The sequence below is a fragment of the Streptomyces xingningensis genome (assembly GCF_054957865.1).
This window is the reverse complement of sequence record NZ_JBDJPF010000019.1, coordinates 57,672-103,624: the sequence shown is the minus strand read 5'-3', so window position 1 is coordinate 103,624 and position 45,953 is coordinate 57,672. Positions and strand designations below refer to the sequence as shown.

Below are 45,953 nucleotides of genomic sequence, written 5' to 3'. Positions count from 1 at the left end.
GGTTGCTGATGGGGTGTTGGGGACGGCGGCCCTCGCCAGGGGCGGCCGCCCCGGCCCCTTCGGCCTCGCCCCGCGCGGGGTCGCGGCATCTGGACCCGGGGGGGGGCACCCGGCTCGGCGGCTCACCCCCGGCCGCCGGGGGGCGGCACGGGCACGCGGCGGGTCCCGCCCCACGTCGCTTTGCCCTCGCTTTGCGCACCGGCTTGACCTGATACGGACCTGTGGCAAGCTGGGCGGCGAAGGTGCGCCCTCCAGGCCCGCGCTCCGGCCCGTGGCCGCGCACCCGCGCTGTCCATACGAGCGAGGAGGTGATCGGGATGACCAGTCGGAGTCCCGAGGGAAGTCCTCGCTCCAGCGTGCCCGCATCACTCACGATCCGCTGACCGTTCTTCGCTGATCGTTCGCCGAGCTGACACCCAGGCCCGGAATCCCGGGTGCTGTCGCGTGCATTTCCCTTACCTCTCCGGACCCCTTGGGCCCGTTTTTCATGCCGCTCGCCGCGCTGCCGCGGCCCCGGCACTTCCGCATCCGCATCGTTCGCCGCGCCATGGCCCGGCTGCTTTCCCCGGCCGGTAGGCATGCTGTCGGCGTACTGCCCGCGGACCCGGTTTGTTAAGAGCCAGTACATCCGCAGGTTCAACAGCTGGCTGTGAGCGGTCGATAGAGATCATGGGTCCGAGCAATATCGAGCAATGCTGAACAGAGGAGGGTTGACCATGGTCAACGAATGGCACATGGCAGCCAATATCGGGGCCGGTCTGGGCCTGGGCGCGATCATCGGCCTGGAGCGCCAGTGGCGGGCCAGGATGGCGGGACTCCGTACGAACGCACTGGTGGCCGCCGGGTCCGCCCTCTTCGTTCTGCTCTCGACCTATGGCTTCACCGGCGCGACCAGCACCACGGGCTATGACGGCTCCCGGGTCGCCGCCCAGATCGTCTCCGGCATCGGCTTCCTCGGCGCGGGTGTCATCATGCGGGACGGGCTGAGCGTGCGCGGCCTCAACACCGCGGCCACGCTGTGGTGTTCGGCGGCCGTCGGCGCCCTGGCCGGGACCGGGCTCTATGTGGTGGCGGTGCTCGGCACGGCCGGGGTCGTCGGCGCCAACACGCTGCTGCGGCCGCTGGCCCGGCGGCTGGACCGGGAGACCCGGGGCGGGTCCGAGGTGACGACCGACTACCACTTCGAAGTGGTCTGCTCGGAGCCCGAGGAGGCTCATGTCCGCACCCTTGTGGTCCAGGCCGTCACCCGGCCCGGCTTCCGGCTGCGGTCCGTGCACAGCCAGGACGTGGAGACGGCCGGCAAGGTGATGGTGTCGGCCGACCTGACCACCGAGAAGCGCGACGACAGCCTTTTGGAGGAGGCCGTCAGCAGGCTGTCACTGGAGCCCGCCGTCTCGGCGGTCAGCTGGACGGTGCTGCACGCTCCGGACGAGGAGGCGGAGGAGGACTACCGGGCGGCGGACCGGGCCCGGCGCCGGGTACGGAATCTCTTCGGCGGCCGGTAGGAACGGACTTCCGGAGTGCGGGAATGCCCATTCGGAATTCCGGTGCTGCACCACTCGCCGAATGGATCTACGAATGCCGGATCCGGAGTCCGTATTCGATGAGGAGTTCCCGGGCTCATCGGGAATCCCCAGGTCACTGCGGTAACTCCAGGGCGAGGGCGCGCAGTTGTCCTGTTCGGTGGTGCGCCGTCCGGCAGTGCGCTGTTGTTCAGGCTTGCCTAATTGGGTTTTCATACCGATCGCGAAGACGTCCGGGCGGCGCGGCGACCGGCCACCGGCGACTTCCGCAGTCCGTCGCACCCACCGGAAGGCCGGAAGGGAAACCCCATGTCGACCGCAGCGGAACAGGAACAGACGGAAAATCAGACTCAGCTCAGTCTGAGTACCGCGGCAGCCCGCAATCTGGCGACCACCACCAAATCCGAACCCCAGATGCAGGGCATCAGCTCGCGCTGGCTGATCCGCATGCTGCCCTGGACCCAGGTGAACGCCGGTACCTACCGGGTCAACCGGCGCCTCGCCTACGCCGTCGGACGCGGCAGGGTGAGCTTCGTCAAGACCGGCGCGGACGTCCGCATCGTGCCGCCCTCGCTCACCGAGGTCCCGCCGCTGCGCGGGTTCCAGGACGAGGCGCTGCTGACGGAACTGGCCTCGCGCTTCACCCAACGGGACTTCGAACAGGGCGATGTGCTCATCGAGGCCGGACAGCCGATCGGGGAGGTATACCTGATCGCGCACGGCAAACTCAGCCGGATCGGCACCGGGAAATACGGCGAGCCGGCCGTGCTCGGCGTGGTGGCCGACGGCGACCACCTCGGCGATGAGGCCCTCCGGCAGGCCGAACCGGTCTGGCAGCACACCGTCAAGGCCAATACCGCCGGGACCGTGCTCGCCCTGCCCTGGGCCGCCTTCCAGGAACTCCTCGACCGCTCCCCGGCATTGCGCGACCACATCCAGAACTATCTCGCCACCTCCCAGCAGTCGGTGAACAAAAAGGGCGAGGCCGATGTCGAACTCGCCTCCGGACATGTGGGCGAGCCGGAGCTGCCCGGTACGTTCGTCAACTACGAACTCAGCCCGCGCGAATTCGAGTTGAGCGTCGCCCAGACGGTGCTGCGGGTGCACAGCAGGGTGGCCGACCTCTACAACGACCCGATGAACCAGGTCCAGCAACAGCTGCGGCTGACCATCGAGGCGCTGCGCGAGCGCCAGGAGCACGAGCTGGTCAACAACCGTGAATTCGGCCTGCTGCACAACGCCGACTACGACCAGCGCATCTCGACCCACTCCGGGCCGCCCACCCCCGACGACCTCGACGAGCTGCTGAGCATGCGGCGCAGCACCCGCTTCCTGCTCGCCCACCCCAAGGCCATCGCCGCCTTCGGCCGGGAGTGCAGCAAGCGCGGGATCTACCCCGACGGAGTCGAGATCAACGGCCATCAGGTGCCCGCCTGGCGCGGAGTGCCGATCTTCCCGTGCGGCAAGATCCCCATCAATGGCGGCGGACACATCTCCTCCATCCTCGCCATGCGCACCGGCGAGGACGACCAGGGCGTGATCGGGCTGCACCAGACCGGGCTCCCCGACGAATTCGAACCGGGCCTCAATGTGCGGTTCATGGGCATCAACGAGAAGGCCGTCATCTCCTATCTCGTCAGCACCTACTACTCGGCCGCCGTCCTCGTCCCCGATGCCCTCGGCATCCTCGAGAACGTCGAGATCTCCCTCTCTCGCGACTGACCGGTGACCCCGCCCGCCCCGGCGGGCAGCCGAGAACGAAGGAGAACCGGTGTCACTGCTGTCCCGCACAGACGCTGGCGTGGCCACAAGCGAACTGGCGCGCCTGGTGGCCGGCATCCTCGCGCAGCAGAGGCGCGCCGCCCCGAGGTCACTGCCCCGGCGGGCACCGGGCGGCCTGCCCATCGGCCCGACCGGGCTGGGCACCGCCGCCGCCCGGATCGCGCCACAACCGGCCGCGCCACAACCGGCCGCGGCGCCTCCCGCCGCGGGCGCGTCCGTTCCCGAGCTGTACTGTCCACCCGCGCTGCGCGACGACCCCGCCCTGGGCAAGGAGGTCAATGAGCGGCTGGTCGCCTGGGCCGATGAAGTGGGCATCTACCAGGGGCGGTTGGACGATCTGCGGGCGGCCGGCTTCGGGCGTCTGCTGATGCTCACCCACCCCGACACCGACGACCCCGACCGGCTGCTGGCCGCCGCCAAGTGCGGGCTGGCCGAATGGGCCGCCGACGACCACTACTGCGATGACGAATCCGCCGGAGCCGACCCAAGGCTGCTCGGCCCCCGGCTGTGCGTCGCCAATGCGGCGGTGGATCCGGCCCATCTTCCGCTCCGCTACGCACCGGAACTCGAGCGGGCCCTGCGCGCGGATCCGGTCCTGACCGCCCTGCGCTCGGCTCTCGAGCACCTCGACCGCTATGCCACCCCCGCCCAGACCGGCCGGTTCTGCCATGAGATCTCCGGACTGTTCGCCGGCTTCAACGCCGAGGCGGGCTGGCGCACCACCGGCCGCCGACCACCGGTCTGGGAGTACCTGGTCAACCGGCAGTGCAACAGCTTTCTGCCGATGCTGGCGCTCATCGACGCCATCGGCGGCTATGAGGTGTCCGCGGCCGAGTACTACGACCCCCGGGTGCGCCGTGCCTTCAGCATGGCCTGCAGCGCCGCCACGCTGGTCAACGACCTGTACTCGATGGCCCGCGAAAGCGCCGGCCCGGGCCTGGAGTTCAACCTGCCGACGGTGATCGCCGCCGAGGAGAAGTGCTCCCTGCAGGAGGCCGTCCGGCGCAGCGTGCTGCTCCATGACGAACTGGTCCATACCTTCGAGGCGGAGGCCGCCGTCCTCGCCGTCACCGGCTCCCCGGCGCTGGGCCGCTTCCTGGCCGGTGCCTGGGCCTGGCTCGGTGGCAACCGCGAATGGCACAGCAAGAGCGCCCGCTACAACGGCGCAAGCAGCACCTGACCCACCCCGATGTACCCACCCTGACTCACCCCTCGAAGCAAGGAGTTACGGCACATGGCCACCTCCGTTTCCCCCGCCGCGAAGATCCTGCGCACCCCGTTCCAGGAGTCGGTCGCGGAGTACTGGAACTCCCACCAGGACGACCCGGTCAATCTGCGCCTCGGTGAGGTCGACGGCCTCTACCACCACCACTATGGGATCGGTGACTACGATCCCTCCGTGCTGGAAGGCCCCGGGGAGACCCGCGACCGGCGCATCACCGAGGAACTGCACCGGCTGGAGACGGCGCAGTCCGAGGTCCTCCTGGACCACCTGGGCACCGTCTCCGCCGGGGACGGGCTGCTGGACGCCGGGTCCGGCCGGGGCGGTACCAGCTTCATGGCCCACCAGCGCTTTGGCTGCGAGGTGGACGGAGTGTCCATCTCCGAGTACCAGGTCGGCTTCGCCAATGACCAGGCCCGGGAACGGGGCCTGGCCGACCAGGTGCGCTTCCACTTCCGCAATATGCTCGACACCGGCTTCGACACCGGTTCCCGCCGGGCCATCTGGACCAATGAGACCACCATGTATGTGGACTTGTACGAGGCCTTCGGCGAGTTCTCCCGGCTGCTGGAGTACGGCGGCCGGTATGTCTGCATCACCGGCTGCTACAACGATGTCACCGGCGGCCGCTCCAAGGCCGTCAGCCGCATCGATGAGCACTACACCTGCAACATCCACCCCAGGAGTAAGTACTTCAAGGCGCTCGCGGCCAACGACCTCGTTCCGATCAATGTGGTCGACCTGACCGCCCAGACCATCCCCTACTGGGAGTTGCGGGCCGAGTCCGCGCTGGCCACCGGCATCGAGGAGCCGTTCCTCACCGCATACAAGGAGGGCAGCTTCCACTATCTGCTGATCGCCGCCGACCGGGTCTGAGCGGACCGGAATGGCCGGCGGGGGCTGTTTCCTCACGATCCGCTCAGCGGATCGTGAGGAAACAGCCCCCGCCCCCGTGCGGCCGCCTCAGCCTTGGGCGGCCACGGGTACGGAGCCCAGCAGGCCGCCGTCGATGACCAGGTCCTGGGCGGTGATGTAGGCGGCGTCCGCCGACATCAGGAACGCCACCGCCGCGGCCACGTCCTCGGGCCGCCCGAGCGAACCGAGGGGGATGCCCTCCGAGATGACGGCCTCGGCCGCGGGATCGGGGTACGCCTCCCGGTACATCTCCGTGTCGATGTAGCCGGGGCTGACCGAGTTGACCCGGATGCCCCGGGGGGCGAGTTCGGCACCCAGGGTGTGCGCCAGATTGTGCACGGCGGCCTTGCCGGCCGCGTAGAGGGACGCGCCGGCCAGGCCGCGGTACAGCGTCCAGGAGGCGTTGACGACGACGGCCCCGCCGCTCCGCGGGAACAGCGGCAGCGCCTTCTGGACGGTGAAGAAGACCCCCTTGAAGTTGATGTCCACGGTGCGGTCGAAGTCGGCCTCGGTGATCTCCTCGCCCGGCTTGAACACCGCGATCCCCGCATTGGCGAACACCGCGTCCAGGCCGCCCCGCCAGTCCTTGACGCTCCGCGTCAGCTCGTCGAGATCGGCCGGGGCGGCCGCGTCGGCCCGGACGGCCAGCACCCGCTCCGGTTCCGCGCCGAGCCGGGCCACGGTGGCGTCCAGGCGTCCGCGGTCGCGCCCGGTGATGACGACATGCGCGCCTTCGTCGAGCAGTCTGCGGGCGGTGGCGAACCCGATGCCGCTGGTGCCGCCGGTGATCAGAATCGTTTTGCCTGTCATTCGTTCCATGCGGACGATTCTTCGGCCGGGGCATTCGCCGGAGACAGTGTCGGCTGGTCCTGTGTGTGTCACCAACACCCTGGGGCGGAGTGTCCGGCGGGTCCGCCGGGCAGGGTGGCCGAGGTGAGGAAGAAGGTCATGGCATAGGTGAAGCGACCGGTGGTGGCGGCGTGGTCGAAGCAGGCGGTGAAGTGGGCGGCCTCGACGGGGGAGATGTGGCCCTGGGCCGCCGCGGTGTCCGCCCAGTCGCGGATGCCCAGGACGTGATCGACGGCCCCCGGGTCGCGGACGATGAGTGCATGGGTCTCCACCTGGATGTCCTCCAGGCCCCGCTCGGCGAGCATGCCGGGCTGCTGGTGCGCGAGCGCCCCGCCGCGCACATCCCGGTTGACGCGCAGGCCGAGGACGCGGCCGGCCAGGCGCTGGGCCCCGATGTCCAGCACCTGGGTGCCGTAGTCGGGCGCGGCCAGCACGATCCGCCCGCCGGGCCGCACGACCCGCAGCATCTCGTCGATGACCCGGCCGGGGTCCGCCACATGCTGCAGGACCAGATCGGCCCAGGCTCCGTCGAAACCGCCGTCCCGGAAGGGCAGATGATGGGCATCGGAGACCACCGGCCGGCGGACGCCGCTCGCCCGCATCGCCCGGGCCATGGTCAGCGACAGGTCCGCGGCCACCGTCCGCGCCCCCGTCTCGGCCGACAGCGCGAGCACCGTCTCGCCCGTCCCGGCGCCGATGTCGAGGAATTGCTGTCCGCTCCGGGCCCGCAGCAGGGTGCGCAGGCGTTGCTTGTAGGCCGTGTGGAAGGGAGAGTCGGCCCGCCGTTGCAGGGTGGCCACGAGGTGGTGGGGGTCGTCGCTGGCATCGACGTCCGACCAGGGACGCGGCAGGGGGTGTTGTGCCATGGCCGGTGATCGTAGGGTCTGCCGGGCGTCTCGCACGAAGACCGGGTCCCTTAACCACCCGGACCAGCTAAACACGCCCTTTCTTCGAACTGGAGGCCATGAGAAAGCCCATGCCGGGCGGTGTGCAACCAGCGCCGGACGGTTGTTCCTTTGCAGAGGGTGACGACAAGTCCGGCTTCCCATAGGGCCTTTGCGTTCATCGCGCCCGGCGCGCCTGTTCTCAGGCATGTGCCGAGCACGGTGCGCACAGGCCAACTATCCACCGGTGGACTGGGCTTGGCCCTCCGCCCGCCAATTCCCGCCCGCCGGGGAATCGGGCTCCCTGGCGAGCTCTTCGACGGCCGCCAGCAGCGCCCTGAGCTGTTGTTGCTGGTCCTGCGGGAGGCGCTCGCGGATGCGGCGCTCCAGCCGCAGCACCCGCTCGTCCGCCTGGTCCAGGAGCCGCCGGCCGGCGGGCGTGATCCGGGTTTCGCGCACATGCCGGTGCGTGGGGTGGCGGGTGCGCTCGATCCAGCCCGCCTTCTCCAGCCTGGCGACGCTCTCGTTCATCGCCTGGGGGCTGACGAAGCAACGGCGGGCCAGTTCGGCACTGGTGATGCCGGGCGTCTCGGCGAGCAGGACCATCACGTTGTACTGCGTCATCGTCATGCCCGCCGCCCGCACCGCGGCCTCCTTGGCCGACTGGGTGGCGTGTTCGGCGTTCTTGATGGCGGTCAGCAGCCGTTGTCCGGGTGCGAAGTCAGGATCCACGAGGCAACTATAGAGCCTTGACGACTATCAAGGTACTTGATAGACATCTAGGTACCTGCTCAAGCTATTCGGGATGGTCTCTCCATGAACGCAGCAAAAATCGCCCTGGCCTATCTGGACGCCTTCGGCCGAGGGGACATCGAGGCCGCCTTGGACCTGCTGACCGAGGACGCGGTCTGGCACGTCGACGGCGCCCCGCACGTCCCGACGGTCGGCCTGCGGCAGGGGCGGGAGCGGATCCGGCAGTGGATGGCCGGCTTCCCCGCCGCGTTCGAACCGCGTGGCGGAACGATCCTGACCACGACCGAGCTCGGCGACGAGGCCCTGGTGTGCGGCCGCTTCCACTTCGTGGTGCGCCCCACCGGGCGGACCGTCGAGGGCGACTACGCGATCCGGTTCACCCTCCGCGAAGGGAAGATCGCCCGGTACCAGATCTTCGAGGACTCCCTCGCCCTGGCGACCGCGTTCCGGACCGGCATCGACGACGCCGACGACACCGCCGAGCCGGAGTCGCCGCACGCCCGGCTGGTGCGCGTCAATGACACCGTCTATGGCTATGACGACAGCGGCAACGGCCCCACCACGGTGTTTCTGCACGGCATGTTCGGCGACCGCTCGATGTTCCACGCCCAGACCCGGGTGCTGAGCCGGACCCACCGCTGCATCACCCTGGACATGCCCGGCCATGGAGCCGGCACCTGGCCCGACGGTGGCTGGACGCTGGATGACATCGCCGAAGACCTCGCCCTGCTGATCCGGGAGAAGGGCTGGGGTCCGGTGGCGGTCGTCGGCCAGTCCCAGGGCGGGATGGTGGCCATGCGGCTCGCCGCCCGCCACCCCGGCCTGGTACGGCGCCTCGCCCTGCTGGGCACCTCCGCGCGCCCCGAATTCCGGGAACGGCTGCCGCTGTGGCGGGAGCGCCGCGCCCTCCTCGGCACCGGTTCCGCCGCTGAACGGCATGCACTGATGCGCACCCTGCAGGAGGCCGCCACCGATCCACGCTGGCGGGCCGCCGACCCCGCCGCGGCCCAGGCCGAGCTGCGCGTGATGACCGGCCACGACCCGGCGGCCATGCAGCTCGCCATGGATGCCGCGATCCTGCACCGCCCCGACATCCGCCGGCTGCTGCCCGCCATCCAGGCCCCCGCCCTGGTCCTGGCCGGTGAGACGGACCAGGCCATGCCCGCCGAACTGTCCGTGGAGATGGCCGAGTTGCTGCCCGATGCCCGGCTGGAAATCCTGCCCGGGGTCGCCCACCACGCTCCCCTCGAGGCCCCGGAACAGGTTACCGGCCTGCTGGCCCGGTTCCTCGCCGCGGACCTCCCTGGCTGACCGGACAGGTGATGGCTGCGCGGGGTTCAATCCCCCACGTCGCGGCTGCGCAGGTCGGCCGCCGTCTCGCGGCGGATCAGCAGCCGGGCGCGGCCCCCGCCGACCGCGGCGACCGGTGGGCGTCCGACGAGGTTGTAGGAGGAGGCCATGGACACCTGGTAGGCGCCGGAGGCCGGCACGGCGAGCAGGTCGCCGGGGCGGATGTCAGCCGGCAGCGGGACGTCCTCGGCGAGGATGTCGCCCGCCTCGCAGTGCCGTCCCACCACCGTCATGGGGCGGGGCGTGGCGCCGGAGGCGCGGCCCACCAGACGGACGGTGTAGCGGGCGCCGTAGAGGGCGGGGCGCGGGTTGTCGCTCATGCCGCCGTCGACGGCGACGAAGGTGCAGGCGCCGGTGTGCTTGACGGAGAGGATCCGGTAGAGGGCCACGCCGGACGGACCGGCTATCCAGCGGCCGGGCTCCACGGCCAGCCGGGGGACCGGCAGGTCGGCCTGGGCGCAGCGCAGGGCGAGTTCGGCGGGGACGCGCTCGGCGTAGGCGCGGGGGTCGACGGCCGGGTCGCCGTCGCGGTGGGCGATGGCGAAGCCCCCGCCCAGGTCGAGTTCGGGGAAGGTGACGCCGTGCAGGTCGCGCAGCCGGGCCAGCAGGGTCACCAGGCGCTGGACGGCGGTGAGGTAGGGGTCGAGGGTGGCGATCTGGGAGCCCAGGTGGCAGTGCAGGCCGACGAGTTCGAGCCGGGGCTGGCCGAGGATGCGTGCGACGGCCTCCTCGGCCTCGCCGCCCGCGATGGGGAGTCCGAACTTCTGGCCCTCGACTCCGGTGCGCACCGCCGTGTGGGCTCCGGCCTCGACGCCCGGTACGACGCGGACCAGGACGCGCTGCCGGGCGCCCGCCGGTACCAGGGCGGCGAGCCGGGCGATTTCGCCGGTGCTGTCGATGACGATGCGGCCGACGCCGAGCCGCAGTGCGGTGCGCAGGTCGGCGGGGCTCTTGGCGTTGCCGTGCAGGACGATGCGCTCGGCCGGGAAGCCGACATGGGTGGCGAGGTCGAGTTCGCCGACCGAGCAGACGTCGAGGTTCAGACCCTCCTCGTCGATCCAGCGGATCATCGCCCGGGAGAGGAAGGCCTTGCCCGCGTAGGCGATGTCGGCCTGGGGCAGTGCGGTGCGCCAGGCGCGTGCCCGGGTCCGGACCTCGTCCTCGTCCACGAGGTAGCAGGGGGTGCCGAAGCGGTCGGCGAGTTCGGCGAGTGCGACGCCGCCGACCGCCAGGTCGCCGGAGGGCAGGGTCTGGGTGGAGGCGGGCCAGACCGGGGCGGGCGGGGGTTCGCCCGGCAGGGGCGGCAGGGTGATGGGGGCGAGCGGAAAGGGCATGGGGGTGCTCCTTCGCGGGGAGTGGGGCCTTGACGAGTGGGACCGGGGCGCGAGGAGTCAGCCGGGAAGCGTCGGCAGCAGGGCGGTGGCCGAGGTGTCGGGGGAGGGCTGCACCGGGGGCGCGGTCAGTTGGGGGTCGACATGGACCAGGGTGACGCCCAGGGGCGTGGCAAGGGACCGTACGGCCGGGAGGGAGAGGCGGATGACGGGCTGGTCCAGGCCCAGGCAGTCGGCGAGGTGCTGCCCGGTGGTGAAGGCGACGGCGGTGCGCTCGCCGAGGGGGGTGCGGAAGACCCGCAGGGCGAAGCCGCTGGGGCAGGGGCGTACCGGGACGTAGAGCGTCCCGGGGGCGGAGCCCGGCTGCCGGGTCGGATGGGACGGTTCTTCGGAGGACTCACCGCCGTCGGCCTGGAGGTGGTTGACGGCTGCCACGGCGGCGGCCTCGGCGGGGGTACGGCTTACGTGCATGACGGTCCTCGAAAGGGTGGGAGGGAGCGTGCCTCGCTCACGCTATGCCCGGTTCCGTAGTGGACGACCGTTTCCTTGACAGCCTGTTGACCCCCGGTCGGACACCCTTGACGGCTCGTTGACGACTCATTGATGCACCTGTGCGCCGGGTGTGCGCCCCTGCCGTGCGCCGGATCCCACTACCGCGACGCGCCGCATGGTTAAAGAATTCGGAAGAGGAGAATCGAAACAGGGTCCCGCAATCCCTTGTTCGCGAGGCGCGGACAAGCGTGCCCGGGGCTGGCGGGTCCTGGATCACCGTCGCACGATGCTCACTGGGGTTCCCCCGGCGGAGGGCCGGGGAGGGTCGGCGACTCGCCCGGCATTCTGGAGGAGATGTGACGGCAATGGATCCGGCCGGGGCGGCCGACGCGGTGCAGGGGTTCCGGGCGGCGAGGGATTTTCTGCTGGCGCACCGGGAGGATTACCGGGCTGCCTGCGCGGGTTTCGAGTGGCCCCGCCCGGCGGAGTTCAACTGGGCGCTGGACTGGTTCGACCGCATCGCCGAGGGCAATGAGCGGACCGCCCTGTGGATCGTCGAGGAGGACGGCCGCGAGTCCAGGTTGTCCTTCGACGCCCTGCGCCGGCGCTCCGACCGGGTCGCCAACTGGCTCCGTGCCCAGGGGGTGCGGGCCGGCGACCGCCTGGTGGTGATGCTCGGCAACCAGACCGAGCTGTGGGAGACCATGCTCGCCGCGATGAAGCTGCGCGCCGTGGTGATCCCGGCCACCCCGCTGCTCGGCCCCGCCGACCTCGTCGACCGCATCGAGCGCGGCCGGGCCCGGCAGGTGGTCGTACGGGCGGCGGACACCGGCAAGTTCGCGGAGGTGCCGGGCGGCTACACCCGGATCGCCGTCGGCGGCGGAGCGCCGGGGGAGTGGCTCGACTACGCGGACAGCGCCGCCGCGGACGAGGTCTTCATCCCCGATGGCCCCACCCGTGCCGACGACCCCCTGCTGCTGTATTTCACCTCCGGCACCACCGCCCGCCCCAAGCTGGTGGAGCACACCCATGTCTCGTATCCCATCGGCCAGTTGACGACCATGTACTGGATCGGGCTGCGGCCCGGCGATGTGCACCTCAATATCTCCTCGCCGGGCTGGGCCAAGCACGCCTGGTCCAATCTCTTCGCCCCCTGGAACGCCGAAGCCACCGTCTTTGTGCACAATTACACCCGTTTTGATGCGGCCCGTCTGATGGCCGAGATGGACCGCTGCGAGGTCACCAGCTTCTGTGCCCCGCCCACCGTGTGGCGGATGCTCATCCAGGCCGATCTGAGCGCGCTGCGCACTCCGCCGCGCGAGGTCGTGGCGGCGGGTGAACCCCTCAACCCCGAGGTCATCGAGACCGTCCGGCGGGCCTGGGGCGTCACCATCCGCGATGGCTTCGGGCAGACGGAGACCTCCGTGCAGATCGCCAACTCGCCCGGCCAGCCGCTCAAGACCGGCTCCATGGGCCGCCCCAGCCCCGGCTTCGCGGTCGTCCTCGTCGACCCGGTGACCGGGCAGCCCGTCAAGGAGGGGGCCGGCGACGAGGGCGAGATCTGCCTCGACCTCGCCACCCGCCCGGTGGGCCTGATGACCGGCTATGCGGGCGATCCCGAGCGCACGGCCGAGGTGATGGCCGACGGCTACTACCGCACCGGCGACATCGCCTCGCGCGACGCCGACGGCTATCTCACCTACATCGGGCGGGCCGACGACGTCTTCAAGTCCAGCGACTACAAGATCTCGCCCTTTGAGCTGGAGAGCGCGCTCCTGGAGCACGAGGCGGTCGCCGAGGCCGCCGTCGTGCCCGCTCCCGATCCGCTGCGGCTCGCCGTGCCCAAGGCGTATGTGGTCCTCGCCGCGGGCTGGGAGGCGGGCCCGCGGACGGCCAAGGAGATCTTCGCCCACTCCCGCGCCACACTCGCCCCCTACAAACGCGTCCGCCGGCTGGAGTTCGCCGAGCTGCCCAAGACCGTGTCCGGCAAGATCCGCCGCGTTGAACTGCGCGAGCACACCGCCCAGGGCGGCGGCACCGAGTACAGAGAGGAAGACCACCGGTGAGCACACCCTCGTACGTGGCAGGCCCCACCGATGCCCCCCTGCTCGACGAAACCATCGGCGCCAATCTGGCCCGGATCGCCGGGCACTTCGGTGAACGCGAGGCGCTCGTCGATGTCCAGGGCGGGCGCCGGTGGACGTACGCGGAGTTCGCCCGGGCCGTGGAAGAGGTCGCCCTGGGACTGCTCGCCAAGGGAGTGGCCAAGGGCGACCGGGTCGGCATCTGGGCCGTCAACTGCCCGGAGTGGGTCATGGTGCAGTACGCCACCGCCCGCATCGGCGCCGTCATGGTCAATGTCAACCCGGCCTATCGCGTCCATGAGCTGGCCCATGTGCTGCGCCAGGCCGAGGTCTCGGTGCTGGTCTCCTGCGTCGAGTACAAGACCAGCGACTACCGGCGCATGGTCGAGCAGGTCCGTTCGTCCTGCCCCGCGCTGCGCGATGTGGTCTACATCGGCGACCCGACCTGGACGGGCCTGGTCCGGCTCGGCGGCGGGGTGGCGCGCGAGCGGCTCGCCGAGCGCGAGGCCAGGCTGCACTGCGACGACCCGGTCAACATCCAGTACACCTCGGGCACCACCGGCTTCGCCAAGGGTGCCACCCTCTCCCACCGCAACATCCTCAACAACGGTTTCCATGTGGGCGAGTTGCTCGGCTACACCGAGGAGGACCGGGTCGCCCTCCCGGTGCCCTTCTACCACTGCTTCGGCATGGTCCTCGGCAACCTCGCCATCACCACCCATGGCGCCTGCGCCGTCATCCCCGCCCCCACCTTCGACCCCACCGCCAGCCTGCACGCCGTCGAGCGCGAGCGGTGCACCTCGCTCTATGGCGTCCCCACCATGTTCATCGCCGAGCTCAACCTGCCCGACTTCGCCACCTATGACCTCTCCACGCTGCGCACCGGCATCATGGCGGGCTCGCCCTGCCCGGCGGAGGTGATGAAACGGGTGGTCGCCGAGCTGCACATGGAGGAGGTCGCCATCTGCTACGGCATGACCGAGACCTCCCCCGTCGCCACCCAGACCCGCCGCGATGACGACCTCGACCGGCGCACCGGCACGGTGGGCCGGGTGCTGCCGCACCTCGAGGTCAAGATCATCGACCCGGAGACCGGGGCCACCACGACGCGCGGCGAGCCGGGCGAACTGTGCACCCGCGGCTATTCGGTGATGCTCGGCTACTGGAACGAGCCGGAGCGCACGGCCGAGGCGATCGACGCCGAGCGCTGGATGCACACGGGCGACCTGGCGGTGATGGACGAGGACGGCTATGTGCGCATCGTCGGCCGCATCAAGGACATGATCATCAGGGGCGGGGAGAACGTCTATCCCCGGGAGATCGAGGAGTTCCTGCACTCCCACCCCAAGATCGCCGACGTCCAGGTCGTCGGAGTCCCGGACGACCGGTACGGCGAAGAGATCATGGCCTGTGTGATCCTCCGGAACTCGGCCGATGTGCTGAGCCGCGACGAGCTGGCCCGCTACTGCCGAGGGCGGCTGGCGCACTACAAGGTGCCGCGCTATCTGCGGATCGTGGAATCCTTCCCGATGACGGTGAGCGGGAAGGTGCGCAAGGTCGAGCTGAGGGAGCAAGGGGCGGCGCTGGTGGAGGAGATGACGCTGTCGCGGTAGGGGGTTCGTTCCGGCTATGGTAGGCGGTGGCGCCTTGCTCGGGCGCCACCCTGGCAGTCCGGTTGGGTATTTCCCGCCAGGCAAGGCACAACAAAGAGTGGCCCCCGCCTGTGGACCGTGATATCCCAGACGAGGGCCTGTCGAAAGATGGACGGTTGGTTGATCGGGAGTCCTCAGCTGGTGTGAGGACTGCCGGTCACCGTCCGATCAGCCATCTCCCGAACTCAAGGATCACAGCAGCGATCTGTTCGAGAAATGTCTTCTTTCGATGGCACCCCACGGGCGCCCCCTCCCATACGGATGCCGCCAAATCACGGTGACGGCGCCGGAGGAAGCCCGGTTCGGACTCCCTGGGCGGAGAGCCCGACGTGCGTGGTCTCCTCTGGGAGGGGGCGCCAGAAGCGCCGTGAAGAACACTACACTGCACGTGACGTCAGATGTACTTGATGTGACGTTCTGATCAACTCTCGTGTATTTCCCGGCACTTTCAGACCTGAACTAGCATCTTGCCCGTATTCCGGCCCCGCAGCATCCCAAGGAACGCCTCCACCATCCGGTCGAAGCCCTCCACCACCGTCTGGTCCAGCACCACCCGCCCCGCCTGGATGTGCGGCACCAGGAAGCCCTCCAACTCGCCCTGGGCGTCGGAATGGTTGCTCACCAGGAAGCCCTCCAGGCGGATGGACTTCTCGACGATGTCGTACAGATTGCGCGGCGCGGGCGGCGGCTGCTCGCTGTTGTACTGGGCCACCGCCCCGCACCAGGCGATCCGGCCGTGGGGGCGCAGCGAACCGATCGCGCCCTCCAGATGGTCGCCGCCCACATTGTCCAGATAGACGTCGATGCCATCCGGGGCCGCCCTCGCCAACTGCTCGCCGACCGGCCCGTCGTGATAGTCGAAGGCGGCGTCAAACCCCAGGTCGTCCACGAGATGCGCCACCTTGGCCGCCGAGCCCGCGCTGCCGATCACCCGGCCCGCGCCCAGCAGCCGGGCCAGCTGCCCGGCCGAACTGCCCACCCCGCCGGCCGCCGCCGAGATGAACACCGACTCCCCGGGCTGCAGCCGGGCCACCCGGGTCAGCCCGACATAGGCGCTCAGCCCGGTGCCGCCGAGGACACCGAGGTATGCGCTCACCGGTACCCCCTCGTGCCGGGGCAGTACCCGGGCGCCGGACCCGGTGCTCACCAGGGCGTGGGTACGCCACCCGGCCCGGTGGAAGACCAAGTCTCCGACGGCCAGCCCCGGGGCACGGGACTCCACCACCCGCCCGATCGACCGGCCCTCCAGCGGAGAGTTCAGCTCCCATGGGCCGTCCATCGCCTCCCGCATATACGGGTCCACGGACAGCAGGACGTTCTCCACCAGGGCGGTGCCGGCCACCACGGCCGGCAGCGGCTCCTCGACAAAGGCGAAGTCGTCGGCGGTGGGCATGCCCTGGGGGCGGGAGATCTGGTGCACGGAGCGAAGGGTGCTGGTCATGAGGGAACCGTAGGCGGCGCACCGGCCCTGCTCCCAGCCTCTGCGGTCGATGGATGAAGGCCTTCCATAAACCGGGTTGATGCACATAGATTCGCCGGGTGCCCGACAACGATCTCACCGTCCCGGAGCTGCGCGTCCTCGTCGCCGTCGGGGAAGCGGGCGGCTTCACCGCCGCCGCGGCCCGGCTCGGCCTGACCCAGCCCGCGGTCTCCCATGCCGTACGGACCTGTGAGCGCAAGCTCGGCGCGGTCCTCTTCGACCGGGGCCGTCATGGGGCCCGGGCCACCCCCGCCGGATCCCGGGCCACCGCCCAGGCCCGCCGCATCCTGCGGCTGCTGGAGACCATGGCCGCCGAGACCCGGGGCGCGGACTCGGGCGAACTGTCCGGCCCGCTGCGGATAGCCGCCTTCCGCAGCGCCGCCGCCCAGCTGCTCCCCGGCGCCCTCGCCCGGCTCACCGCCCGGCATCCGCGGCTCGCGCCCGAGGTGCGGATCGTGCGCGAGGTGGACCGCGGTGCGGCCGGGGAGGTCGCCGACGGCCGTGCCGACCTGGCCATCGCCACGCTGGACGGTACCGGCGCGCTGCCGCCGGGCCTGCTCTCGGCCCACCTGCTCACCGAGCCGTACTCGCTCGTCCACCTCTCCGGCCATCCGGCTCCGCGCACCCTTCCGCTCGTCGACTGGGCGGAGAACTGTGGCTCCTACACCCGTGACTGGTGGGCCGAGCAGGACTGGATCCCGCCGGCCACGGTCAATGCCGAGGACGACAGCGTGGTCCTCTCCATGGTCGCCCAGGGCATGGGCATGGCCATCATGCCCGCCCTCGCCCTTGCCGCGGCCCCCGCCACGGTCGCCGTCACCGACCTCGGCCCCCGTCGCCCCACCCGCAGCGTGGGCTATGTCACCACGCCGGAGATGGCCCGCAGCGCGGCGGTGCGTGAGCTGATCCGTGAACTGCGGGAGACCTGTGGGGCGCGGACCCCGGCGGGTCCCGGCGGCAACCGGTTGAAGGTTCAGTCGAGTTGTCCGGAAGGATCGTCTAGTATCCGTGGCCCGGAACGAACATCTGTCCAAAAGGGAGATTCGATGAAGGCAGCTCGTCTTGGCACCCGCCTGGCCGGCACCGCGGCCGCCACCCTCGTCCTGGGCGCGGGTGTGCTGGCCACCGCGCCGTCCGCGGCCGCGAAGGCCAATGTGCTGAACATCAACAAGGTGTCGCTCCACAAGCCGGGCATAGCGGTCAAGGTCACTTACTCCTGTGACCGTGGCATCCACCACCGGCTGATGGCGAACGCGGTCGCCCGTGAGGGCCACCGCAACGCGGTCCGCGCCGCCGGGGCCGTCAAGGGTGCCAAGCTCACCTGTGACTTCAAGGACCACACCCTCACCGTGAACCTGCGTCCCAGGACCGGCCACTTCGCCAAGGGCGACAAGGCGAAGGTCACCGTCTTCTACCTCGACAACAAGGGTCACAAGTACGCGATCCGGAGCAAGGTCGCGGCGCTGTAGTCAGCCGAGATCGGGCCAGGGCGCCGGCGGGGAGTCCGCCAGGAAGCGCAGCACGCCCAGCAGGCGGCTCAGCGGGGGAGCGGACCAGTCGCGCTCGCCGGGCCGCGGGTGCCGGCGGGCGGCCGCCGACAGGCCCCACCCCAGGTGGTACCAGAGCACCCGGGCCTCGAGTGCCCCGTCGTCACCGGTGGGGCCGCACTCCTCCCGGTATCCCTGCAACGTCGGTATCACATCGGACAGTTCGAGTTTGGCGAACTCCATCGCGGGCTCGGCCCAGCAGGCGTCCCCCCAGTCCACGATCGCGCGGAACGCCCCCGAGGCAGGGTCCAGCAGCAGGTTCCGCGGCCCGATGTCACCGTGCAGCAGACCGTGCGGCCGCGCGGGGGACCTGCGTTCCAGCCGCTCGAACCACCCGGTCAGCCAGTCGGCCGTGCCCGGATCGACATAGCCCTTCCCGGCCAGTCGTTCGACCATGGGGCGGGGGTCGCCGCCGTCGTCGTGCTCAAGGGTGATACGCGGGTCGGCGGTGGCCTCGGTGATCCGGTGCAACCGGGCGAGTTCCCGCCCGAGTTCGCGCAGCATGGCCGCCCGCTGCCCGGGGGCCGGAGTGTGCAGTGCGAGGTCGGTGCCCTGGACCCGTTCCAGCACCATGTACGGCGAATCGATCAGCGTGCGGCTGTCGTCGAACTCGACGATCCCCGGTGTGCGCACCCCTGCCGCGCGGGCCGCCGGGATCACCGCGGCCTCCTTGCGCAGCTGGGGAACGAAGCGGTCCCGGGGGATCCGGAGGAAGAGCCGGTCGCCGAGCGTGAAGGCATGGTTGGCCACCCCGCCGGGCACGGCTGTCACCTGCCCGGGGCGGACGCCGTGCCGTGCGGCGATGGCGCGTATCGCTGCCGGTTCCGGAAGGCTGTCGGTCATGGCCAGAAGCGTAGGTGATCAGTCACCGCCCCGGTAAATCAATTGTTCCGCGAGGTCGTTGACCGGCCGCGGGGTGCCGGAGAGATCCAGCAGGTACAGCGGGAGGCGCAGCTCGTCGGCGCGGGAGCGGGCGTCACGGGAGTAGCCCGCGAGGGAGAAGCAGAGGCCGGTGGCCTCCTCGGTGAGGGCATACAGCCAGAGGCACTCGATGTCCCGGACCGTGGTGGGCAGGGTGGTCGGGTCGACCCGGACCACCAGGCCGGTGGCGCGCAGGTCGATGACCTCGGGGCCGTCAGGGGTGAGGCAGTTGCCGGGGCGGCGCACCTGGGCGAAACCGAGCCAGCGCAGATAGCGCTCGACGGCCATCAGCGCATCGCGGTCGGTGCGGATGGCGACCGGGCGGAAGGCGGGGCGCCGCCTGGCGGGCGGGGTGGCGTCCGGCGAGGGTTCGGGCGCTATGCGGAGCCGGACCACGGCTCCGCACGCACAGCCGAATTCCGGTCTGGGCCACTGACCTTGGGTACCGCAGGACTGGCAGCGCACCGTCACCCAGGAGTCGCGCCAGGTGCGGGAGGCCAGCGCGCCCGGTCCGGCATCGGGCCGGACGGGCAGGGTGAGGGGCTCCCCGCAGGCGCAGGGGAAGGTGGGCGGGGTGAAGGAGTGCTCGCGGCGGCACATCGGGCAGTGCACCGGCACGCTCTTGGCCATCGTCGCTCCAGCGGACGAGTGCGGAGGGGTTGGGGCACCCATCGTCCACGATGCGGAAGATCGTGGGGCGCGATTCGCCGAAGGCGCGGTTCCGGGGCGGGGCCGGGTCGCCAGTTCCTGAACCGGGCGCCTGAACCGGGCGGCGGTGCCCGGGCGCGACAGGAAGTTGTCGGCACCGCCGCCCGGGGCCTCAGGGGGTGTCCGGTGGGGTGGGCTCGAACTCGCGGACCGCGTCGATGTCCGGGCCGTGCGGGGTGTTGGCCTCCCGCTCGATCATGATCTCGACCAGCACCGGGCGGGAGGTGGTGATCGCCTCCTTGCGGGCCCATTCGATGGCCGGCCGGATGTCGGACGGGTTGATCACGCGGCGGCCCGAACAGCCATATGCCTCCATGATCTTGACGTTGTCGGTGCCGGTCTCGTCGTAGTGGATGTCGACCTGATAGTTCATGTCGTAGCCGAGCTCGGCCTGGCGAATGAGGCCCAGATACTCGTTGTTGAGCATGATCAGTACGAAGGGCACCTCATACTGTGCGGCGACCGCCAGCTCTTCGACGAGGTACTGGAAGCCGTAGTCCCCGACGATGCCGACCACTTCGGCGTCCGTACGGCCCATGCCCTCCAGGGCCTTGCGGACCCCGATCGCCGCCGGTATCTCCCAGCCGAGCGGCCCGGCCTGGCCGCAGACCTGGTAGTGCCGGGGAAGGTGTGCCTTCTGATGCTGGCCGCCCCAGATCTGGTAGAGGCCGATGGCGGTGACGAAGTGGGTGTCCTCGGCGAAGATCTCGTTGATCTCCCGGTAGACCCGGGGGGCCTTGACCGGGACCGTGTCGAAGTCCTCGCGGCGGGTGAGGGTGCGCTTGAGCTCACTGCAGCGGGCCAGCCAGGGACCGATGTCGGTGCGGGCGCCATGGGACCGGGCGGTGGCGAGCAGGGCGGCCAGGAAGGGCTTGGCGTCGGAGACGATGCCCAGCTCCGGCTCGATGACCCGGCCCAGCTGGGTGGGTTCGATGTCGACCTGGACAAAGGTCCGCTCGCCCCGGTAGACGGCGAGGTTCGCGCCGGTGTGCCGGTCGCCGAAGCGGGCGCCGACGGCGAGCACGAAGTCGGCCTCGAGAAAAGAGGCGTTGGCATGGCGCTGTGAGGTCTGGATGCCGGTGGTGCCCATATGGAGCTCGTGGTCGTCCTCGATGACGCCCTTGCCCATCAGGGTGACCTGGAACGGTACCTCCAACTCCTCGACCAGGGCCCGTAGTTCGGCGGCGGCGTCGGCGAGGATCACCCCGCCGCCGGCCAGGATCAGCGGACGTCGGGCGGCCAGCAACAGCTCCAGGGCGGCCACCACACGCGGGGGGTGCGGTTCGGCGACGGCCACCGGCAGCGGCGCGTCCAGAGCGGGGTCGTAGACGATCTCGCGGCTGGCGAGGTCGACGGGGATGTCGATCAGCACCGGACCCGGGCGGCCCTCGCGGGCGACCCGGAACGCCTGGCGAAAGACCCAGGGGAGCTGTGCGGCCTCCTTGATCTGTACGGCCCATTTGGTGACCGGACGCGCTATCCCGACGATGTCGACCGCCTGGAAGGCCTCTTGGTGCAGCTTGCCGGAGACCGCCTGGCCGGTGATGCAGACCATGGGGACGGAGTCGGCATAGGCCGTGTACAGGCCGGTGACCAGGTTGGTGGCGCCCGGCCCCGACGTGGCGATGGCTACGCCGACCCGGCCGTTGGTCCGGGCCCAGCCGTCGGCCATATGGGCCGCGCCCTCCTCATGGCGGACGATGAGGTGATCGATGCCGCCGAGGGTCTTCATCGCCCGGTAGAGCGGGAGGACCGCGGCGCCGGGGCAGCCGAAGGCGATGTCCACGCCCTCGTCCTTGAGGATGTGCACGGCCGCCTGCATGGCGGGGATCCTGGCCGAAGTCATCCGCGGTCCCCCTCCGGCACGGGTCCGGACAGCCGCTGCACGCCGCGCAGCAGCGCGGAGTGGTCGAGTCCGCCATCGCCCTGGGCGCGCACCGCGGCGACCAGTCCCGCCACCACACCGCCGACGGGGAGGGCGGCGCCGACCTCCCGGGCGGCCTGGGTGACGATGCCCAGGTCCTTGTGGTGGAGGTCGATCCGGAAGCCCGGAGTGTGGTCCTGGGTGAGGAAGTTGGGCATCTTGCGGGTGAGCACGGCGGAGGCGGCCAGGCCGCCGTTCAACACCTCGAGGGCGGCGGCGAGTTCCACGCCCGACTTCTCCAGGAAGACGACGGCCTCGGCACAGGCCTGGATGTTGATCGCGACGATCAGCTGGTTGGCGGCCTTGACGGTCTGCCCGGAGCCATGCGGGCCGCACCGCACCACCGTGCTGCCCAGCGCCTCGAACAGCGGCCTGGCCTCGTCGAAGTCGGCCTGCTCGCCGCCGGCCATGATGGACAGCACGCCCTCCACGGCCCCCGCCTCGCCGCCGGAGACGGGCGCGTCCAGGACGCGAAGTCCCTTGCCGGCGGCCTCCCGGGCGAGCCGGACGGAGGTCCGCGGGCTGACCGAGGACATGTCGATGAGCAGCGCCCCGGGCCCGGCGTTGGCCAGGATGCCGGTGTCCCCGTAGGCGACGGCCTCGACCTGGGGGTCGGCCGGGACCATGGTGACGATCACATCCGCATCCCGGACGGCCTCGGCCACGGAGGCGGCGGGGGTGCCGCCATGGGCCGCCAGGCGGTCCAGCTTGTGCCGCTCCAGGGTGTGGCCGGTGACGCGATAGCCGGCCTTGAGCAGGTTCTCGGACATCGGGGAGCCCATGATGCCGAGGCCTATCCAGGCGATGCGGGGGAGTCGGTTCTTCTCCATCGGTCTCCTCTGGTCTCCTCAAAACGCTTTCAGCCAGCGGAAGCTCTCCGGGCCAGGGTCGGGGCAGCGGTACTCGAGCCCGATCCAGCCGTCGTATCCGGCGGTGTCCAGGCGGCCGAGCAGGCCGGGGAAGTCGAGCCCGCCCGAACCGGGCGCGCCGCGGCCCGGGTTGTCGGCGATCTGCACATGCCCGGCGGTGGCGGCCTGCCGGTCGATGACCCGGTGCAGGTCTTCGCCGTTCATCGACAGGTGGTAGAGGTCCATCAGGAACCGGGCGTTGTCCAGCCCACTGGCCGCATTGACCCGGTCGACGACCTCGATCGCCGACTCGGTGCCGGTCAGCGGATAGCCGGGTGATTCGCGGGCGTTGAGGGCCTCGATCAGCAGGGTGGCGCCCACCCGGTCGGCGGCGCGGGCCGCCCGTACCAGGTTCTCCAGGGCGAGGTCGTCCTGGGCGCGCGGGTCGGCGCCGGGGACGCGGTTGCCGTAGAGCGCGTTGAGCGCCGTACAGCCCACCGAGCGGGCGAAGTCCGCCGCGATGTCGATGTTGGCACGGAAGCGCTCCGACTCCGCGCCGGGCAGGGACAGGGCTCCCCGGTCCGGGCCGGGGAGTTGGCCGGCGTAGAGGTTCAGGGCCACCAGCCGGGTCCCGGCCCGGTCCAGCGCGGTGCGCAGCGCATCGAGCCGGGACCGCTCGGGGGCGGGGGAATCGGGCCAGGGCCACCACAGCTCGACCGCGGAGAAACCGGCCGCGGCCGCCGCCGCGGGGCGCTCGAGCAGGGGGAGCTGGGTGAAGAGGATCGAGAGGTTCACATCGAAGCGCATGCGGTTCAGCAGCCTTTCGAATAGTGAAACTAGCTTTCCGTGCTACGGAAAAGATGGTTGCCCTGGGCGGGAGAGGCTGTCAAGACGTAAGGTGCATCTCATGCCTTCCAGCGTTCTTCCGCCTCCCGCCGCCTAGCGCGGGACGCCACCGGCAGCAGCACATACGGGACTTGCGGTCCCGATGCGCCGGGTGGCCGTGCCCGCACGCGGGAGTCCACGACCACTTTCGTCATGCGGAGAACGCAGCATGTCCAAAACCGTCATAGAGCCGTCCACCCTGCCCGAAAGCCGGGCACCCCGGTCCGTGGGGCGCGGCCTCGGCTATCTCGCCGTCGTCGGGATCTCCTGGGGGACGACCGGAGCCGCCGCCGACATCCTCTACCGGTCCAGCGACCTGGGCCCGGTGGCCCTCTCCTTCTGGCGCTGTGTCAGCAGCCTGGTGCTGCTGCTCGCCGCCAGGGCGCTGCGCCCCGCGCGCCTCGCCGGTGCGCCCCGGGTGCCGCAGCCGGCGGGCCGGCGGCTGTTGCTGCTGCTGGGCACGGGGCTTGGCCTGGCGGTGTTCCAGGCCGCCTTCTTCGGGTCGGTGCAGGCGACCGGGGTGGCCGTGAGCACCGTGGTCACCCTGGGGGCCGGGCCGGTGTTCACCGCCGTGGGCGGGCGGCTGTTCCTGGACGAGCGCATCGGGCGCGTCGGTGTGCTGGCGGTGTGCGGGGCACTGGCCGGTCTCGCGGTGCTGGTGCTGGGCGACCGGGGCGGCTCGGTCCGGCCGCTGGGTGTGGGGCTGGCCCTGCTGTCCGCCGCCGGGTATGCGGCGGCCACCCTGCTGGCCCGCTGGACCGGGCGGCACGGTGCGGGGGAGGACCCGTACAGCCTGACCCTGTGGTCGTTCGGCATCGGCGCGGTGCTGTTGCTGCCCCTGGCCTGGGCGGAGGGGCTGCTGCCGCACACCGCCCACCCGGGCCGGGTGCTGCTGGTGATGGGCTATGTCGTCGCCGTCACCACGGCGTTGGCCTATCCGCTGTACTTCGCCGGGGTGGCCGCGGTGCGGGCCGCCACGGCGGCGGCAGTGATGCTGCTCGAGCCGGTGAGCGCGGCGGTGCTGGCGGTGACCCTGCTCGGGGAGCGGCTCACGGCGACGACGGTCATCGGCACCCTGCTGTTGCTGACGGCAGTGGCCGGCCTGGCGCTGTCCGAGGCGCGGTCGGCGGGGCGCGGCTCCGCCTGACCCGGTGAACGGTACCGGGGCGCGGGCCGGTTGGCCTCGCGCCCCGGATCGGCGGCGGCAAGGAACCCGAAGACAGACGCTACGGTGGCCGCATGTTGCGTTTGAGAGTGGAGTTCACTACCGAGCCCTTTGATCTTGACCAGCTACCACCGCATGCCGTGGTGGCCCGTGCGGTGGTACAGGGCGCGGGGCTGGACACCGTGGACGTCGGCCCGTTCGGCAACACCGCCGAAGGACGGGCCGAGGTCGTACTGGCCACGGTGGACCGGCTGTTGCGCGAGGCGCTGGAGGCCGGTGCCACCAGGGTGTCGCTGCAGGTGAACGTGGTCGAGGAGGACGGCGCATGACGGAGTCGGGCGCCCGCGACTTCCGCGCGGCGATCAAGCCGCTGGTGGACGCCATGGGCGGGCGGTTGCTCGAGCCGGAGGAGGCCGGCCGCGAAGATGTGGTGCTCTCCTGGGAGGGGCGCGAGGTGGTGGCGGTGCGCCTGCCGCACCTGTCCGAATCGCTGGAGCACATCCTGGCCGACCTGGAACGCCGCCATGGCATGCCACTACCCCAACTGGACCGCAAGACCAAGCAGTCGGTGGTGCGCAACCTGGAGGCCCGCGGGGCCTTCCGGCTGCGGCACGGGGTGGAGACGGTGGCCGCGGCGCTCGGGGTCAGCCGCTTCACTGTCTACAACTACATCAACTACCAAGAGGAGCAGCGGGTGAAGCGGCGTGGTGAGCAGCGGTGAAGAACCGCGGTGCTACCGCGTTGTCCCTGCGGGAGGTTGTGGCCGGAGAGATGTTGGCGTCAGAGACCTTCATGCCCGGCAACTGAGCAGTTGCCGAAACCTGGTGTTGCTCCGCTTCGCGTCGTGCTCGCCAATGGTCGCTGTCCAGCGTCGGCACGTAACATTGACGAACGTCTCGATCGCCTTTGCGTTCGCATACCGCCAACTGGTGAACCCGCCGAGCCAGGCAAGCGCGTCAGCGGGTGTCTGCCCGCATTCCATGAGCCGTACGGCTGTGCATGCCGGGTCCACCCATGCGGGGCCGCTAGCCGGTCGAGCCCAGTCCACGATGCGGGCGTCGCCATCGCGGTCGATCAGGATGTTGTGCGGATTCGTGTCGGTGTGAAGCAAGTTGGTTCCATGTAAGTGCCCGGCTTCGCCAGGAAGCAGGTACGGCGCGAACCGGTCGGCGAGGGGTGATGCGGGGAACGTGGAACCGCTGAACGCCTGCATGCGTTGCAGAGCGTCCGCCACAGCCGCCAGGTCACTACTTCCAGGGGCCAAGTCGGCGTGGCGGCCGTCGATGTACGCGAAGGCGAGACAGGACCACCCCGCAGTGCGGAAGCAGTGATGAATGACCGGGCTGACTCCCTGAACCACATGGTTGATGCGCGTCTCCCAGCCGAGCGACGCGACGGCTTCATCGTCAGCTTCGCGTACGCCTTTGAAGAACAGGCGTCCGCGTTCCGTGGTCAGTTTGAGCGCGACAGCGCAGTTGAGGCCGCCGGCCACGACTTCCGAAGCGACCACCTGGCCCGTGCGTTCCTCCACCGCGCCGCGCAGCATGCCGGGAAGTTCTTTCCACCCGACTCGCTCAACCACATGATCTCCCTTCGATGCCGGTAGGGATACCGGCGTAACCGGTGCCCCTACCGGCTCTCGGCGCTGCTACTGCGTCGCGCCACACTTACGGCAGCGCTGCGCGCCGCTCCACTCCACCCAGTCGTGGTCGCAGTCGTCTGCTCTCAAATCTGCGTTGTTCCTGAACCTGGGCACATCGCACGATCGCCACTGCCGTCTGCCGGCTGGTGCTGCGGTACCGGGTCACCCGGTTCACCGTGAACTGTGGCACCGCAAACGGAGCAGTTGCCCTCCAGCTTGCCGGGGTCGAAGCGTAACGCTGACTTCGCCTTCACCTAGACCTCCTCGAGAGGTTCGTAGTACGTCCCTTGGTCAGTGCTCATTCCTGAGCGCAGCAGGTATGCCACAGCGGCAAGGATCTTTCCGCCGGAGTGGAACGAGACGGTCACCCCGGCGTGCCGGGGACGTCCGCCTTCCTTCTGCGTCCAAGCATCGAGGCCGCTGATCTCGCGGCTTCCCGAGGATGCGAGCAGGGCCATGAACCACTGTTCGACATCCGGGAGTTTGATCCGTCCACCAGCCCCCATGCCTTCGGGGAAGGCGACGGGGGCGATTGGCTCGTCACCCTCGATGATCTGGTCCGACTCGTCGTGCCTCGTGCCGGGAGCCAGCATCATGGGCGTATGAAAGTGCGCGGTCGCACCAGTCGAGAACTCGACGATGAACCCGTACAACTCGTTCTGGGGGCGCGGGTCTTCCCACTCGGATACTCCCGCGATCAACGGGTTGCTGTCGTTCTTGATCAGATCCATGGCGAATTCCTGGAACCGCCTGATACGCATGCTCTACCTCTTCCGCAGCTCGGTGCGCTGGAGGCTATCGCGCCTTGTGCGCTGCTGTGCGGTGGTGCACCCGTCCGGCCGACTTCAGTCACGAGGACGACCGGGCGGGCGGCTGTGCCTGCCGCTCTGCCCGGTTGAAGGACCCACGGCCCGGGAGGGGAGCGTCATGGCATCCGAACAGAGAGACGGGGATCAATGCTTCACTTGGTGATGCGTCATGAAGGCCGCCGCAAACTTCTGGTCCGCCTCCTGGCCGTCCCTCCGATGCGCTGACCGTCTCGCTTCGTTGAGCTGGAGGCAGATACGGCAACCGTCCATGGGGGTTGGCAACTGCTCGTCGAGGAGCGCATATGAGGTCGTCTTAGCTCGATGGTGTGATGGCCGGCTTCCGGGCTTGCGGTGCCCTGGGTCATCCGGGTTAGCGTGGCGGCGCGATCTGGGACGCCGGGTGCGGTGTCGGCGTGCGGGGCCCCTGCTCCACCGGAGCGATGGTTCAGGGCCTCCCCGTCGCCTCTGGCCGTATCCATATGGCCAGGTCGCGTAGGGAACCGGCCTCCCGGGACCGGACCACGCACAGGATGCGTGTCGCCGCCTCGGGGTCGAGTACGCCGGGGAACCAGTGCGCCCAAGACCGTTCGGGGCGTGCGGCTGACCGGGCTCACTCCTGCTCAGTCCGTAGGAACGGTAGGCATGGCCGTCGGCCCACTGGTGTGCGGCAAGGGAACGACCGGCTCAGGCACTGGCCCCCTGCGATCTCGGATGCGTGCAACGAGTCGTCGTTCTGCCTCCTCGATGTACCCCGGTTCGACACGCGGGGCGGACGCATAGGTGTTTCCATGATGACGGATGGGCCGGATTGCCCGGATGGAAAGGAAGAACTGCCCATACAGGGACCGCCAGCGCGACAACCATGACGACAAACCGGCCATCATGAGTGCACCTCCCGCAGGTGGCGCCCCATCAATACTGTGCAGTCGGTTGCTCTGCTCTTGTCGCCCTGCTTGATCGCTGCTGAGTATTCCGCCTTGATCCGGTCGCACTCTGTGCAGCGCTTCGTCTGGGTTGTCACGCCACCGCCTGGGCAGGGAGGCGTACGGAGGAATCCGATGTGCCTCGCTCGCTGCGGTGCAGTTGCCGTACCGGCCGGCACTCGACGCGATCGGTATCTTCGTTCTGGGGTAACGCCTGTGCCACGCCGCCCAGTTCAAAGTGAGCTCCCACCGGCTGCTTCACTTCGACCACCTGCCTTCTTCGTCTCCTCTGCGCATGGGACACGTTAGGAAGGCACGCGCCGCCTGTCGCGAGTACTTTGGCTACCCGGCAGACGCAAGTATCCGGTGTGATCGTTTAGAGAGGCAGCCGCACCGCAGTTGCCAGGTCGCGCATCTCTTGCGTCAACGTCCTGCGGTCTTCAATCACCCGTCCGACGATGTCGCGGGCAAACCTCTGATTGGGCATCCACTCAGGCGACCTGCGGTTGATGTCCGTCAGCTTCTCCACGGCCAGCCCATAGTTGCCCATGCGCTCATGCGAGTCGGCAACGTCAAGAAGATGCCTATTCCAGTTGTTCGTTGTGGGGCGCACCCGCGTACGCCTCGTCTTGGCCTTCGTGATCTTCTCGACCTTGTCGCCCAGGCGCAGCACAGCGTCCGGCCTGCCGACGATCTGGGCGTTCTCCGCGCTCTTGAGGAGAACCGTCAGCGGGCCGAACGTCCTCATGCTGACGTTATGCGGTATTGCGAACTCGTGCCCGATGGCCTCAGCGGCAGCGCGGGCGTACCTCAAGGCGTGGTCGGCTTCCCCCGGGCGGTTGTCGCGCACGGCAGCCGCCGAGATACGCAACAGCATCCAACCCCACAGTGAGAGCTCGGTAGGGGTCGCACGGGTCATACGCACTGGCTCCGAGTCGTCGGCCCACTTCGTGGCCAGCTCCCGGGCCTCCCCCAGCCGACCCTGCCTCAGCATCAGCCAACACAAGTGGTTCGCCGTCTCTGTGGCCTGCAGCCGGTCGCTCACCTCGTCCAGCGACCGGGTCAATGCCTCCTCTGCGTCGCGGAATTGCCGTGTCTGGATCAGCAGCCATCCGGTCCGCTGAAGCAGCCGGACGCGCAGCTCCCGACCTTCCGAACCGAGCGCGTCAGCGTCCCGCAACAGGGCAGGCAGCACGGCAGCCAGCGCGGCGAACTGGTCTTTTTGATAGAGCGATACGAGCCCATCCAGAGCCGATGCCACACCTTCCACAGTCGGCGGCTCGTCCGCTTCCTCGGTGAGCCCCACAGGAGCGTGCAGGGCCTGCCTGACCCCCTCCCACCGGTCTACGGTTTCCGGGTCCGCCCCGTCCTCATCGGGCTCACCGACAAGCCTCATGGTCGGCACCCGCAGGGCTGACGCGAACTTCCGCCACGTCTCCATGCGAGCTGACTCCTGCTCGCCCTGTTCGAGCCGTCGCAGAACCGACAGCCCTACTCCTGAAGCCTCGGCAAGCTCTCGCTGGGTCAACCCACGTCGCTTGCGCAGCACCTTGATTCGCTCACCAGCGCTCGTCATGGCACGAGCGTACGCGCCAAGTCAGTAGTGCAGGGAGTGCGAACACTGTGGGAGCTACAGTCGGTTGACGTAACACTGGCTGTCATGGCGGACCGTTCGGCCACTCTTCTTCAACAAACTGTTGACGCGAAGTTTCGGAGGGCGTTAGCTATGCGCAGCTCATCCGAGCGCACCGCAAAGCGCCACGGAGGTCCCCGTGACTTCGAGTTCCCCGCCGGGGCTGTCCCGGTTCAACGCGGCTGACGACGAAGCGGCCCGCGCCACCCTGTACGAGATCTGCACCAGCGCCGCATGGGCGGGTGAGCTTCTCACCCGGCGCCCCTACCCCGATGCCGAGGCCCTGTTCGCCGCCTCCGACACCGCCGTGGCGCGGCTGACCCCGGCGGATCTGGCCGAGGCGATGGCCGGGCATCCGCCCATCGGGCGGCCCAGGCCCGGTGACCCGGTCTCCGCCCGGGAACAGCACGGGATGGCCGGTGCCCCGGAGGCGCTCAAGTCCGAGATGCTCGAGCTGAACCTGGCCTACCAGGAGAAGTTCGGGCAGGTCTTCCTGATCTGCGCCACCGGGCTCACCGCCGGGCAGCTGCGCGACGCCGTCCGGGACCGGATCGCCAACACCCCGGACCGCGAACGGGAGATCGTCAGGCGGGAGCTGGGCCGGATCAACCGTGTCCGGCTGGCCGGACTGGTGGCCCGGCCCACCGTGTCCACCCACATCCTGGACACCAGCACCGGCCGCCCCGCCGGGAACGTCACCGTGCGGCTGTCCGTACGCGGCCCCGGCGACCCGGCCTGGACCGCGCTCGGCACCTCGGTGACGGACGCCGACGGGCGCTGCAAGGACCTGCCCCTGCTGCCCCAAACCGCCACCCACGCCCGGCTGTTGTTCGAAGTCGAGCCCCATCTGTCCCAGAAGCAAGCCGAGGGAGCGGCGTTCTTTCCCGAAGTGACGGTCGCCTTCGCCGTCGCACCGGGCGAGCACCACCACGTGCCGCTGCTGCTCACCCCCTTCGGCTACTCCGTATACCGAGGGAGCTAGCCCGGATATGCCGCACCTGACCGACGGACCCCGCCCCGCGATCCTCGGCCCCAACCAGTACGGCAAGGCCGAGAGCCGGGTCGTCAAGATCACCCGTGCTGGTGCCACCCACCACATCAAGGACCTCAGCGTCTCCGTCTCGCTCTCCGGTGACATGGACGAGGTGCACCTCTCCGGCTCCAACGCCAAGGTCCTGACCACGGACGCCACCAAAAACACGGTATTCGCGTTCGCCAAGGAACACGGCATCGCCTCCGCCGAGGAGTTCGGCATCCACCTGGCCCGCCACTTCGTCACCAGCCAGGAGCCCATCCACACCGCCCGCATCCGCATCGAGGAGTACACCTGGGACCGCATCGAGGCCCCCGGCTCCGGCGACGCCCGGCACTCGTTCGTCCGCAGCGGCCGGGAGACCCGCACCGCGCAGATCGGCTACGACGGCACCCGGTGGCAGATCATCTCGGGCCTCAAGGACCTGACCGTACTGAACTCCACCGACTCCGAGTTCCACGGCTATGCCAAGGACCGCTACACCACCCTCGGGGAGACCCACGACCGCATCCTCGCCACCGAGGTCAACGCCCGCTGGCGGTACGGCTGGACGGACGGCCGGCAACCCGCACCGCACTGGGACGACTGCTACCGGCGGACCCGTGAACACCTGCTGCACGCCTTCGCCGAGACCTACTCCCTCTCCCTCCAGCAGACCCTCTACGCCATGGGCGTCCGGGTCATCGACCACCGGCCCGACATCGACGAGATACGCCTCTCCCTCCCCAACAAGCACCACTTCCTCGTCGACCTGGAGCCCTTCGGCCTCGAGAACGACAATGAGGTCTATTACGCCGCCGACCGCCCCTATGGCCTGATCGAGGCGACCGTCCTGCGAGCGGGCGCCGAGCCCGGCATCCCGGTGGACTGACCAACCTCCAGCGACCCCAGGGCAAAGGACTCACCGTGACCCCACCACCGGCGCGCACCGTCATCGAGAACTGCGCCATCGCGACCGTCGACGCCCATGACACCGAATTCGCCTCGGGCCACCTCGTCATCGCGGGCAACCGGATCGAATCCCTCGGACCCGGAGCCGCTCCCCGCCAACTCCAGGACGTGGTACGCCGGGTGGACGGCACCGGCCACCTGGCGACCCCCGGGCTGGTCAACACCCATCACCACTTCTACCAGTGGCTCACCCGCGGCCTCGCCCAGGACGCCAACCTCTTCGACTGGCTGGTCGCCCTCTATCCCATCTGGTCGCGCATCGACGAACCGATGGTCTACGAGGCGGCCCGCGGCTCCCTCGCCGTGATGGCGCGCGGCGGTGTCACCACCGCCGTGGATCACCACTATGTCTTCCCCAAGGGCTGTGGCGACCTCCTGGGTGCCGAGATCCGCGCCGCCCGCGAACTGGGCATCCGCTTCAGCCCCACCCGGGGGTCGATGGACCTCGGCGCATCCGCCGGCGGACTGCCCCCGGACTTCGCCGTGGAGACCACCGAGGACGCGCTGGCCGCCACCGAGCAGGCCATCGACACCCACCACGACGCCTCCTTCGACTCGATGCTGCGCATCGGCGTCGCCCCCTGCTCGCCCTTCTCCGTCTCCACCGAACTCCTGCGGGAGGCCGCGGTGCTGGCCCGCCGCAAGGGCGTACGGCTGCACACCCATGGCTCGGAGACGGTGGAGGAGGAACAGTTCTGCAAGGACCGGTTCGGGATGGGCCCGACCGATTACCTGGAATCCACCGGCTGGCTCGGCGACGACGTATGGATGGCCCACTGCGTCCATATGAACGACTCCGACCTCGCCGCCTTTGCCCGCACCCGGACCGGCGTGGCGCACTGCCCGTCCTCCAACGCCCGCCTCGCCGCGGGCACCGCACGCGTCCCCGCCATGCTCGCCGCGGGCATCCCGGTCGGCCTCGGCGTCGACGGCACCGCCTCCAATGAATCCGGCGAGCTGCACACCGAACTGCGCAACGCCCTGCTGATCAACCGTCTGGCCGGGGGAGAGCGGGCCCTGAACGTCCGCCAGGCCCTGCGGCTCGGTACGTCCGGCGGCGCCCAAATCCTGGGCCGCGCTGCGGAGACAGGCTCGCTCGAACCGGGCAAGCTCGCCGACCTGGTGCTCTGGCAGGTCGACGGCCTCGGCCACTCCACCATCGCCGACCCCGTCGCCGCCCTGGTCCTCGGCCCGGCGGCACCGGTCACCCTCTCCCTGGTGGGCGGCCGGACGGTCGTCGAGGACGGCCGGCTGGTCACCGCCGACGAGGACGGCATCGCCCGCGCCGCCCGCACCGAGGCCCGGCGCCTCGCACGCCTGGCCGACGCGGGCTGATGCCCGGGGTGTCCGAGCCCGGCCGAGGGGGACGGCCCTCGGCCGGGCCCGGGCATCGGCAGCACCCCCAGCCCTGCGACACCCCCAGCTCTTCGACACCTCCAGCTCTGCGACACCTCCCTGAAGCCGTGTCCCATCGGCGCTGTGCCCCGTCGAGGACGTGAAAATCGACAGGAGGACCCACCATGGCCGCTGCGCCAGAGCTCCACCCGGTGGACCAACTGCCCGGCCCGGCAAGGCTGTTCGCCGGCGGCTTCCAGCATGTCGCCGCCAGCTATGCCGGAGTGGTCGCCCCGCCGCTGGTGGTCGGCGCCGCCATCGGCCTCACCCCCACCCAGATCACCTTTCTGGTGGGCGCCGCCCTCTTCACGGCGGGCATCGCCACCCTGCTGCAGACCATCGGCTTCTGGAAGGTCGGAGCGAGACTGCCGTTCGTCAACGGCGTCTCCTTCGCGGGCGTCGCCCCGATGCTCGCCATCGCCGGTCAGCAGTCCGACCGGAGGGACGCCCTGCCCGTCATCTACGGGGCCGTCATCGTGGCGGGCGTGCTCGGCTTTCTGCTGGCCCCGTACTTCTGCAGGCTGGTCCGCTTCTTCCCGCCCATCGTCAGCGGGACCGTGATCACCCTCATCGGCCTCACCCTGCTGCCCGTCGCCTTCGGCTGGATCCAGGGCGGCCACCCGGAACGGCCCGCCTCGCCGGCCAACCTCGGCCTGGCCGGGGGCACCCTGGTGATCGTGCTGGTGCTGCGGCGTCTGCTGACCGGATTCCTGCGGCAGATCGCGATCCTGCTCGGCCTGCTCGCCGGCACGCTGCTCGCGATCCCGGCCGGGGCGGTGAACACCACGGCCACCCGGCATGCCGCGCTGATCGGCTTCCCGGAGCCCTTTCGCTTCGGGCACCCGGTGTTCACGGTGTCCGCCACCGTCTCGATGTGCATCCTGATGCTGGTCAGCATGGTCGAGAGCACCGCCGACATGCTGGCGCTGGGCGAGATCGTCGGGCGCGAGGCCGACGAGCGGGTCATCGCGGGCGGTCTGCGGGCGGACACCCTGGGCAGTGCCCTGAGCCCGCTCTTCAACGGCTTCGCCAACAGTGCCTTCGCCCAGAACATCGGCCTGGTCGCCATCACCCGGGTGCGCAGCCGCTTCACGGTGGCGGCCTGCGGTCTGATGTTCGTCGCCCTGGGGCTCAGTCCGGCCTTCGCCTCGCTCATCGCCGTGGTGCCGCAACCGGTGCTCGGCGGTGCGGGCATCGTGCTCTTCGGCACGGTCGCCGCCGGTGGGGTGAACGTCCTGCGGAAGGCGGACCTGGCCCGGGGCGAAAACCTGCTGATCGTTGCCGTTTCGCTGGGCGTGGGCATGATTCCGGTGGTGTCCAAGGCCTTCTACGGCAGCGCGGCCATCCCCGAGACCCTGAAGATCATCCTCAACTCCGGTGTCAGCGCCGGATGTCTGACGGCCGTCGCCCTCAACCTGGCCTTCAACCACCTCCGCCGAGGGAACGCACCGGAGCCGGACCTCCCGGAACAACCGCCGGTCACCGCCGTGCGTGGCGACTGGGCCGAACCATGGCATTGAGCAACAATCGGCGCAAATCCTGATCAAAGTGCCGAGAGGGGCTCCACCGTGGACACGGGTTCTCCGGAGTCCGGCGCCAAGCGCCGCTTCGTCTTTCCCAGCGCACTCGCCGTCCTGGCAATGGTGACGGTCGCCGTCTGGGCCCTGGCCTTCGTCATCCCCTCCGGCAGCTACCAGCGCAACGCCACGGGCGGCCCCATCCAGGGCACCTACCACCGCGCACCCGCCCCCGGCGACTTCGTACACCGCCTGGGCCAGCTCTTCCTCGCACCCGTCAACGGCCTCTACGGCGTCCGCGACCCGCAGAGCGGCCAGGTCGCCCCCGATGCGACCGGCACGCTCTACGGCAGCGCCGGAGTCTTCCTCTTCGTCCTCGCCATCGGGGCCTTCATCACCGTCGTCTTCGCCACCGGGGCACTCGACCGGGGCATCGAACGCCTCGCCCACCGGCTGCGCACCCGGGGCGCGCTCCTGATCGCCGGAGTGATGACGGTCTTCTCCCTCCTCGGCACGGTGGAGGGCTTCGCCGAGGAAACCCTCGGCTTCTACGGCCTCCTGGTCCCCCTGATGCTGGCGCTCGGCTACGACCGCATGGTCGCCACCGGCACGATCATCCTCGGCGCGGGTGTCGGGGTGCTGGCCTCCACGGTCAACCCCTTCGCGACGGGCGTGGCCTCATCGGCCGCCGGCATCTCGCTCGGCGACGGCATCGCGCTGCGCTTCGCGATGTGGCTGGTGCTGACCGCCGTCACCATCGCCTATGTCCTCCGCTACGCCCACCGGGTGCGGGCCGCCCCGGACCGCTCCCTGGTCGGCTTTCTGCCCGGCGACCGCGAACTGGCGGCGGCCGCCGAGGAACCGCCCTCACTGACCGGGCTGCAGATGGCCGTGCTGGGGTTGGTCGCGCTGGTCTTCCTCTTCATGGTCTTCTCGGTGATCCCCTGGGCCGGTGCCCTCACCGGCAATGCGGACGCGCCTCCCTACGGCTGGGAACTCGACTGGTCCTTCGCACAGTTGGCGGCCCTGTTCATCGTCGCCGCCCTGCTCATCGGGATCGTCGCCCGCCTCGGCGAGCAACGGCTGAGCGCGGTCCTCGTCCAGGGGGCGGGTGATTTCATCTCGCCGGCGTTGACGATCGTCCTCGCCCGTGGCGTCACCGTCATCATGAACAACGCCCGTATCACGGACACCGTGTTGCACTCCATCGAGAGCGTGGTGTCCGGCACCTCCGCCGCGCTCTTCGGGGTCGTGGTGTTCATCGTCAACCTGCCGCTGGCCTTCCTGATCCCCTCCACCTCGGGCCATGCCACCCTGGCGATGCCCATCCTCGCCCCGCTCGCCGGGTTCGCGCATGTCTCACGCGCGGTGGTGGTGACGGCCTGGCAGGCGGCCAGTGGCTGGATGAACCTCTGGGTGCCGACGACCGCCGTGGTGGTGGGCGGGGTATCCCTGGCGAAGGTCGGCTATGACCGCTATCTGCGCTTCAGCTGGCCGCTGTTGGTGATCCTGGCGGTACTGATCTGCGGGTTCGTCGCCCTGGGGGCCACGGTGCGGTGACCGGTCATCGCCCCGGTCACTGCCCCTCGTTGCGCACCCTGGTGCACATCTGGCACGACCGGCACCACCATAACCGCCCATTGGCGTCCACATCGCTGCTGCCGCAGGCCAGGCATTCCGTGGTCACGAAGTTCGCCTCCACCAGGCTCCTGGACTGCCCGGCCAGCCGGGCCGCCTGCTGCTGCTCCAGGGCGTAGCACGCGATGCACAGCCACATCTCCTGCCCCGCCAGCTTGATGGGCCAGTGCAGGCATCTCGGGCACAATGCGGTGCCCAACGGAACCTGCTCCGGCATCAGCCGGGCGGGGTAGCGCTCCGGCAGCAGGGTCACGCGATCACCTTGCCGGTGCCCATGCAGTTACTGCACTCGGTCTGTGCTCTGTGCCGGTCCTGGGTCTCCCACTCCACGGTGCCCTTCCCTTCGCACTCCGGGCAGGCGACTTCGTCCGGGAGCCCATCGTTGCCCGACTGCCTCATGAGTCCTCCAACGCCTCGGGCCCGACCGGAAATGATAGTCCCCGTTCGGGCGGCCGGGTGGAGGGCTTCGGTGAACATGCTTGTGATGGCGTGCATGGTGCCGCTATGGTCCGCAGCAAGTCCTCATGTGTCACATCAATCACATCAACCACAGTGATCACAGCAAGAGTTGACGTTCGGCCACACCATCGCGCAACCAACAACCCACCACGGACCAATCCAGGCATGGCGAGCCCGCGCGGGATGTCCGGGCGCGCCTTGGTGAACGGAGACCGATGCGAAGACGAAGAGGAGTGCGCACCGCCGTCATCTCGGCGGTGGCGAGCTCGGCGATAGCGGCCTCGCTGCTCCAGGCGCCGTCCATATGGGCGGCGGGCGGCGGGGATGTTCCGGCGGCGTCTGCCGCGGCAGCGGATGGCAAACCGTCCCCGGCCTCGGTTTTCGGCCCGCAGCGGGGTGAGGTGCTGGGCAAGGGATGGGAGAAGTCCACCGACCGGGCATGGACGACCAGTTCGGATGCCAATGGATTCCATCTGCTGGTGGCGGAGAAGAAGTCCGGTTATACGTGGCGGACGGCGGCGACGCTCAAGGAGCCCGGGTTCGACACCGACGCATGGATCGGCAATGCCTGTGTGACCGCCTCCGGCAGACGCGCTCTGGTGGTGTATGCGCCACGGACGTTCACCAACAGGGCGGAGCTGATGGCACGCGGTGGTTTCACCGCCGCGGTGGACCTCGAGTCGGGGAAGGTGAGCAAACTTCCCCTCCAGGCTTCGCTGTCGTACTACAACCCCGGCTGTGGCACCGGTGAGGACGCGGTGCTGACCCAGTCCGGGGGCGAGGACAAGGCCGCCACCCGGCTGGTCCGGGTCGATGCCGCAACCGGCCGCCTGTCGCGCCCCGTTGAGGTGCGCGGGCAGCTCACCTCGGCGGTTCCCGTCGAGGGTGGTATCGCGGCCGCGGCGGCCGGGCGGGTGGTCAGGATCGACGGGCGGGGGAAGGCGACGCCCCTGGCCCGCACCAGCTGGGTGCCCTATGGGCTCACTTCCGACGCCGAGGGGGGACTGGTCTTCCTCGACAAGACGGGCAAGGACAGTGCCACCGCCGAACGGCTGACCCCGGAACGAATGAAGAAGCCGGTCGGTGACAAACCGGCAATGGCGCTCGCCGAGGGGAAGTTGACAAAGATCGGGGTCACTCGCAGCGCCCAGGGGCGGGTGTTCCTCATGGGTGACACCAAGCAGACCGCCGCATCCCTGCCCGGAGTCGTCGAGCGGACACCCGGGGCGCCGCAGGACGCGATGGTCAGCACCCGGGGCGAGGCCCTGGTGACCCACACCGAGTGGGCGGACGGCAAGGACTCGGGTGTGCGCCGGGCGGAGCCGGAGGCCGCGCGTCCGGTGAACATCTCGCTGAGCGTACGGGCCACCGGAAAAACGCCCTCCTTCACGGTGGACCCCGCCCAGATTCCCGCACAAGCCGCCCGGAAGGGCGGGGAGTTGTCCCCCGCGCTGAGCTTCAAGGGGGCACCGGGTGCGCGGAAATCGCTCAAGGACCGGTCGGACGACCCGGTGGAGAGCGAGGACGAGCGGTTCTGCTCGGTTCCGCGCAACGATGTGCGCAACCAGGCCATGCAGCCCAAGCCCCGCCAGGTGGAGTGGGCCGTCGACAAGGTCGTCCAGGGCAGCCTCGGTGATCTCGTCCATCGCCCGGAGAACTGGAAGAATCTGGGCATGCCCGCCTACTCGCCGAGTGACTACTTCAGCCCGCGCAATGCGCAGTTGGAGGGTGGCGGCCGTGTTCCGGCGCAGGTGCTGCTGGGTGTGGCCATGCAGGAGTCGAATATGTGGCAGGCCGGCCGTGAGGCCGTGCCCGGGGTGACGGCCAACCCGTTGATCGGCAACTTCTATGGGATCTCCTATGCCGCCAATGGGCAGCAGACCGATCCCTGGGCCATCAACTGGGAGAAGGCCGACTGTGGTTATGGCATCACCCAGGCCACCGATGGCATGCGACTGGCGAGCCGGCCGACCTCCGACACCAGCAATGTCCCCGCGCTGCCCTACCAGGTGCAGCGGGCCGTGGCACTGGACTACACCGTCAATATCGCCTACGGCCATCAGATACTGGTCAGCAAGTGGAACCAGACTCGGGCCGCCGGGCTGACCGTCAACAACGAGGACGCCGCCCGGCCGGAGAACTGGTTCTTCGCGCTGTGGGCCTACAACTCCGGCCTGCACCCGGAGAATGAGAAGGACAGGAACGGCGGTCAGTGGGGGGTGGGCTGGCGCAACAATCCCGCCAACCCCGAGTGGAAATCCGGGCGTGCGCCTTTCCTCGCCCGCAGCGCCCATGACGCAGCCCACCCGCAGGACTGGCCCTATCAGGAAAAGGTCCTCGGTTTCGCCGCTTACTCCTTCGAGGCCCTGGAGTCGCCCGGCAAGACCGTGGCGGCCTTCCGGCCCGCCTGGTGGACTTCCAACGCCCACAAGGAGTCCGTCAAGCCGCCGGCCACGTTGTTCTGCACCATGGACGACAACTCCTGTGACCCCGGCAGGGCCGACCAGGACGGCAAGAACGACGAAAACGGCCCGTGCCGGATCACCAGTGGCCAGTACAAGCTCTACTGCTGGTGGCATAAACACGTGGTGTGGAAGGACTGCCGCTCGGCCTGTGGGAATGAGCTGATCCGCTTCACCGAGAACTACCCGAACGAGGAGCCCGATGGCACCGCGTATCAGCCCAACTGCTCAACCTCCGAGTCAAGCAGCGGCAATAGCGCGCCGCCCTATGCACTGATCATTGACGACACCGCCGATGACGTCCCGTCCGTGCGGCCCGACTGTGCGAGGCCGTCGGTCAATGCGGGGACTTTTGGCTTCAAATTCTCCGGTGACAGCGGCCGCTATCAGTCGAAGATGGATCTGCACCAGATCGGCGCCGGCTACGGCGGGCACTTCTACTACGGGCACACCCGTGCCCCGGGCGACAATTCGGGCAAGCTCGCGTTCGAGGGCACCTGGAAGCTGAACAACGACCGTAATGGCTGGACCCGGGTGGTCACCCATCTGCCGGACCATGGCGCGTGGACGCAGCAGGCGAAATACACCATCGACCTGGGCGACGGCACCAAGCGGGTGCGGTACATCAACCAGAACCGCAGGGCCAACAACTGGGTCTCGCTGGGCGTTTACAACCTCAAGGGCCGGGCGAGCGTCACTCTCACCACCGAGGCTGCCGACGGGACCGGGGACGCCGATATCGCCTTTGACGCGGTCGGCTTCCAGCCGCTGCCCGGGAAGCCCCGGCATATTGTGGCGGCGCTGGGTGACTCGTACTCGTCCGGCGAGGGCGCCGGTGACTACATCACCGAATCGGACAGCGATCACGGCGGCGCGAAATGGAACGCCTGCCGCCGGAGCAAGAACGCCTGGCCGCGCAAGATGGTGCTACCGGGGAACTCCATGCCGACCGGCCAGCTGTCCGACATGTGGGCCGATGAGACCGAACTCGGCTTTGTCGCCTGTTCCGGGGCGCGGACCTGGAATGTGAGCGGCTGGAACAACGATGGTGTGCAGGTCCACCCCGACTCCTGGGAGCAGCCGTCGAACTACTCGCTGGGAGAGGGGCAGTTCCATGAGATGACCCAGGTGGAATCAGGGGTGCTCGATGAGAACACCACACTGGTCACCCTGACGATCGGCGGCAACGACGGAGGCGCGTTCACCGATGCCGTGGTCAACTGCTACATCGTGGGCGTGTGCAAGAAGGAGGACTACACGGATCGCGTCGACCGGGCGCAGAGCGCGGCCGACGACCTGATCAGAAGGATCAGCGCGAAGGCGCCGAATGCCCAGATCGTGTTGATGGGTTACCCGAGGCTGCACAGCAGCAAGGCGTGCGACACGGCGAACTCGGATGCCCTCAACTCCCTGGCCGACTATGTGGCGGAGAAGCAGGCGGCCACCGTGGCCTCGCTCAAGGGGCAGGGCATCAAGGTCGAGTTCGCGAATGCCATAGCGGGTTTCACGGGCCATGGAATCTGTGATGACTCCGAGTGGATCAACAAGATCGTCGTCGGCCCCAATGGCGACGGCGACTTCCACAAGGGAGACAATGTGCAGGAGATATGTGTCCCGGTGGCCGGACTCTGCAACAGCCGTGAATCCTTCCACCCCAAGAAGGACGGAACGACCGGTTACGCGGATGTCATGAACCGTCGGCTGGCCGAGATCGGATACCACGGGTCCTCGTGACGGACAGCGACGGCGCACCGAGGAGAAGCGGCTCTCGAGGCTGCCTCTCCTCGGGGTGCCTGCTGGTGCTGTGCCTGGCGGCGGCGATCCTCGCCTATATCGGCTATGAGTTGGTCACGATGAACGACCGGGCGGCCGACCACGCCCGTGCCGAGATCGCGAACTCCGCCCGCCGCGTCCGGCAGCACCTTGACCATGGCCCTCGCGGGGAGAGGCTCACCGATGAGGTCGTCAAGCGGGCGTTCCTGAGGTCCGGATGGAACGTCCGGGACGTCAGGCGGAACGATTCCGGGGTCGAGATCGCGGCGAGCATCCTCATGTCCGAGTCGAGGTGGCTCGGGGCGGTGGATGTGAAGAGCTGCTACCTGTTCCGGTCCGCCGCCGATGCGTCCCCGGTGACCGCACGGGAGGTTCCGGGTGCCCGTTGCGGGGTGAAGTAGCCGGCCCCGGCCCAGGAGTTCACCGGCGGGCGGTCAGCAGAAGGCGTGCCGAGGAGTTCATACGCCGGTAGTGTCAGGAACTCCGTGTAGTCCTCGTCCAAGGCGACCCTGAGCAGCAGGTCGTGGGCCCGCTGCCACTCTCCCGCCGTGAAGGCGGAGTCTCCGGTCTCCTCCCGGATCGCGGCCAGTTCGTCTGCCGCAACGGTACGGACCAGCTCGGCGGTGGCCCGCCCGCCGGTTTCGAAGACGATGCCGGCGTTCACCCACTGCCAGATCTGGGAGCGTGAGATCTCCGCGGTCGCCGCGTCCTCCATGAGGTTGAAGATGGCCACGGCGCCGTGCCCCCGTAGCCATGCCTCGATATAACGGATGCCGACCTGGACGGCGTTGCGCAGTCCTTCGAAGGTGGGGCGGGCCTTGAGCGAGTCAACGGCGATGAGTTGATCCGCCGTCACCTGGACGTCCTCCCGCAGCCGGTGCTTCTGGTGCGGGCGTTGGCCCAGCACGGCGTCGAAGGATGCTTGGGCGACCGGGACCAGATCGGGGTGGGCGACCCAGGAGCCGTCGAAGCCGTCCTGTGCCTCGCGGTCCTTGTCGGCCCGGACCTTCGCCAGGGCGGCCTTGTTGACCTCGGGGTCCTTGCGGGAGGGGATGAACGCGGCCATGCCGCCGATGGCATGGGCGCCGCGCTGGTGGCAGGTGCGCACCAGGAGTTCGGTGTAGGCGCGCATAAAGGGGGCCGTCATCGTCACGGAGTTGCGGTCCGGGAGGACGAACTTCTCGCCGCCGTCGCGGAAGTTCTTGATGAGGGAGAAGAGGTAGTCCCAGCGGCCGGCGTTGAGGCCCGAGGCATGGTCGCGCAGTTCGTAGAGGATCTCGTCCATCTCATAGGCGGCGGTGATGGTTTCGATGAGGACCGTGGCGCGGATGGTGCCCTGGGGGAGGCCGAGGTAGTCCTGGGCGAAGACGAACACCTCGTTCCAGAGCCGGGCTTCGAGGTGCGACTCGGTCTTGGGGAGGTAGAAGTACGGGCCCTTGCCCAGGTCGAGGAGGCGCCGCGCATGGTGGAGGAAGTAGAGGCCGAAGTCGACGAGCGCGCCGGGCACGGGGCGGCCGTCGACGGTGAGGTGGCGCTCGTCGAGGTGCCAGCCGCGCGGGCGGACCACCACGGTCGCCAGCTCCTCGGCGGGGCGCAGTGCGTAGCTCTTGCCCTCGGGGGTGGTGAAGTCGATGCGGCGTTCGTAGGCGTCGGTGAGGCTCAGCTGGCCCTGGATGACGTTCTCCCAGGTGGGGGAGGAGGCATCCTCGAAGTCGGCAAGCCAGACCCGGGCGCCGGAGTTGAGGGCGTTGATGGTCATCTTGCGGTCGGTGGGGCCGGTGATCTCCACTCGCCGGTCCTCGAGTGCGGCGGGGGCCGGGGCTACCCGCCAGGTGGGGTCGGCGCGGATGCGGGCGGTCTCGGGAAGGAAGTCCAGGGTGTGGGTGCGGGCGATCTCGGCCCGGCGGGCGTGGCGGCGGGCGAGGAGTTCATCGCGGCGCGGGGTGAAGCGGTGGTGCAGGGCGGCGAGGAAGTCGAGAGCGGCGTCGGTGAGCACCTCCTCCTGGCGCTGCACGGGCGGGGTGTTGACGACGACGGCCGACGCTGGTGCGGGCATGGCGGTGTCACTCCTTCGACGGGCGGCGGGCGGCACGGAGTGCCAACTCCTGGCCAGTGGAGAGTAGTTTTCTCATGGTGGAAGTTCAATACCGCTTGGCGCTCGGTGTCATGCCCTCGGCGGCATGCTCTCGGGGGCCATGCTCCAGGTCATGGGCCGAGGAGGGCGAGGTCCTCCGGAGTGTCGATGTCGTCGGGCGTCGCGATGTCCGAGCATTCGACGAGGGTGACGGCGTCGGCATGCTCGCGGAGATAGTCCCGGGCACCCCGGTCGCCGGTGGCCGCGGCGGCGACCCCGGCCCAGTGGCGGCGTGCGAACAGGACGGGGTGGCCGCGTTCGCCCCCGTAGGCGGCGGCCACCAACTGCCCGCCCGCCCGGTGTGCGGCCAGGATGCGGGCCACCGCCCGTGCGCCGATGCGCGGTTGGTCCACCAGCAGCACCAGGACGGCCGGTGCGTCGGTGGCGGCGAGCGACTCCAGGCCCGCGCGGAGCGATGAGCCCATGCCCTCCGCCCAGTGGGGGTTGTCGACCAGGACCGTGCCCGGCCGCCCGGGCACGCGGGCCCGTACCGCCGCCGCGCCCGCGCCCAGCACCACATGCACCGGCGCGCAGCCGCCCGCGTCCAGCACTCTTGTTGTGTGCTGGAGCAGAAGTTCGCCACGATGCTCCAGCAAAGCCTTGGGGTGTCCGCCGAGCCGCAACCCCCCGCCCGCCGCGAGCAGCAGCCCGGCCACGGGGGGTACCGCCTCGGCTTCTGTCGTTTTCGTGTCCGTCGTCAGAGCCATGGCTCACTGCTTACCGCAAGAGCGGCAGCGTGTGTGGGGTATGCCAGTTCGTCACCCGGCCGAGAACATGCGGCCTCAATTTCGCTGTGCGTGTGGCGCGGCAGACGCAAAGTGGCGTTAACTGATCCGCGCGAGCGCGTGGGAGGGGGAGAGTCGTGACGGAAGGCGCCGTTGCGGTGGAGCAGGAATCGACAAGCCGTCCCGAGGGGCCGGATCCCGGGGTGGGCGAGCTGTGCGCGGCGGTGTCCCGGCTGCGCCGGGCGCTGGCCGGGCACCCCGCTCGGTTACCCGACAGAGACGCCGCCGAGGACGAACTGGCCGCGCTGGACGCCATGGCGCGGGCGGGCTGCCCGGAGGTCTCCCGGCTGCGCCGCTCGCTGCTGCTGGTGGCGGGCGCGGTCGGCTCGGTCAGCGCGCTGGCCCCTGCGCTGGGTGAGGTGCGGGCAGCGGTTGAGCAGTTCGCAAACGAGCACAGCGCCAAGCCGGCTGAGCACAGCGCCAAGCCGAACGAGTGCAGCGCCAAGCCAAATGAGCATGGCGCCAAGCCGGTTGAGCACGGTGCCGAGCGGGACGATCAGCCCGTGGTGCCGCGCCCGCGCGAGGGAACCTGACGGCGCGGACACCCGCCCGCCCGGTCCGGTCAGCCGGAGCCGGAGTCGGCGAGGGCCGCCGACAGCTGGGCGGCGACCTCCTTGAGCACCGGGACGATCTTCTCCGTGGCCTCTTCCGTGACCCGTCCCGCCGGACCCGAGATCGAGATCGCGGCCGAGGTGGGGGAGTCGGGCACCGGGACCGCCAGGCAACGGACCCCGATCTCCTGCTCGTTGTCGTCCACCGCATAACCCGCCTCGCGCACCTGGGCGATGGCCTCCAGGAACGCCTCGGGCGTGGTGATGGTCTTCTCGGTCGCGGCCGGCATGCCCGTCCGGGCGAGCAGCGCCCGCACCTGGTCGTCGGGTGCCTGTGCGAGCAGCGCCTTGCCGACGCCCGTGGTGTGGGGCAGTACCCGCCGCCCCACCTCGGTGAACATCCGCACCGAATGGTGTGAGGGCACCTGGGCGACATAGACCACCTCGTCGCCGTCGAGCAGGGCCATGTTGGCCGTCTCGCCGGTCTCCTCCACCAGCCGCGCGAGGTGTGGACGTGCCCAGGTGCCGAGCAGCCGGGCCGAGCTCTCGCCGAGCCGGATCAGCCGGGGGCCGAGCGCATACCGGCGGTTGGGCTGCTGGCGTACATAACCGCAGGCCACCAGCGTGCGCATCAGCCGGTGAATGGTGGGCAGCGGCAGTCCGCTGCTCGCGGCGAGCTCGCTCAGCCCGACCTCACCGCCGGCGTCGGCCATCCGCTCGAGCAGGTCGAAGGCGCGCTCGAGGGACTGGACGCCTCCGGTGGCTGAGGTGATACGGGGCTCGGCGGACGAGGGCACGGTGCGGTCCTTCCGGGGTGAGGGTGGGAGCAGCCTACCGGGCCGTGGCCGATGGCTCACGCTCGGTTCTCGCGGGTGGAGCCCGGCTTTTCGCGCGGTGAATAGCGGTGAATACCCGCATGTGGAGCGGGTGATCGACGGTGAGGGGGTTGACGGGCCGGGGGCCCGGTTGAAGACTGCCGGCATTGCTGTTCAACAGAACGTTGAAGATGGGCAGTCGTGCTGTGGGTGGAGCGCGAGGAGAGGGCGACGCCGTGTCCGAAGTGGAACTGTGGTTGCGCTCGACGCGGGTCGTGACCCCCGAGGGGGTGCGCGCCGCCTCCGTCGCCGTCGCCAGGGGACGGATCGCGGCCGTACTGCCGCACGGGGCCGCGTCCCCGGCCGGTGTGCGGACCGCGGACCTCGGTGACGACGCCCTGCTCCCCGGGCTGGTCGACACCCATGTGCATGTGAACGACCCCGGCCGCGGCGAGTGGGAGGGGTTCGGTACGGCCACCCGGGCCGCGGCCGCCGGGGGGATCACCACGCTCGTCGACATGCCGCTCAACAGCCTGCCGCCCACCACCACCGTTCCCGCGCTGCGGGTCAAGCAGGCGGTGGCCCGCGGCGCCGCCCAGGTCGACGTCGGCTTCTGGGGCGGGGCGCTGCCCGCCAACACCGCGGATCTGCGGCCGCTGCACGAGGCCGGGGTCTTCGGCTTCAAGGCCTTTCTCTCCCCGTCGGGCGTGGCGGAGTTCCCCCCGCTGGGGCCGGCCGAACTTGAAGCGGCCGCCGCCGAGATCGCCGGTTTCGGCGGGCTGCTGATCGTGCATGCCGAGGACCCGGTCCACCTCGAGCACGCACCGCAACCACAGGGTCCGCGGTACGCCGACTTCCTCGCCTCCCGCCCGCGCGACGCCGAGAACGACGCCATCGCCCGGCTGGTCGAGATCGCCGGGCGGCTGGGGACGCGGGTGCACATACTGCACCTGTCCTCCGCCGAGGCGCTGGGGACGATCGCCGCGGCGCGGGCGGCGGGCCTGCCGGTCAGTGCCGAGACCTGCCCGCACTTCCTCACCCTCACCGCCGAGGAAGTGCCCGACGGCGCCACCGAGTTCAAGTGCTGCCCGCCCATCCGGGAGGCGGCCAATCAGGAC

37 protein-coding genes and 2 pseudogenes (1 of these 39 only partly in view) are annotated in these 45,953 nt (G+C 69.8%); 20 read left to right on the top strand and 19 right to left on the bottom strand.

Annotation, left to right across the window (positions count from 1 at the left end; all coding sequences use genetic code 11):
• Positions 1-716: 716 nt before the first annotated feature.
• From ABCR83_RS12925 to ABCR83_RS12910, 4 genes are all read left to right on the top strand, one after another.
• Positions 717-1,505 carry an MgtC/SapB family protein gene (locus ABCR83_RS12925; RefSeq protein ID WP_462695080.1) on the top strand — a complete coding sequence of 263 codons (789 nt, stop codon included), beginning with the start codon at positions 717-719 and terminating at the stop codon, positions 1,503-1,505.
• Positions 1,506-1,832: 327 nt separating this feature from the next.
• Positions 1,833-3,245, top strand: coding sequence for a family 2B encapsulin nanocompartment shell protein (locus ABCR83_RS12920; protein ID WP_462695079.1), 1,413 nt, complete (start codon positions 1,833-1,835; stop codon positions 3,243-3,245).
• Between the two features lie 79 nt (positions 3,246-3,324).
• Positions 3,325-4,485 (top strand): family 2 encapsulin nanocompartment cargo protein terpene cyclase, encoded by a 1,161-nt coding sequence (locus ABCR83_RS12915; RefSeq protein ID WP_462695078.1) that lies wholly within the window; start codon positions 3,325-3,327, stop codon positions 4,483-4,485.
• A gap of 54 nt (positions 4,486-4,539) precedes the next feature.
• Positions 4,540-5,403: a geranyl diphosphate 2-C-methyltransferase gene (locus tag ABCR83_RS12910; RefSeq protein WP_462695077.1), complete on the top strand. Its 864-nt coding sequence runs from the start codon at positions 4,540-4,542 to the stop codon at positions 5,401-5,403.
• 87 nt (positions 5,404-5,490) lie between these two features.
• Here the strand turns inward: ABCR83_RS12910 and ABCR83_RS12905 are convergent, their stop codons facing one another.
• The 3 genes from ABCR83_RS12905 to ABCR83_RS12895 all read right to left on the bottom strand — a co-directional run bounded on the left by ABCR83_RS12905 (position 5,491) and on the right by ABCR83_RS12895 (position 7,907).
• Positions 5,491-6,261 (bottom strand): SDR family NAD(P)-dependent oxidoreductase, encoded by a 771-nt coding sequence (locus tag ABCR83_RS12905; protein WP_462695076.1) that lies wholly within the window; start codon positions 6,259-6,261, stop codon positions 5,491-5,493.
• A gap of 59 nt (positions 6,262-6,320) precedes the next feature.
• Complete coding sequence (locus tag ABCR83_RS12900; RefSeq protein WP_462695075.1) at positions 6,321-7,157, bottom strand: methyltransferase domain-containing protein; 837 nt, start codon at positions 7,155-7,157, stop codon at positions 6,321-6,323.
• 255 nt (positions 7,158-7,412) lie between these two features.
• Positions 7,413-7,907: a MarR family winged helix-turn-helix transcriptional regulator gene (locus tag ABCR83_RS12895; protein WP_462695074.1), complete on the bottom strand. Its 495-nt coding sequence runs from the start codon at positions 7,905-7,907 to the stop codon at positions 7,413-7,415.
• Positions 7,908-7,991: 84 nt separating this feature from the next.
• On the opposite strand from ABCR83_RS12895, the gene ABCR83_RS12890 reads away from it, so the two are divergent.
• A complete protein-coding gene (locus tag ABCR83_RS12890; RefSeq protein ID WP_462695073.1) occupies positions 7,992-9,239 on the top strand; it encodes an alpha/beta fold hydrolase in 1,248 nt (415 codons plus the stop codon).
• 26 nt (positions 9,240-9,265) lie between these two features.
• Here the strand turns inward: ABCR83_RS12890 and lysA are convergent, their stop codons facing one another.
• Positions 9,266-10,612 carry a diaminopimelate decarboxylase gene (gene lysA, locus ABCR83_RS12885; RefSeq protein ID WP_462695072.1) on the bottom strand — a complete coding sequence of 449 codons (1,347 nt, stop codon included), beginning with the start codon at positions 10,610-10,612 and terminating at the stop codon, positions 9,266-9,268.
• 57 nt (positions 10,613-10,669) lie between these two features.
• Complete coding sequence (locus ABCR83_RS12880) at positions 10,670-11,080, bottom strand: SAV_915 family protein (protein WP_462695071.1); 411 nt, start codon at positions 11,078-11,080, stop codon at positions 10,670-10,672.
• Between the two features lie 386 nt (positions 11,081-11,466).
• Here ABCR83_RS12880 and ABCR83_RS12875 point away from each other — a divergent pair, with 386 nt between their 5' ends.
• Both ABCR83_RS12875 and ABCR83_RS12870 read left to right on the top strand, forming a co-directional pair.
• Entirely contained in the window at positions 11,467-13,167 is a 1,701-nt protein-coding gene (locus ABCR83_RS12875) for an AMP-binding protein (RefSeq protein ID WP_462695083.1), read from the top strand.
• Complete coding sequence (locus tag ABCR83_RS12870; protein WP_462695070.1) at positions 13,164-14,798, top strand: AMP-binding protein; 1,635 nt, start codon at positions 13,164-13,166, stop codon at positions 14,796-14,798. Before ABCR83_RS12875 ends, ABCR83_RS12870 begins: the two co-directional genes overlap by 4 nt.
• Before the next feature lie 487 nt (positions 14,799-15,285).
• Here the strand turns inward: ABCR83_RS12870 and ABCR83_RS12865 are convergent, their stop codons facing one another.
• Positions 15,286-16,278, bottom strand: a complete 993-nt coding sequence (locus ABCR83_RS12865; RefSeq protein ID WP_462695069.1) for an NADP-dependent oxidoreductase — start codon at positions 16,276-16,278, stop codon at positions 15,286-15,288.
• A gap of 89 nt (positions 16,279-16,367) precedes the next feature.
• Here ABCR83_RS12865 and ABCR83_RS12860 point away from each other — a divergent pair.
• Positions 16,368-17,237 (top strand): annotated as a pseudogene (locus tag ABCR83_RS12860) (LysR family transcriptional regulator); the annotation flags it as partial.
• Between the two features lie 549 nt (positions 17,238-17,786).
• On the opposite strand, the gene ABCR83_RS12855 reads toward ABCR83_RS12860, so the two are convergent.
• From ABCR83_RS12855 to ABCR83_RS12835, 5 genes are all read right to left on the bottom strand, one after another.
• A complete protein-coding gene (locus tag ABCR83_RS12855; protein WP_462695068.1) occupies positions 17,787-18,707 on the bottom strand; it encodes a phosphotransferase family protein in 921 nt (306 codons plus the stop codon).
• Between the two features lie 18 nt (positions 18,708-18,725).
• Complete coding sequence (locus ABCR83_RS12850; RefSeq protein ID WP_462695067.1) at positions 18,726-19,415, bottom strand: hypothetical protein; 690 nt, start codon at positions 19,413-19,415, stop codon at positions 18,726-18,728.
• A 190-nt stretch (positions 19,416-19,605) separates the two neighbouring features.
• Positions 19,606-21,339 carry a glyoxylate carboligase gene (gcl, locus tag ABCR83_RS12845; RefSeq protein ID WP_462695066.1) on the bottom strand — a complete coding sequence of 578 codons (1,734 nt, stop codon included), beginning with the start codon at positions 21,337-21,339 and terminating at the stop codon, positions 19,606-19,608.
• Complete coding sequence (locus ABCR83_RS12840; protein ID WP_462695065.1) at positions 21,336-22,247, bottom strand: 2-hydroxy-3-oxopropionate reductase; 912 nt, start codon at positions 22,245-22,247, stop codon at positions 21,336-21,338. The genes gcl and ABCR83_RS12840 overlap by 4 nt, the downstream gene beginning before the upstream one ends.
• A gap of 18 nt (positions 22,248-22,265) precedes the next feature.
• Complete coding sequence (locus ABCR83_RS12835) at positions 22,266-23,072, bottom strand: TIM barrel protein (protein WP_462695064.1); 807 nt, start codon at positions 23,070-23,072, stop codon at positions 22,266-22,268.
• A 247-nt stretch (positions 23,073-23,319) separates the two neighbouring features.
• Between ABCR83_RS12835 and ABCR83_RS12830 the strand changes: the two genes are divergently transcribed.
• From ABCR83_RS12830 to ABCR83_RS12820, 3 genes are all read left to right on the top strand, one after another.
• The gene (locus ABCR83_RS12830; RefSeq protein ID WP_462695063.1) at positions 23,320-24,297 is read left to right on the top strand and encodes a DMT family transporter; all 978 of its coding nucleotides are present in this window, start codon (positions 23,320-23,322) and stop codon (positions 24,295-24,297) included.
• Between the two features lie 95 nt (positions 24,298-24,392).
• Positions 24,393-24,644 (top strand): YkoF family thiamine-binding protein, encoded by a 252-nt coding sequence (locus ABCR83_RS12825; protein WP_462695082.1) that lies wholly within the window; start codon positions 24,393-24,395, stop codon positions 24,642-24,644.
• On the top strand, positions 24,641-25,036 hold the full coding sequence (locus ABCR83_RS12820; protein WP_462695062.1) for a helix-turn-helix domain-containing protein: 396 nt from the start codon (positions 24,641-24,643) through the stop codon (positions 25,034-25,036). The genes ABCR83_RS12825 and ABCR83_RS12820 overlap by 4 nt, the downstream gene beginning before the upstream one ends.
• A 69-nt stretch (positions 25,037-25,105) precedes the next feature.
• Here ABCR83_RS12820 and ABCR83_RS12815 read toward each other — a convergent pair whose 3' ends face one another.
• The 3 genes from ABCR83_RS12815 to ABCR83_RS12805 form a co-directional block, all read right to left on the bottom strand.
• Entirely contained in the window at positions 25,106-25,897 is a 792-nt protein-coding gene (locus tag ABCR83_RS12815) for an aminoglycoside phosphotransferase (protein ID WP_462695061.1), read from the bottom strand.
• A gap of 314 nt (positions 25,898-26,211) precedes the next feature.
• Complete coding sequence (locus ABCR83_RS12810; RefSeq protein ID WP_462695060.1) at positions 26,212-26,688, bottom strand: hypothetical protein; 477 nt, start codon at positions 26,686-26,688, stop codon at positions 26,212-26,214.
• A 1,377-nt stretch (positions 26,689-28,065) separates the two neighbouring features.
• Positions 28,066-29,265, bottom strand: a complete 1,200-nt coding sequence (locus tag ABCR83_RS12805) for a helix-turn-helix domain-containing protein (RefSeq protein ID WP_462695059.1) — start codon at positions 29,263-29,265, stop codon at positions 28,066-28,068.
• Between the two features lie 196 nt (positions 29,266-29,461).
• Here ABCR83_RS12805 and uraD point away from each other — a divergent pair, with 196 nt between their 5' ends.
• The 5 genes from uraD to ABCR83_RS12780 all read left to right on the top strand — a co-directional run bounded on the left by uraD (position 29,462) and on the right by ABCR83_RS12780 (position 35,778).
• On the top strand, positions 29,462-30,304 hold the full coding sequence (uraD, locus tag ABCR83_RS12800; protein ID WP_462695058.1) for a 2-oxo-4-hydroxy-4-carboxy-5-ureidoimidazoline decarboxylase: 843 nt from the start codon (positions 29,462-29,464) through the stop codon (positions 30,302-30,304).
• Positions 30,305-30,311: 7 nt separating this feature from the next.
• Entirely contained in the window at positions 30,312-31,226 is a 915-nt protein-coding gene (pucL, locus tag ABCR83_RS12795) for a factor-independent urate hydroxylase (protein WP_462695057.1), read from the top strand.
• A gap of 35 nt (positions 31,227-31,261) precedes the next feature.
• A complete protein-coding gene (locus ABCR83_RS12790) occupies positions 31,262-32,641 on the top strand; it encodes an 8-oxoguanine deaminase (RefSeq protein WP_462695056.1) in 1,380 nt (459 codons plus the stop codon).
• 185 nt (positions 32,642-32,826) lie between these two features.
• The gene (locus ABCR83_RS12785) at positions 32,827-34,221 is read left to right on the top strand and encodes a nucleobase:cation symporter-2 family protein (protein ID WP_462695055.1); all 1,395 of its coding nucleotides are present in this window, start codon (positions 32,827-32,829) and stop codon (positions 34,219-34,221) included.
• Between the two features lie 48 nt (positions 34,222-34,269).
• Complete coding sequence (locus ABCR83_RS12780; protein WP_462695054.1) at positions 34,270-35,778, top strand: YfcC family protein; 1,509 nt, start codon at positions 34,270-34,272, stop codon at positions 35,776-35,778.
• 16 nt (positions 35,779-35,794) lie between these two features.
• Here the strand turns inward: ABCR83_RS12780 and ABCR83_RS12775 are convergent, their stop codons facing one another.
• Positions 35,795-36,109 carry a hypothetical protein gene (locus ABCR83_RS12775; RefSeq protein WP_462695053.1) on the bottom strand — a complete coding sequence of 105 codons (315 nt, stop codon included), beginning with the start codon at positions 36,107-36,109 and terminating at the stop codon, positions 35,795-35,797.
• Entirely contained in the window at positions 36,106-36,255 is a 150-nt protein-coding gene (locus ABCR83_RS12770) for a hypothetical protein (protein WP_462695052.1), read from the bottom strand. Before ABCR83_RS12770 ends, ABCR83_RS12775 begins: the two co-directional genes overlap by 4 nt.
• Before the next feature lie 275 nt (positions 36,256-36,530).
• Between ABCR83_RS12770 and ABCR83_RS12765 the strand changes: the two genes are divergently transcribed.
• Together ABCR83_RS12765 and ABCR83_RS12760 are read left to right on the top strand one after the other, a co-directional pair.
• On the top strand, positions 36,531-40,511 hold the full coding sequence (locus ABCR83_RS12765; RefSeq protein ID WP_462695051.1) for a golvesin C-terminal-like domain-containing protein: 3,981 nt from the start codon (positions 36,531-36,533) through the stop codon (positions 40,509-40,511).
• On the top strand, positions 40,508-40,951 hold the full coding sequence (locus ABCR83_RS12760) for a hypothetical protein (RefSeq protein ID WP_462695050.1): 444 nt from the start codon (positions 40,508-40,510) through the stop codon (positions 40,949-40,951). The genes ABCR83_RS12765 and ABCR83_RS12760 overlap by 4 nt, the downstream gene beginning before the upstream one ends.
• A 47-nt stretch (positions 40,952-40,998) precedes the next feature.
• On the opposite strand, the pseudogene aceB reads toward ABCR83_RS12760, so the two are convergent.
• Together aceB and ABCR83_RS12750 are read right to left on the bottom strand one after the other, a co-directional pair.
• Positions 40,999-42,606: pseudogene (aceB, locus tag ABCR83_RS12755) on the bottom strand (malate synthase A); the annotation flags it as partial.
• Between the two features lie 149 nt (positions 42,607-42,755).
• Entirely contained in the window at positions 42,756-43,391 is a 636-nt protein-coding gene (locus ABCR83_RS12750; protein WP_462695049.1) for a nucleotidyltransferase family protein, read from the bottom strand.
• Positions 43,392-43,546: 155 nt separating this feature from the next.
• Between ABCR83_RS12750 and ABCR83_RS12745 the strand changes: the two genes are divergently transcribed.
• Entirely contained in the window at positions 43,547-44,002 is a 456-nt protein-coding gene (locus tag ABCR83_RS12745; RefSeq protein WP_462695048.1) for a DUF5955 family protein, read from the top strand.
• A gap of 29 nt (positions 44,003-44,031) precedes the next feature.
• On the opposite strand, the gene ABCR83_RS12740 is transcribed toward ABCR83_RS12745, so the two are convergent.
• Complete coding sequence (locus ABCR83_RS12740) at positions 44,032-44,817, bottom strand: IclR family transcriptional regulator (protein WP_462695047.1); 786 nt, start codon at positions 44,815-44,817, stop codon at positions 44,032-44,034.
• Positions 44,818-45,071: 254 nt separating this feature from the next.
• On the opposite strand from ABCR83_RS12740, the gene allB reads away from it, so the two are divergent.
• Positions 45,072-45,953 carry the 5' portion of an allantoinase AllB gene (gene allB, locus ABCR83_RS12735; RefSeq protein WP_462695046.1) on the top strand. The gene runs 462 nt beyond the window's last position, so the window shows 882 of its 1,344 coding nt (coding positions 1-882); it begins with the start codon at positions 45,072-45,074; its stop codon lies off the right edge, out of view.

Bases quoted from the DNA above. Each gene is read 5' to 3' on its own strand.
- ABCR83_RS12925 (WP_462695080.1), top strand. From the start codon at position 717: ATGGTCAACGAATGGCACATGGCAGCCAATATCGGGGCCGGTCTGGGC.
- ABCR83_RS12920 (WP_462695079.1), top strand. From the start codon at position 1,833: ATGTCGACCGCAGCGGAACAGGAACAGACGGAAAATCAGACTCAGCTC.
- ABCR83_RS12910 (WP_462695077.1), top strand. From the start codon at position 4,540: ATGGCCACCTCCGTTTCCCCCGCCGCGAAGATCCTGCGCACCCCGTTC.
- ABCR83_RS12905 (WP_462695076.1), bottom strand. From the start codon at position 6,261: ATGGAACGAATGACAGGCAAAACGATTCTGATCACCGGCGGCACCAGC.
- ABCR83_RS12900 (WP_462695075.1), bottom strand. From the start codon at position 7,157: ATGGCACAACACCCCCTGCCGCGTCCCTGGTCGGACGTCGATGCCAGC.
- ABCR83_RS12890 (WP_462695073.1), top strand. From the start codon at position 7,992: ATGAACGCAGCAAAAATCGCCCTGGCCTATCTGGACGCCTTCGGCCGA.
- lysA (WP_462695072.1), bottom strand. From the start codon at position 10,612: ATGCCCTTTCCGCTCGCCCCCATCACCCTGCCGCCCCTGCCGGGCGAA.
- ABCR83_RS12880 (WP_462695071.1), bottom strand. From the start codon at position 11,080: ATGCACGTAAGCCGTACCCCCGCCGAGGCCGCCGCCGTGGCAGCCGTC.
- ABCR83_RS12875 (WP_462695083.1), top strand. From the start codon at position 11,467: ATGGATCCGGCCGGGGCGGCCGACGCGGTGCAGGGGTTCCGGGCGGCG.
- ABCR83_RS12865 (WP_462695069.1), bottom strand. From the start codon at position 16,278: ATGACCAGCACCCTTCGCTCCGTGCACCAGATCTCCCGCCCCCAGGGC.
- ABCR83_RS12855 (WP_462695068.1), bottom strand. From the start codon at position 18,707: ATGACCGACAGCCTTCCGGAACCGGCAGCGATACGCGCCATCGCCGCA.
- ABCR83_RS12850 (WP_462695067.1), bottom strand. From the start codon at position 19,415: ATGGCCAAGAGCGTGCCGGTGCACTGCCCGATGTGCCGCCGCGAGCAC.
- gcl (WP_462695066.1), bottom strand. From the start codon at position 21,339: ATGACTTCGGCCAGGATCCCCGCCATGCAGGCGGCCGTGCACATCCTC.
- ABCR83_RS12840 (WP_462695065.1), bottom strand. From the start codon at position 22,247: ATGGAGAAGAACCGACTCCCCCGCATCGCCTGGATAGGCCTCGGCATC.
- ABCR83_RS12835 (WP_462695064.1), bottom strand. From the start codon at position 23,072: ATGCGCTTCGATGTGAACCTCTCGATCCTCTTCACCCAGCTCCCCCTG.
- ABCR83_RS12830 (WP_462695063.1), top strand. From the start codon at position 23,320: ATGTCCAAAACCGTCATAGAGCCGTCCACCCTGCCCGAAAGCCGGGCA.
- ABCR83_RS12820 (WP_462695062.1), top strand. From the start codon at position 24,641: ATGACGGAGTCGGGCGCCCGCGACTTCCGCGCGGCGATCAAGCCGCTG.
- ABCR83_RS12810 (WP_462695060.1), bottom strand. From the start codon at position 26,688: ATGGATCTGATCAAGAACGACAGCAACCCGTTGATCGCGGGAGTATCC.
- ABCR83_RS12805 (WP_462695059.1), bottom strand. From the start codon at position 29,265: ATGACGAGCGCTGGTGAGCGAATCAAGGTGCTGCGCAAGCGACGTGGG.
- pucL (WP_462695057.1), top strand. From the start codon at position 30,312: ATGCCGCACCTGACCGACGGACCCCGCCCCGCGATCCTCGGCCCCAAC.
- ABCR83_RS12785 (WP_462695055.1), top strand. From the start codon at position 32,827: ATGGCCGCTGCGCCAGAGCTCCACCCGGTGGACCAACTGCCCGGCCCG.
- ABCR83_RS12770 (WP_462695052.1), bottom strand. From the start codon at position 36,255: ATGAGGCAGTCGGGCAACGATGGGCTCCCGGACGAAGTCGCCTGCCCG.
- ABCR83_RS12765 (WP_462695051.1), top strand. From the start codon at position 36,531: ATGCGAAGACGAAGAGGAGTGCGCACCGCCGTCATCTCGGCGGTGGCG.
- ABCR83_RS12750 (WP_462695049.1), bottom strand. From the start codon at position 43,391: ATGGCTCTGACGACGGACACGAAAACGACAGAAGCCGAGGCGGTACCC.